54 protein-coding genes, 1 other RNA gene and 1 pseudogene (1 of these 56 cut by a window edge) are annotated in these 57,385 nt (G+C 55.5%); 39 read left to right on the plus strand and 17 right to left on the minus strand.

What is annotated here, in order from left to right; all coding sequences use genetic code 11:
* Positions 1–169, plus strand: a 169-nt coding sequence (locus tag A3GO_RS24225) for a transposase (RefSeq protein WP_037375720.1), incomplete at its 5' end; no start/stop codon positions are given.
* A gap of 61 nt (positions 170–230) precedes the next feature.
* Here A3GO_RS24225 and A3GO_RS0116700 read toward each other — a convergent pair.
* The 3 genes and pseudogenes from A3GO_RS0116700 to A3GO_RS0116710 all read right to left on the minus strand — a co-directional run.
* The gene (locus A3GO_RS0116700; protein WP_029134376.1) at positions 231–1,115 is read right to left on the minus strand and encodes a hypothetical protein; all 885 of its coding nucleotides are present in this window, start codon (positions 1,113–1,115) and stop codon (positions 231–233) included.
* A gap of 123 nt (positions 1,116–1,238) precedes the next feature.
* Positions 1,239–1,418, minus strand: a complete 180-nt coding sequence (locus tag A3GO_RS26215; protein WP_157606851.1) for a hypothetical protein — start codon at positions 1,416–1,418, stop codon at positions 1,239–1,241.
* Positions 1,419–1,481: 63 nt separating this feature from the next.
* A pseudogene (locus tag A3GO_RS0116710) lies at positions 1,482–1,817 on the minus strand (transposase); the annotation flags it as partial.
* Positions 1,818–1,985: 168 nt separating this feature from the next.
* Between A3GO_RS0116710 and A3GO_RS0116715 the strand changes: the two are divergent.
* From A3GO_RS0116715 to A3GO_RS0116725, 3 genes are read left to right on the plus strand one after another with little or no spacing between them, the layout of a single operon-like run.
* Positions 1,986–2,270 (plus strand): MFS transporter, encoded by a 285-nt coding sequence (locus tag A3GO_RS0116715; RefSeq protein ID WP_029134378.1) that lies wholly within the window; start codon positions 1,986–1,988, stop codon positions 2,268–2,270.
* The gene (locus tag A3GO_RS26390) at positions 2,258–2,419 is read left to right on the plus strand and encodes a hypothetical protein (protein WP_169720416.1); all 162 of its coding nucleotides are present in this window, start codon (positions 2,258–2,260) and stop codon (positions 2,417–2,419) included. Before A3GO_RS0116715 ends, A3GO_RS26390 begins: the two co-directional genes overlap by 13 nt.
* A gap of 35 nt (positions 2,420–2,454) precedes the next feature.
* Positions 2,455–2,640 carry a hypothetical protein gene (locus A3GO_RS0116725; RefSeq protein WP_029134379.1) on the plus strand — a complete coding sequence of 62 codons (186 nt, stop codon included), beginning with the start codon at positions 2,455–2,457 and terminating at the stop codon, positions 2,638–2,640.
* A 312-nt stretch (positions 2,641–2,952) separates the two neighbouring features.
* Here the strand turns inward: A3GO_RS0116725 and ssrA are convergent.
* Positions 2,953–3,329, minus strand: a transfer-messenger RNA (tmRNA) gene (ssrA, locus tag A3GO_RS25840).
* Positions 3,330–3,428: 99 nt separating this feature from the next.
* On the minus strand, positions 3,429–3,911 hold the full coding sequence (gene smpB / locus A3GO_RS0116730; protein ID WP_029134380.1) for an SsrA-binding protein SmpB: 483 nt from the start codon (positions 3,909–3,911) through the stop codon (positions 3,429–3,431).
* Between the two features lie 180 nt (positions 3,912–4,091).
* Here smpB and A3GO_RS0116735 point away from each other — a divergent pair, with 180 nt between their 5' ends.
* From A3GO_RS0116735 to A3GO_RS0116745, 3 genes are read left to right on the plus strand one after another with little or no spacing between them, the layout of a single operon-like run.
* Positions 4,092–5,465, plus strand: a complete 1,374-nt coding sequence (locus A3GO_RS0116735) for a sodium-dependent transporter (RefSeq protein ID WP_029134381.1) — start codon at positions 4,092–4,094, stop codon at positions 5,463–5,465.
* A complete protein-coding gene (locus A3GO_RS0116740; protein WP_029134382.1) occupies positions 5,466–5,903 on the plus strand; it encodes a type II toxin-antitoxin system RatA family toxin in 438 nt (145 codons plus the stop codon).
* Positions 5,893–6,204 carry an RnfH family protein gene (locus A3GO_RS0116745; protein ID WP_394707566.1) on the plus strand — a complete coding sequence of 104 codons (312 nt, stop codon included), beginning with the start codon at positions 5,893–5,895 and terminating at the stop codon, positions 6,202–6,204. Before A3GO_RS0116740 ends, A3GO_RS0116745 begins: the two co-directional genes overlap by 11 nt.
* 51 nt (positions 6,205–6,255) lie before the next feature.
* Here A3GO_RS0116745 and A3GO_RS0116750 read toward each other — a convergent pair whose 3' ends face one another.
* Positions 6,256–6,750 carry an outer membrane protein assembly factor BamE gene (locus A3GO_RS0116750; protein WP_029134384.1) on the minus strand — a complete coding sequence of 165 codons (495 nt, stop codon included), beginning with the start codon at positions 6,748–6,750 and terminating at the stop codon, positions 6,256–6,258.
* Between the two features lie 93 nt (positions 6,751–6,843).
* On the opposite strand from A3GO_RS0116750, the gene fur reads away from it, so the two are divergent.
* Positions 6,844–7,272, plus strand: coding sequence for a ferric iron uptake transcriptional regulator (gene fur, locus A3GO_RS0116755; protein ID WP_029134385.1), 429 nt, complete (start codon positions 6,844–6,846; stop codon positions 7,270–7,272).
* Positions 7,273–7,306: 34 nt separating this feature from the next.
* Here the strand turns inward: fur and recN are convergent, their stop codons facing one another.
* A complete protein-coding gene (gene recN / locus A3GO_RS0116760; protein WP_029134386.1) occupies positions 7,307–8,977 on the minus strand; it encodes a DNA repair protein RecN in 1,671 nt (556 codons plus the stop codon).
* 6 nt (positions 8,978–8,983) lie between these two features.
* Positions 8,984–9,865 carry an NAD(+) kinase gene (locus tag A3GO_RS0116765; protein WP_029134387.1) on the minus strand — a complete coding sequence of 294 codons (882 nt, stop codon included), beginning with the start codon at positions 9,863–9,865 and terminating at the stop codon, positions 8,984–8,986.
* 225 nt (positions 9,866–10,090) lie between these two features.
* Between A3GO_RS0116765 and hrcA the strand changes: the two genes are divergently transcribed.
* The 16 genes from hrcA (at position 10,091) to A3GO_RS0116845 (ending at position 33,274) form a co-directional block, all read left to right on the plus strand.
* A complete protein-coding gene (hrcA, locus tag A3GO_RS24230; protein WP_245621766.1) occupies positions 10,091–11,155 on the plus strand; it encodes a heat-inducible transcriptional repressor HrcA in 1,065 nt (354 codons plus the stop codon).
* A 135-nt stretch (positions 11,156–11,290) separates the two neighbouring features.
* Positions 11,291–11,896: a nucleotide exchange factor GrpE gene (grpE, locus tag A3GO_RS0116775; protein WP_029134388.1), complete on the plus strand. Its 606-nt coding sequence runs from the start codon at positions 11,291–11,293 to the stop codon at positions 11,894–11,896.
* 95 nt (positions 11,897–11,991) lie between these two features.
* Positions 11,992–13,929 (plus strand): molecular chaperone DnaK, encoded by a 1,938-nt coding sequence (gene dnaK / locus A3GO_RS0116780; protein WP_029134389.1) that lies wholly within the window; start codon positions 11,992–11,994, stop codon positions 13,927–13,929.
* Between the two features lie 117 nt (positions 13,930–14,046).
* The gene (gene dnaJ, locus A3GO_RS0116785) at positions 14,047–15,180 is read left to right on the plus strand and encodes a molecular chaperone DnaJ (RefSeq protein ID WP_029134390.1); all 1,134 of its coding nucleotides are present in this window, start codon (positions 14,047–14,049) and stop codon (positions 15,178–15,180) included.
* 57 nt (positions 15,181–15,237) lie between these two features.
* Positions 15,238–16,041, plus strand: coding sequence for a 4-hydroxy-tetrahydrodipicolinate reductase (gene dapB / locus A3GO_RS0116790; protein ID WP_029134391.1), 804 nt, complete (start codon positions 15,238–15,240; stop codon positions 16,039–16,041).
* A 40-nt stretch (positions 16,042–16,081) separates the two neighbouring features.
* Complete coding sequence (locus tag A3GO_RS0116795; RefSeq protein WP_169720417.1) at positions 16,082–16,549, plus strand: hypothetical protein; 468 nt, start codon at positions 16,082–16,084, stop codon at positions 16,547–16,549.
* 219 nt (positions 16,550–16,768) lie between these two features.
* The gene (locus tag A3GO_RS25450; RefSeq protein ID WP_169720418.1) at positions 16,769–17,755 is read left to right on the plus strand and encodes a flagellar hook-length control protein FliK; all 987 of its coding nucleotides are present in this window, start codon (positions 16,769–16,771) and stop codon (positions 17,753–17,755) included.
* Positions 17,756–18,067: 312 nt separating this feature from the next.
* Positions 18,068–18,355, plus strand: a complete 288-nt coding sequence (locus A3GO_RS0116805) for a LapA family protein (protein WP_029134394.1) — start codon at positions 18,068–18,070, stop codon at positions 18,353–18,355.
* Between the two features lie 80 nt (positions 18,356–18,435).
* Complete coding sequence (gene lapB / locus A3GO_RS0116810; RefSeq protein ID WP_029134395.1) at positions 18,436–19,599, plus strand: lipopolysaccharide assembly protein LapB; 1,164 nt, start codon at positions 18,436–18,438, stop codon at positions 19,597–19,599.
* A gap of 52 nt (positions 19,600–19,651) precedes the next feature.
* Positions 19,652–20,374, plus strand: coding sequence for an orotidine-5'-phosphate decarboxylase (pyrF, locus tag A3GO_RS0116815; protein WP_029134396.1), 723 nt, complete (start codon positions 19,652–19,654; stop codon positions 20,372–20,374).
* Between the two features lie 94 nt (positions 20,375–20,468).
* Entirely contained in the window at positions 20,469–23,681 is a 3,213-nt protein-coding gene (gene recC / locus A3GO_RS0116820) for an exodeoxyribonuclease V subunit gamma (protein ID WP_029134397.1), read from the plus strand.
* Between the two features lies 1 nt (position 23,682).
* The gene (recB, locus tag A3GO_RS0116825; RefSeq protein ID WP_029134398.1) at positions 23,683–27,276 is read left to right on the plus strand and encodes an exodeoxyribonuclease V subunit beta; all 3,594 of its coding nucleotides are present in this window, start codon (positions 23,683–23,685) and stop codon (positions 27,274–27,276) included.
* Positions 27,273–29,108: an exodeoxyribonuclease V subunit alpha gene (recD, locus tag A3GO_RS0116830; protein ID WP_051302493.1), complete on the plus strand. Its 1,836-nt coding sequence runs from the start codon at positions 27,273–27,275 to the stop codon at positions 29,106–29,108. The genes recB and recD overlap by 4 nt, the downstream gene beginning before the upstream one ends.
* Positions 29,109–29,449: 341 nt before the next feature.
* Positions 29,450–30,181, plus strand: coding sequence for a nucleotide-binding protein (locus tag A3GO_RS24240; RefSeq protein WP_051302495.1), 732 nt, complete (start codon positions 29,450–29,452; stop codon positions 30,179–30,181).
* Positions 30,182–30,509: 328 nt separating this feature from the next.
* A complete protein-coding gene (sat, locus tag A3GO_RS0116840) occupies positions 30,510–31,697 on the plus strand; it encodes a sulfate adenylyltransferase (protein WP_029134400.1) in 1,188 nt (395 codons plus the stop codon).
* Positions 31,698–31,999: 302 nt separating this feature from the next.
* Positions 32,000–33,274: a bifunctional O-acetylhomoserine aminocarboxypropyltransferase/cysteine synthase gene (locus tag A3GO_RS0116845; protein ID WP_029134401.1), complete on the plus strand. Its 1,275-nt coding sequence runs from the start codon at positions 32,000–32,002 to the stop codon at positions 33,272–33,274.
* A gap of 87 nt (positions 33,275–33,361) precedes the next feature.
* Here the strand turns inward: A3GO_RS0116845 and A3GO_RS25455 are convergent, their stop codons facing one another.
* From A3GO_RS25455 to A3GO_RS24250, 5 genes are all read right to left on the minus strand, one after another.
* The gene (locus tag A3GO_RS25455) at positions 33,362–33,733 is read right to left on the minus strand and encodes an SEL1-like repeat protein (RefSeq protein ID WP_051302497.1); all 372 of its coding nucleotides are present in this window, start codon (positions 33,731–33,733) and stop codon (positions 33,362–33,364) included.
* Positions 33,734–34,025: 292 nt separating this feature from the next.
* Positions 34,026–34,844: a mechanosensitive ion channel family protein gene (locus tag A3GO_RS0116860; protein ID WP_029134402.1), complete on the minus strand. Its 819-nt coding sequence runs from the start codon at positions 34,842–34,844 to the stop codon at positions 34,026–34,028.
* 124 nt (positions 34,845–34,968) lie between these two features.
* Positions 34,969–35,790 (minus strand): hypothetical protein, encoded by an 822-nt coding sequence (locus tag A3GO_RS0116865; protein ID WP_029134403.1) that lies wholly within the window; start codon positions 35,788–35,790, stop codon positions 34,969–34,971.
* A 15-nt stretch (positions 35,791–35,805) separates the two neighbouring features.
* Positions 35,806–36,333: a DUF7931 domain-containing protein gene (locus tag A3GO_RS0116870; RefSeq protein ID WP_051302499.1), complete on the minus strand. Its 528-nt coding sequence runs from the start codon at positions 36,331–36,333 to the stop codon at positions 35,806–35,808.
* Positions 36,330–36,791, minus strand: a complete 462-nt coding sequence (locus A3GO_RS24250; protein WP_037375726.1) for a GNAT family N-acetyltransferase — start codon at positions 36,789–36,791, stop codon at positions 36,330–36,332. Before A3GO_RS24250 ends, A3GO_RS0116870 begins: the two co-directional genes overlap by 4 nt.
* Before the next feature lie 511 nt (positions 36,792–37,302).
* Here A3GO_RS24250 and A3GO_RS0116885 point away from each other — a divergent pair.
* Positions 37,303–37,944 (plus strand): lytic transglycosylase domain-containing protein, encoded by a 642-nt coding sequence (locus A3GO_RS0116885; RefSeq protein WP_029134406.1) that lies wholly within the window; start codon positions 37,303–37,305, stop codon positions 37,942–37,944.
* Between the two features lie 14 nt (positions 37,945–37,958).
* Here A3GO_RS0116885 and A3GO_RS0116890 read toward each other — a convergent pair whose 3' ends face one another.
* Entirely contained in the window at positions 37,959–38,297 is a 339-nt protein-coding gene (locus tag A3GO_RS0116890) for a PilZ domain-containing protein (RefSeq protein WP_029134407.1), read from the minus strand.
* Between the two features lie 21 nt (positions 38,298–38,318).
* Positions 38,319–40,655 carry a DUF1631 domain-containing protein gene (locus A3GO_RS0116895; protein WP_029134408.1) on the minus strand — a complete coding sequence of 779 codons (2,337 nt, stop codon included), beginning with the start codon at positions 40,653–40,655 and terminating at the stop codon, positions 38,319–38,321.
* Between the two features lie 410 nt (positions 40,656–41,065).
* Between A3GO_RS0116895 and A3GO_RS24255 the strand changes: the two genes are divergently transcribed.
* From A3GO_RS24255 to A3GO_RS0116960, 13 genes are all read left to right on the plus strand, one after another.
* A complete protein-coding gene (locus A3GO_RS24255) occupies positions 41,066–41,608 on the plus strand; it encodes a glycine zipper 2TM domain-containing protein (RefSeq protein WP_051302501.1) in 543 nt (180 codons plus the stop codon).
* A gap of 63 nt (positions 41,609–41,671) precedes the next feature.
* On the plus strand, positions 41,672–41,977 hold the full coding sequence (locus A3GO_RS25460; protein WP_051302504.1) for a PepSY domain-containing protein: 306 nt from the start codon (positions 41,672–41,674) through the stop codon (positions 41,975–41,977).
* A 9-nt stretch (positions 41,978–41,986) separates the two neighbouring features.
* Entirely contained in the window at positions 41,987–42,670 is a 684-nt protein-coding gene (locus A3GO_RS0116910) for a response regulator transcription factor (RefSeq protein ID WP_029134409.1), read from the plus strand.
* A complete protein-coding gene (locus A3GO_RS0116915) occupies positions 42,670–44,034 on the plus strand; it encodes an ATP-binding protein (protein ID WP_245621767.1) in 1,365 nt (454 codons plus the stop codon). The genes A3GO_RS0116910 and A3GO_RS0116915 overlap by 1 nt, the downstream gene beginning before the upstream one ends.
* A 120-nt stretch (positions 44,035–44,154) precedes the next feature.
* The gene (locus A3GO_RS24265) at positions 44,155–45,075 is read left to right on the plus strand and encodes a type IV pilus biogenesis protein PilM (protein ID WP_051302506.1); all 921 of its coding nucleotides are present in this window, start codon (positions 44,155–44,157) and stop codon (positions 45,073–45,075) included.
* A 3-nt stretch (positions 45,076–45,078) separates the two neighbouring features.
* The gene (locus tag A3GO_RS25465) at positions 45,079–45,690 is read left to right on the plus strand and encodes a hypothetical protein (RefSeq protein ID WP_051302508.1); all 612 of its coding nucleotides are present in this window, start codon (positions 45,079–45,081) and stop codon (positions 45,688–45,690) included.
* Positions 45,687–46,391 (plus strand): hypothetical protein, encoded by a 705-nt coding sequence (locus A3GO_RS0116930; protein WP_029134411.1) that lies wholly within the window; start codon positions 45,687–45,689, stop codon positions 46,389–46,391. The genes A3GO_RS25465 and A3GO_RS0116930 overlap by 4 nt, the downstream gene beginning before the upstream one ends.
* Positions 46,384–46,758 carry a general secretion pathway protein GspB gene (locus A3GO_RS0116935; RefSeq protein WP_029134412.1) on the plus strand — a complete coding sequence of 125 codons (375 nt, stop codon included), beginning with the start codon at positions 46,384–46,386 and terminating at the stop codon, positions 46,756–46,758. Before A3GO_RS0116930 ends, A3GO_RS0116935 begins: the two co-directional genes overlap by 8 nt.
* On the plus strand, positions 46,755–48,503 hold the full coding sequence (gene mshL / locus A3GO_RS24275; protein ID WP_084610188.1) for a pilus (MSHA type) biogenesis protein MshL: 1,749 nt from the start codon (positions 46,755–46,757) through the stop codon (positions 48,501–48,503). Before A3GO_RS0116935 ends, mshL begins: the two co-directional genes overlap by 4 nt.
* A gap of 3 nt (positions 48,504–48,506) precedes the next feature.
* Positions 48,507–49,400, plus strand: a complete 894-nt coding sequence (locus tag A3GO_RS24280; RefSeq protein ID WP_051302510.1) for an ExeA family protein — start codon at positions 48,507–48,509, stop codon at positions 49,398–49,400.
* Positions 49,397–50,698 carry a tetratricopeptide repeat protein gene (locus A3GO_RS0116950; RefSeq protein WP_029134413.1) on the plus strand — a complete coding sequence of 434 codons (1,302 nt, stop codon included), beginning with the start codon at positions 49,397–49,399 and terminating at the stop codon, positions 50,696–50,698. Before A3GO_RS24280 ends, A3GO_RS0116950 begins: the two co-directional genes overlap by 4 nt.
* Before the next feature lie 4 nt (positions 50,699–50,702).
* Positions 50,703–52,484: a GspE/PulE family protein gene (locus A3GO_RS24285; RefSeq protein WP_051302512.1), complete on the plus strand. Its 1,782-nt coding sequence runs from the start codon at positions 50,703–50,705 to the stop codon at positions 52,482–52,484.
* On the plus strand, positions 52,484–53,707 hold the full coding sequence (locus tag A3GO_RS0116960) for a type II secretion system F family protein (RefSeq protein ID WP_029134414.1): 1,224 nt from the start codon (positions 52,484–52,486) through the stop codon (positions 53,705–53,707). The genes A3GO_RS24285 and A3GO_RS0116960 overlap by 1 nt, the downstream gene beginning before the upstream one ends.
* Positions 53,708–53,806: 99 nt before the next feature.
* Here the strand turns inward: A3GO_RS0116960 and A3GO_RS0116965 are convergent, their stop codons facing one another.
* Positions 53,807–54,874, minus strand: coding sequence for a DUF2333 family protein (locus tag A3GO_RS0116965; protein ID WP_245621768.1), 1,068 nt, complete (start codon positions 54,872–54,874; stop codon positions 53,807–53,809).
* 152 nt (positions 54,875–55,026) lie between these two features.
* Here A3GO_RS0116965 and gorA point away from each other — a divergent pair, with 152 nt between their 5' ends.
* Entirely contained in the window at positions 55,027–56,379 is a 1,353-nt protein-coding gene (gene gorA, locus A3GO_RS0116970; RefSeq protein ID WP_029134416.1) for a glutathione-disulfide reductase, read from the plus strand.
* Positions 56,380–56,391: 12 nt separating this feature from the next.
* Here the strand turns inward: gorA and rsgA are convergent, their stop codons facing one another.
* Positions 56,392–57,385, minus strand: partial view of a small ribosomal subunit biogenesis GTPase RsgA gene (gene rsgA / locus A3GO_RS0116975; RefSeq protein WP_029134417.1) — the 3' portion only. Its footprint extends 17 nt past the window's final position; only the last 994 of its 1,011 coding nucleotides appear in the window; the start codon falls outside the window, past its right edge; its stop codon occupies positions 56,392–56,394.

The raw sequence follows: 57,385 nt of genomic DNA on the forward strand, positions 1-57,385 counted from the left end.
CCACATAGCCCGCACCTATCAAGGTCGAAAGAGAAATTATGTGGGACAGCACTTCTGGGCTAGGGGTTACTTTGCCTCGACGGTGGGCAGGGATGAGAAAGTAATCAGGGATTACATCCGACACCAAGAAGCAGAAGATCGCAGGATTGATCAGCTGAACTTGGTGTAGTGGCCCCTTCGAGGGGCTCAAGGAGCCGTCAGGCTCCGTAATACAGGCCGCTTCGAGTGGCTCACAGATAAAGCCCCCGGCTTTGCCGGGGGATACTTACTTTTTTTTGAGATACGTCCCATTCATAAATCAGATCATAAGATGCTTTACCAGCGATTTGTAACCGTTGTTCATTTTCATATAGTGCTTTTTGAGCGTTCTTGCGTTCTTCTACTTCGTTAGTCAACTCTTCATTGCTTTGTTTCAGCTGTAGGGTTCGCTCTTCTACAATCCTTTCCAGGTGCTGCTGACTATATTCAAGCTGCTGTTGAATCTCTTTACGCTTCTCAACCTCGCTACTCAGATCATTAACCAGTTTATCTTTCTCAAACTCCAGTTCGAAGGCCTTTGTGAGATTCTTATTGGTTTTGATGGTAATGTGATAAACGAGAACTATGAATAAAGCCAGTGCAATTGTTAAGAGTTGAGCAGCTTGTTCAAACTGCGTATATACAATGATTGGAAGAATTAATACGGACAATAAGCTCGAAGCAACAAAGGCAGAAATATAGGACGCGAATAACGGAACAGACGAGCTAATCACGCCCAGTAGAATAAGGACGATAGCTGTTTTGTACGTGGTTTCTGTTGTTAGGATGGGAAACAGACTCAATGATCCCCAGCCTACTCCAGCTATCGCGGTGTTGATTGTTAGTCGTTTTCCCCAGAGGTGGGCCTGCGAGGGGATGTAGGTAGAATGGAATCGCCAAATAGAAAATAGCCTTGCGCTAGAAATAAGCAGCATGGTTCCTGTCCAAGCTAATAATAGATAGAAAGGAAACTCGCTGTTCAAACCATAAAATATGGCAATAGATATGATATATATGCCAATGGCAGAAGATGTGGCGTTGCCATAGGCGAGCCTCACCTGCTCAGATAAAACGAATTCTTCCTTCTTTAAATTCATAGCCCATATGGTCCGGAACTACTGATCAACTCCTGTTTCGACTCGCTGTTTTGTTATTGCAGCGCCAACTCATCTTGCTGCGTCATCGCGTTATTCTGCTTCTTGAGTGCAGCCATGGTGATTTCAACTTGGGGCTGCATGGAGGGTGATTTCAACTTGGGGCTGCATGGAGCCGATTGAAAGAACGTCGGAAATGACAGCATCAACAGAAAACTCCAGTGAGAGCGATAATACATGGATATCGACAAGTTCTCCTAAATTCTTGAGTAGCGCACAAGGCAGAATAAAATTCGTTCGATTCATGGATTGAAGTGTCCCTGATCATTTATTGGAGAGGGTGTAAATAATTCTGTGTAACCGCCGGGGTTATACATAGTCGCTGATGCGATCCTCAAACTCGATCATAAACCGGTTCAGTGCAGCCTTCCAATTTCTGATCGGCATTGTCCATTTTTTTGACGCGTCCATGATTGCGAGGTAGACCACCTTCCGGGCCGAGTCGTCGGTCGGGAACAGCTTCCGTTTTTTGATGGCCTTGCGGATCACGCTGTTCAGGGACTCGATGGCGTTGGTGGTGTAGATGGCCTTGCGAATGTCCTCGGGGTACCGAAACAACGTGTTCAGGTTGGGCCAATGGTTACGCCAGGTGCGGCTGATATATGGGTATTTTTTATCCCAGTGTGCCGCGAACTCCTCCAGCGCGCATGGGCCCAGCAACCCACCTGGGTAAGACCTTCCCCCCAATTTTCTATAGGCGCTATAGCCATCGGTCTGCACATAGCCACTGTAGCTATCGAAAAGGCGTTCGGCCCCCACTCTGGGGGGCGCAAACCGCATCGGGTTCATCGATAAGGAAAAACCGGCAGCGCCATGGGTATTCTCGGCACGGTATCTGCCATCGGAACCGCTCTGGGGCCATCGCTCGGTGGTGTCCTGGTCGCACGGAGTGATTGGTCCATGCTGTTTCTGATCAATGCCCCCTTGGGCGTTCTCGCTTGGCTCCTGGCTCAGCGTTTTCCGTCGGTCGACCGACAGTTCACGGCCGAGGTAAAGCCGCGTTTCGACGTGGTGGGAACCTTATCGTTGACGGTGTTCCTGGCGGCTTACGCCCTCGCTATGATCCCGGGACGGGGCAAATCAATGTGTCACTGTTAGTGGCGGCAGGTGTGGGTCTGGCCCTGTTCATCCGAAGTCAGGTGAAAGCCGCGTCGCCGCTGGTTCGCCTGTCACTGTTCTGCAATCTGGTACTGACCGTTGGGTTTGCGATGAGCGCTATGATGTGCGATCCGATCCTTATCCTCTGAAGACTGCAGGCTGGGGAACGGAAACCGGAAGTGGCATGATGTCCACTCGTTGGGCTGAAGCATGGCGCCGCCAGCCCGGCAGTCGTGACGATCGCCCCTTGAAAGCCATGCCGATGGGTTCTGAGGCTTTTTTGACCTTGAGCAGCGAGTTCCGGCTGCGCTACGACGACTTCGAGAATCGGCAATTGATTGCAGGGGAGGATAGCCAGCCGGGCTTGTAGCGGGGCCTCCTGGGCGCGGACCTGAGGTTGAATCTATGGTGAACTGGGCATCGGGCAGGTCGGTCGTCGTCGGGGGGATAGCGGTGCCAACTTTAAATCGATGGCGCGTTGCAGTCCTTGCGGATTTCGGGCCTATTTCAGAGAGTGAGGTCGAGCGAGGAATGGCCAGGAGAGAGTGGAATCTGGCCCGGAACTGCCAAATTGAGTGGCTGGCGAATTCCGCAGGCGTTCGCAGGAACCCGCACCAGTACGCGGAAACGGCACGATCAGGCAAGAAAAAACCCCAACCGAGAACGGTTGGGGTTTTATTATTGGTGGAGGCGGCGGGAATCGAACCCGCGTCCGCAAGCACTCCGCCTTTGGCTCTACATGCTTAGTTCCGCCGATTATTTTTAACTGGCTACTGCCCGGCAAACAGGGCGTGTAGACAGCGATTCCGGTTAAGTTTTAGCGATGCCGTCCCGGACGTACATTATCGCGATCTTGTGAGCTATGACGCCTGAAATGTCCCGAGGGACTCTGGACGCACAAGCACGGCTCCAGTCAGACGGCTTCTACCGGTTATTAAGCGGCGAGAGCGTAGTTGTCGTCGTTGGCAACTATAGTGTTACAGACTTATTTACGAGGCTGTCTGTATCCTCGGCATGCACCTCAGGTTTCATCACCCACGTCGAAGCCATGTCGCCCCCTGGGTAAACCCAACAGACAGTATACAGGCTCTGTTGGTTCCTTGTCCCCTATATTGGGTGACTGAATGCTTTTTTCAATAGATTGTTTTTTTGGCTGGCTCAGTGGGCCTTAAGAATACGCTGTTTGTCCCGGTCCCAGTCCCGGTTCTTTTCGGTTTCCCGCTTGTCATGCAACTGCTTGCCCTTGGCCAAGCCAACCTCGAGCTTGACCTTGCCCTTCTTCCAGTACAGGGCGATCGGGACCAGTGTGTAGCCTTTGCGCTCGACCATGCCGATCAGTTTGTCCAGTTCTTGCCTGTGCAACAGGAGCTTGCGGGAGCGCATCGGCTCCGGCTTGATGTGGGTTGAGGCGCTGAGCAGCGGGGTGATGTTGGTGCCGATCAGCGAGGCTTCTCCATTTCTGATGAATACGTAACTGTCGGTAAGTTGCACCCGGCCCTCACGCAGGCTTTTGACTTCCCAGCCCTGGAGCGAGACGCCCGCCTCATAGCGTTCTTCAATGAAGTACTCATGTCTCGCCTTCTTGTTCAGGGCGATGGTTGAACTGCCTTGTCCGGACTGCTTTTTCGATTTTTTTGCCATGCGGCGAATTGTATGTGACAGGGTGGGGCGGAGGCTAGTGGGATGTTGCAGATTACCCATGTTTGCGGACCGTTTACTTGTGCTGATTGGGGAATTCGCTGAAAATGCCGACTCCTTGTCTCCGGACAGGGTGGTGAACAGGCAGTCGGCCGGTCAACGAACTTGCGGAGGATTCACTCCTTGTCCAAGCGTATTTCCATTCATGGTCAGTGGTCATCACGCCTGATGTTTATTCTGGCGGCAACCGGCTCGGCCGTGGGTCTGGGCAATATCTGGAAATTCCCCTATCTTACCGGCGAAAACGGCGGCGGCGCCTTTGTCCTGGTTTATCTGCTCTGTATTGCGCTGATTGGTATCCCGATCATGATGGCGGAGGTGCTGATCGGACGACGTGGCCGTCAAAGCCCCGTCAACAGTCTGCATACACTGTCGATCGAAGCGGGTGCAAGCACCACCTGGCGACTGCTGGGGTGGGCCGGCATGCTGGCCGGATTGGTTATACTCTCCTACTACAGCGTGATAGCCGGCTGGACTCTGGCCTACCTGATGCGCATGGTGAGCGGGGCGTTTGTGCGGGTGACTGCGGAAGGTGCGGGCAGCATCTTTACTCAACTGGTGGCCGACCCAGAAAGATTGCTGGCGTGGCATACCATATTTATGGTGATGACCATCAAGGTGGTATCCCGCGGAGTCAGGAACGGTCTGGAAAAGGCGGCAAGGATCTTGATGCCGCTCCTGTTTTTCCTACTTCTGGTGCTGGTGGCCTATGCTGCCAGAATTGGTGATTTCCCCCAGGCCTTCAACTACCTGTTTGAGAGTGATTTCAGCAAACTGACGCCCGCCGGGGTTTTGATCGCGATGGGGCATGCCTTCTTTACTCTCACCCTGGGACTGGGGGCCATGTTGGTGTACGGCTCCTATCTTCCCAATGGCGTCTCTATCGCCAGGACATCGATTCTGGTGGGCCTGCTGGATACGGTGGTGGCCTTGCTGGCCGGGCTGGCCATCTTTCCTGTTGTATTCGCCAATGATCTGGCGGCGGGCGAGGGGCCGGGGCTCATTTTTCAAACGCTGCCGATCGCTTTCGGACAGATGCCCGGTGGGTCGTTCTTTGGGTCCCTGTTTTTTCTATTGCTGGTGTTTGCGGCCTGGACTTCGGCTATTGCACTGATTGAACCGCTGATCGCCTGGTTGGTTGAGAATCGTGAAATTGAGAGGGTCCGGGCCTCTATCTGGACCGGAATAGTCGCATGGCTGCTGGGGGTTGTGACGATCCTCTCCTTCAGTAGCTGGTCATTCAGTTTCAACTTCGGTGGGATTGTTAAGCGGCATGGCCTGTTTGATGTGCTGGATATTGCCACTTCGAGTATCATACTGCCCCTGGGGGGGCTTTGCATGGCGCTGTTTGTCGGCTGGGTGATGGCTCGGGATTCCGTGGTGGATGAGCTGGGTGGTCTGGCTGGTATCGGTTTCAAGCTTTGGTATTTTATTATTCGTTTTATTACACCTGCGGCCATGCTGCTGATTTTCTTGCGGGTGATAGGAGTTTTATAGTTGCCAGTAGTCCAGAAGAGTGCCCTGGTGGCCCATTCAGCCGCCGAGATGTTTGAGCTGATCAATGATGTAGAGTCTTATCCACAGTTTCTGCCTTGGTGTAAATCCACTCAACTGCTTTCCCGTAATGAGGAGGAGTTGTGTGGCCGGCTGGAGGTTTCGCGTATCGGAATAAGCCAGACTTTTTCCACATGTAACCGGCTTTTTCCCCATGAGCGGATCGTAATCCGGCTACAGGATGGACCGTTCAAGCGTCTGCAGGGAGAGTGGCGTTTTACCGCCTTGCGTGAGGATGCCTGCAAGGTGGAACTGGAACTCGATTTCGAGTTTTCAGGAAAGTTAATCAATTCGGCGTTTGGCGCGGTATTCAGCCAGATTGCCAACACATTAGTCGATGCATTCTGCAAACGTGCAGATGAGGTAGCCCGTGGTGAGTGAACATTTTGATATAGAAGTCGCCTATGCGAAATCCGATGAGCAGGTGATCCTGACCGTTAATGGTGAACCGGGGATTACCGTCCAACAGGCTGTTGAGCGGTCCCGTATTACCGAGCGTTTTCCGGAGATCGATCTCTCCAGCGCAAAATTCGGTGTGTTTGGCAAGGCGGCCAAGGGCGATGCCGAGCTGCAGCCTGGGGACCGGGTGGAGATCTATCGTCCATTGATTGCCGATCCCAAGGAGGCCCGCAAGAAGCGTGCGGCTGAGGGAAAACAGCTCAAGAAGGGCGGTGGGGAGTAAACCCGACAGCAGGGATTGGGGCTATCCCCAGCCCTGTTGTCATTAATGGTGTTAGTTCTCGGATTCGATGCCGACCGATTCCAATGCCCGGGAGAACAGGCCTTTGCTGTCACCGGTGTAATCGGGTACCGAAATGATGGTCTCGTCTTCCGGTTTAGCCTCGGTTGTTTCCGCTGTCGGTTGTGGACGGTAATCCCCTTCGATCCTGGTGAGGCGATCATCGGCAAAGTAGAGCGTAACCCGCTCCTGGGTAACTTCCTTGCTTCCCTGTTTCATACTATATAGGTAATCCCACCGGTCCTGGTGAAACACATCCACCAGCATGGGGGTCCCCAGCAGGTAGCTGACTTGGCTTTTCGACATGCCCGGCTTGAGTTTATTGATCGAATCCTGGTTGACTACATTGCCCTGCTGGATGTCTGGCCGATGGACCAAAGGCAGCCGATTCAATGCGTTAGGGATAGCGTCACTGACATCCTTGACGGTGGAGCAGCCCGTGAGCAGCAGGCTTGCGCCACATACCCAATAGATGAGAAGCTTTTGCATTCACTCTTTCCGGTTTGTAAGGGAACTATCTAGTTTTAATATGGCCGGAATGATACCTGAATCACAGCATGAAAACACCTGAGGTAACTTGTTTTGGAAGATCAGGATATTAGGAAGGCGGGTCTGAAGGTCACGGCGCCTCGGGTGAAGATTCTGGAGCTGCTGGAGAAGAGCCCGGAACGGCATGTCAGCGCTGAAGATGTCTACAAGATGCTGCTCGCAGCCAATGAAGATATCGGATTGGCCACGGTCTACCGGGTACTCACCCAGTTTGAAGCGGCCGGATTGGTTGAAAAACATCACTTTGAGGATGGCTACTCGGTTTTTGAGCTCAGCAAAGGCAAACACCACGACCATATTGTCTGTGTCACCTGCGGCCGGGTGAAAGAGTTTGTTGATGAGACCATCGAGAAACGCCAGCAGATGATTGCGGATGATCTGGGCTTTCAGATCAGTGAACATGAGCTGGTCATCTATGGCAAGTGCCTGGACAAGAATTGCAACCGCAAAAAAATTAGGTGAGAAGTACCTGAATATACTTTAATAACTGTTGTAGTTATCCGTGAACCCGCTCCACCATTTCCCTGGCGTGATTCAGGGTGTGTGGCGTGATCTCCACACCACCGAGCATGCGTGCAATCTCGCTTACCCGGGAATCTCCTTCCAGTTTGCCCAGGCTGGTGTGGGTCTCCTGGCCATTGGATCCCTTTTCAACCCGCAGGTGCTGATGTCCCTGGGATGCCACCTGGGGCAGATGGGTAACGCACAGCACCTGTTGGGTATTTCCCAGCTGGCGCAGCAGGCGTCCGACAATCTCCGCGATTCCGCCACCAATACCCACATCCACCTCATCAAAGATCAGGGTGGGCACTTGGGTGCAGCTGGCCGTGGCGACCTGAATTGCCAGACTGATGCGTGACAGTTCACCGCCTGATGCCACCTTGGCGAGGGGTTTGGGCGGTTGCCCCGGATTGGCACTGACCAGAAATTCAATCTGATCGAGGCCATTTACCGAGGCCTTCGCTTCATCCAGCACCGTCACCTCCACCGCCAGCAGCCCGTTCGGCATGCCGAGTGAATGCATGCCCTCGGAGACCTGAGTGCCCAGTCGTCGGGCGGCAGCCTGACGTGAGTTGCTCAGGTCGTTCGCCTGGGTCAGATAGGCGTTCCAGAGTGTTTCAACCTTTTGTTTCAGGGTCTCCAGATGGGCATCGGCATGGTCCAGCTGATCCAGCTCCTGCTGCAGCTTATTCAACAGTGACGGTATCTCCTCCGGTTTGCAGCGATATTTTCTCGCCAGGTCGTGGATCTCCTGCAGACGCTGGTCCAGATGGGCCAGACGAGCCGGGTCGAGTTCCAGGTTGTCGGCAAAATGACGGAGCGAGGAGAGAGCTTCACTGATCTGGATTCCGGCGCTGTCCAGCAGCTCGCAAGTGCTCTTCAGTCCGGGGTCTATCCCGGCTAGATCGATCAGTTCGCCATAAGCCCGATTGATGCGGGAGAGGGCAGCGGACTCCTCGTCGTCCAGCCAGCTCAAGGCGAAGTTGCATCGTTCGATGATATTTCCAGCATTGCTGAGCAGCCCATGCTCCTGAAGCAGTTCATCGAGCTCGGTTTCCCCTAGGTTCAATGTGCCCAGCTCATTGATTTGATAACGTAGCAGGTCGATTCTGGCGGTTCGTTCTTCCACGCTGGCCTGCAGGGTGGTGAGTTGCTGCTCGGCTTCCCGCCAAGCCAGATAGCACTCGGCAGTCTCCCGGCAACGTTCAGCATGTCCCGCGAACTCATCCAGCAATTGCCGTTGGTGGTGACGTCTCAATAGTGACTGGTGGGCATGCTGGCCATGGATATCCACCAGCTGGTTGCCCAGCTCCTGCAGGGATTTGAGCGGGGCGGGAGAACCATTGATGAAGGCGCGGGAACTGCCGTTGCACAGCAGTACACGGCGAATGATGCACTGGCCGTCATTATCCAGGGCGTTCTCCTCCAGCCATTGATTGACCGAGGGAAGCCCCTCGGTGTCGAAAATGGCGGTGATCTCCGCACGGTCGCAATCGTTGCGGATCATGCCTGTATCGGCGCGATCTCCCAGCACCAGCCCCAGTGCGTCCACCAGGATCGATTTTCCAGCACCGGTCTCACCCGTCAATACTGTCATGCCCGGAAGCAACTCGACCTCCAGGGTACTGACGATGGCCAGGTCTTTGATGTTTATCTGTTGCAGCATAGGAGACTACTTGTCCTTGGAAAGGGTATTGTGTTCACTCCAGCCGAGTTTTGTTCTCAGGATATAAAAATGATCGTGATTGACCGGGTGTATCAGTCGTACCGGGTGGGCATGTTTGCGTATGGTTACCCGGTCGCCCCGCAACGGCAGGCTGGTCTGGCCGTCACAGGTGATCCTGAGATGCACATTCTCGGAGGGGTCGCAGACGACAATCTCGATCTCGCTGTCGCCATCCACCACAAGTGGCCGGTTGCTGAGGGTGTGGGGACAGATTGGCACCAGTAACGTGGCATTCAGACCGGTATGCAGCAGCGGCCCTCCACCAGAGAGGGCATAGGCGGTGGAGCCGGTAGGAGTGGAGATAATAATGCCGTCGGAGCGCTGCACATTGACAAAACTGCCATCGATATAGGTCTCGAATTCAATCATGCGAGCGATGTTCCACTTGTGTACTACCACGTCATTGAAGGCGGTGTAATGGACGCCATCGATTTCCGCGCTAAGCAGGAACCGCGACTCTTCCCGGAACTCGCCCGAGAATATCTGCTCCAGGGTAGTCAGCATCTCCCTGGGTGAGATATCCGCCAGAAAGCCGAGACGACCCAGGTTGATACCCAGCAAGGGCACTTCATAGTCGGCCAGGCTGCGGGCGGTGTGCAAGAGGGTGCCATCACCGCCAACCACAATGGCCAGATCCGACTCGGCGCCCAGATCATCCAGTGAAACCGCAATCATCTTGTGATTCGGAGTTCGGTTGGCGGTGCTCTCTTCCAGTAGCACCCGATGGCCCCGTTCCAGCAGAAAATGCCCCAGTTCGAGTACCGTCTCGCGAGGGGAGACGTCCCCGTGTTTACCGATCAGACCGATGGTATGGAATTTCTGTGGCATGGGCATTTTCGTCTTATATTTAAACGCAGTTTCAGACGCCAACTTATCATGGCGTCACTGACCAGCCAACCGATAGCGTGCGCTTTCCTGCCGTTGGATCGTTTCTTGACAGTGTCAGGTGTGAAAATGATAATCCATCCGTTAGCACTCGATTATTAAGAGTGCTAACGGGCGGTTATCGGCGGCGGACCGGAAACGGTTACTCGGATACTACAGAGGTTGGTTGTGACAGTTAAAAAAGTGTCGAGTGAATTGTCGGTAAACGAACGTGCCCAGCATTTGCTGAAAGTACTAATTGAGCGCTATATCCAGGACGGCGAGCCAGTGGGCTCCCGCACCCTGTCCCGTGACTCCGGACTGGATCTGAGTCCCGCTACCATTCGCAATGTCATGGCGGATCTGGAGGATCTCGGGCTGGTTTCGTCACCCCACACGTCGGCGGGCAGGGTACCGACCGCCTCCGGCTACCGTATGTTTGTGGATACCCTGGTCACGCTGAAGCCGCTGGAAGCAGGCAAAATCAAGCAGCTTGAGACGGGATTATACACTTCGGCTGATCCCAAAATACTGGTCGAGTCCGCCTCGAAGCTGCTCTCACGCCTGACCCACATGGCCGGATTGGTGATGATTCCGCGCCGCAAACAGCTTACTTTCAGGCAGATTGAATTTCTTCCGCTTTCCAGCAAGCGACTGCTGACCATCCTGGTGACTACCGAGGGTGAGGTACATAACCGGGTGATCGATGTTCGCAAGAGTTATACGGCGTCCCAACTGGTACAGTTTGCCAACATGCTGAATCAGCACTATTCGGGGCTCTCCATGGAAGATATGCATCAACGACTGGTGCGGGAGATGGAACAGGCGCGCAAGGACATGAATCAGATCATGGCGCAGGCGCTGGAGATGGCGGAGCAGGTAATCGATCCGGAGATCAGTGGTGATGATTATGTGATGGCCGGCCAGACCAATCTGATGGACTTTAATGATTTCTCACAGATGAACAAACTTCGTGAACTGTTCGATTCCTTCACGGAAAAGAATGAAATTCTCCACTTGCTCGACGGCTCCATGCTGGCCGAGGGCGTACAACTGTTTATTGGTGAGGAGTCCGGGTACAGGGCGCTGGACCAGTGTAGTCTGGTCACCGCACCCTACCAGGTGGACAGCAAGGTGGCCGGTGTTCTGGGGGTGGTGGGGCCGACCCGCATGGCGTATGACCGGGTGATACCGATTGTTGATATCACTGCCAAGCTGTTGAGCACCGCCATGCAGACGCGAAAAGAGAAATAATTGGCTGATATGGCTTGAAACCAGCCTATCCACCCCCCAGATTGTGGGGATTATCAGGATCCCCTTTCAATCAGGTCGCCCATTTTGGCGGTCTGTTTGTTTTATTTTCAGACTTCAACAAGTTAGAGGAAACAGATGAGCAAAGATCAGGAACAGGTCAGTGATCAGGCGGTGATTGATGAGACGGCTGAAAACGGCGCCGAGGTTGATTCAGGCCAGGTGGAGTCCACAGCCGATGCGCAGACCCCTGAAGAGTTGACCCTGCTGCTGGAAGACGCCCGGGCCAAGGCGGATGAGCACTGGGATCAATTGGTACGCACCCAGGCTCAGATGGATAATTTGCGTAAGCGGCAGGAACGGGAGCTGGAAAATGCGCATAAATACGCCCTGGAGCGCTTTGTCAACGAGCTGCTGCCGGTACGTGACAGCATGGAGATGGGGTTGGCGGCCGCGAATGATGAAAACGCCACCATTGATCACCTGCGTGAAGGTACCGCGCTTACCTTGAAACTGTTCTCCGATGTTATGGAGAAGTTCAATGTGGTGCAGATCAATCCCGAGGGTCAACCCTTTGATCCGGAGCTGCACCAGGCAATGAGCATGCAGCCGCGCAGTGATGTGCCCCCGAATACCGTGGTGATTGTGGTGCAGAAGGGATACACCCTGAACGGTCGTCTGGTACGGCCAGCCATGGTGATGGTCTCCCAGGCCGAACCCGGTCAGGTGGATGAACAGGCCTGACCTTGAAAATCGAAGGGTTATCCCCATCTGGAATAACAACCTTAAACAAGTACTTTTATATCTAACAACAGACAGTTAACCGGAGAGATCAAACAATGGGAAAGATCATCGGAATCGATCTGGGCACAACCAACTCCTGCGTGGCAGTGATGGATGGCGACAGCGCCCGTGTTATCGAGAACAGCGAAGGCGATCGCACAACCCCCTCCATCGTAGCCTACAACAGTGAAGGAGAGGTGTTGGTCGGCCAGTCTGCAAAACGTCAGGCGGTGACCAATCCCCAGAACACCCTGTTTGCGATCAAGCGTCTGATCGGCCGTCGCTTTGAAGACGACGTGGTTCAGCGTGATATCGAGATGGTCCCTTACAAGATTGTAAAGGCCGATAACGGTGATGCCTGGGTTGAGGCGAACGGCAAGAAGATGGCAGCGCCGGAAATCTCGGCAAAGATTCTTCAGAAAATGAAGAAAACCGCCGAGGATTATCTCGGTGAGGAGGTGACCGAGGCGGTTGTTACCGTACCTGCTTACTTCAACGATTCACAACGTCAGGCGACCAAGGATGCCGGCCGCATCGCCGGATTGGATGTCAAGCGTATCATCAATGAGCCGACCGCAGCCGCACTGGCCTACGGCATGGACAAGAAGCGTGGCGACCAGAAGCTGGCGGTGTTCGATCTGGGCGGCGGTACCTTCGATATCTCCATTATTGAAATTGCCGAAATCGACGGCGAACATCAGTTCGAGGTGCTCTCCACCAATGGTGATACCTTCCTGGGTGGTGAGGACTTCGACCTGCGCATTATCGATTATCTGGTAGAGACCTTTAAGAAGGAGCAGGGATTCGACCTGCGCAATGACCCGCTGGCCCTGCAGCGTCTGAAAGAGGGCGCGGAAAAGGCCAAGATCGAGCTCTCCAATGGCCAGCAGACCGATATCAACCTGCCCTACATCACCGCAGACGCCTCGGGTCCGAAGCACCTGAACATCAAACTGACCCGCTCCAAGCTGGAAGCGCTGGTGGATGATCTGGTGAACCGTACCATCGCCCCCTGCCGCACGGCGCTGAATGATGCCGGCCTGAGCGCCTCCGAGATCGATGAGGTGATCCTGGTTGGTGGACAGACCCGTATGCCCAAGGTCCAGGCCATGGTTGAAGAGTTCTTCGGCAAGACCCCCCGGCGTGATGTCAACCCGGACGAGGCCGTTGCGATCGGTGCGGCCATTCAGGGCGGTGTCCTGGGTGGAGAGGTGAAGGATGTGCTGTTGCTGGACGTGACTCCCCTGTCGCTCGGTATCGAGACCATGGGCGGTGTGATGACCAAACTGATCGAGAAGAACACCACTATCCCGACCAATGCCAGCCAGGTATTTTCGACTGCCGATGACAATCAGACTGCGGTAACAGTACACGTGCTGCAGGGTGAGCGTGAGCAAGCGGGCGCCAACAAGTCGCTGGGTCGTTTCGATCTGACCGATATCCCACCGGCACCTCGGGGCATGCCGCAGATCGAGGTCAGCTTTGATATCGACGCCAACGGCATTCTCAATGTCTCCGCCAAGGACAAGGCGACCGGCAAGGAGCAATCGATTATTATCAAGGCATCTTCCGGTCTGAGTGATGACGAAGTGGATCGGATGATCAAGGATGCCGAAGCGCACGCCGAAGAGGATCGCAAGTTCAATGAACTGGTCCAGGCGCGCAACCAGGCGGATAACATGATTCACGCTATCCGCAAGTCGATGGAAGAGCTGGGTGAAGAGAAACTCGAAGCTGGCGAAAAGGAGTCCATCGAGTCTGCTATCAAGGACCTGGAAGAGGCTATCAAGGGCGATAACAAGGATGCAATCGAGGCCAAGACCAAGACTCTGACCGAGGCTTCAGCCAAAATGGCAGAGCGGCTCTATGCCCAGAAGGGCGGTGACGAGGCCGCAGCCGGCGCAGCGGGAGCTGCTGATGCGAATGCCAAGTCCGCAGGCAAGGATGACGATGTGGTCGATGCCGAGTTCGAAGAGGTCAAAGAGGACAAGTAGCGGTGTTGAGTGACGGGTTACCCGTCTGATATTTCATAGCTGAGGCGCGTTGGTATGGGGGGGCTGGAAGGTCCCTGCATACCCTCGCGCTTTGGCGGTTTACAAAGTAGATCGAATATGTCGAAGCGTGACTTTTACGAAGTATTAGGTGTCAGTAAGAACGCCAGTGAAGCCGAGATCAAAAAGGCCTATCGGCGACTCGCCATGAAACACCACCCGGATCGCAACTCCGGTGATCAGAGTGCGGATTCGGAGAAGCGGTTCAAAGAGGCCAAGGAGGCCTACGAAGTCCTTTCAGACGCCCAGAAACGTGCCGCCTACGATCAGTTTGGACACGCCGGTGTGGATAACTCCATGGGCGGGGGCTACGGGCATGGCGCCGGAGGAAACTTCAGCGATATCTTTGGCGATGTGTTCGGCGATATCTTTGGCGGTCGGGGTGGCGGTTCACGGGTGCATCGTGGCGCCGACCTCCGCTACAACCTGCAGCTCTCCCTGGAAGATGCCGTGGCCGGTACCTCGGTCAAGATTCGCGTGCCCACCATGGTCAAGTGTAATCCCTGCAATGGCAGCGGCGCCAAGAAGGGCACCAAGCCCAAGACCTGCAGCACCTGTGCCGGCCATGGCCAGGTCAGGATGCAGCAGGGCTTCTTCTCGGTACAGCAGACCTGCCCGACCTGTCGCGGCAAGGGGTCGGTTATCGAGTCCCCTTGTCCGGCCTGTCACGGGGCCGGTCGGATTCAGGAGCACAAGACGCTTTCAGTGAAGGTGCCGCCCGGGGTTGATACCGGGGACCGGATCCGGCTTTCCGGCGAAGGCGAGGCGGGCGAGAGCGGCGGTCCTGCAGGTGATCTCTACGTGCAGATCTCGGTCAAGCCGCATGAGATCTTTACCCGTGAAGAGAACCATCTGTTCTGTGAGGTTCCCATCAGTTTTGTCAGTGCCGCCCTGGGGGGCGAGCTTGAAGTGCCCACGTTGAATGGAAAGGTCGTGCTGAAGATTCCTGCGGGCACCCAGTCGGGCAAGATGTTCCGGATGCGCGGAAAGGGAGTCAAGCCGGTACGTGGAGGTCCCGTTGGCGATCTGCTGTGCAAGGTAATGGTGGAGACACCGGTCAACTTGACCGAACACCAGAAGGAACTGTTGCGTCAACTGGATGAAACCATGAAAGATGCCGGCGGCAAGCACAGCCCGCACTCCACAGGATGGATGGACGGCGTAAAGAAGTTTTTTGAGAGCATGGGTTTTTAAACGCCCCAGCTAGACAGTCCGCGGAACCAAATAAAACCAGTAACAGGAACAGCAGCGATGATCAAAATAGCAGTCGTGGGGGCCGCCGGGCGTATGGGTAAGGCGCTGATACAGGCGGTGTCTGACGCCGAAGGCATTACCCTGGGTGCCGCCACTGAGCGGCCCGGTAGTACGCTGCTGGGGGCCGATGCGGGTGAGTTGGCCGGTATCGGCCGGATCGATGTGACCATCCGGGATTCCCTGGAGGCGGTTGTCGACGACTTCGATGTCGTCATCGACTTCACTGCGCCTCAAGTGACCCTGTCTCATCTGGCGGTCTGTCGTGCTCACGGTAAGCGGATGGTGATCGGGACCACCGGTTTCTCCGAAGCACAGAAGGCTGAACTGCAGGCGGCTTCCGGGGAGATCCCCATTATTCTGGCACCCAACATGAGTGTTGGTGTCAATCTCTGTTTTAAACTGCTGGATATCGCTGCCCGAGTAATGGGTGATGAGGTGGATATCGAGGTGATCGAGGCGCATCATCGCCACAAGGTGGATGCCCCTTCCGGCACCGCCTTGCGCATGGGCGAAGTAGTAGCCGACGCACTGGGTCGTGATCTTAAAGAGTGCGCCGTTTATGGCCGTGAAGGCATAACCGGTGAGCGGGACCGGAAAACCATCGGTTTTGAAACCATCCGTGCCGGTGATGTGGTGGGTGATCATACCGTACTGTTTGCCGCGATGGGTGAGCGGGTGGAGATTACCCACAAGGCATCCAGTCGTATGACCTTCGCTAATGGTGCCGTGCGCGGGGCCGGCTGGCTGATGCAGCGGGACAGCGGCCTGTTCGACATGCAGGATGTATTGGGGCTGCGCTGAACGGGTTGCCCGGCGGAATCTGGCTGGAGGATTGGCGATGATGCTGGGCCGGTTAGGTACGCTGCTCCTGTTGCTCCTACTCATCACCGCATGCAGCAATGGTGAAAAGACCCCCGAAGAACAGATACGCGAACTGCTCGATACGGGTGAGCAGGCAGTTGAGTCCCGCTCGCTTTCTGCGGTGTCGCCACTCCTGTCAGCCACTTATAGTGGCGGTGCCGGCCGCAACAAGCAGGCGATCATGCGCCTGTTGGCCGGTTATTTTGTGGCCCACCAATCGATCCATCTGCTGACCCAGGTGAGCCGTCTCGAACTGATCGGGGAACAGCGGGCGGAGGTGACACTCTTCGTCGCCGTGGCGGGGCAACCCTTCAGCGGTGTATCTCAACTGCTTTCCATGCGCGCTGACCTGATTCGGCTGGATCTGACGCTGGCTGCTGAACAAGGTGAGTGGCAAGTGCAGTCCGGTGAATGGAGACGGGCAGAAAAACGCGACTTTCTTGAATAAGGCGTTGATCCTTACTCTGTTGGCACAGTTACTGCTGATTACATGGTCATTCCATACAGCGCAAGCCAGGAGTGATATGTGAATAGCGCGATGCCAGGTTCAAATATGCTTCCCTCTTTACTGCCTTCTTCGGCAGGAAATGGTCGTTCAAGCCTATCGGGTACAACGGCAAGTGATGGAAATGTCATTGATTTCAAAAGGATTATCAATGGGGAGCTAATGACGCCCGAAGGTATGGCCAAGCTTCAGGATATGTTGCCCCCCGATCAGTTGAGCCAGCTTGAGGCACTGCTTGAAAACGGCAATGGTTTGCCGTTTTCGGCAGATATTGCCGATCCCGCCAATGCACTGAGCAATCCTTCTCTGCTGCAGTGGATGCTTCAACTGACAGGAGCGGAGGGTGTTGGGGAGGAGATCGCCGCCACGCTCGGTGTGCAATCGACACCGGGCGTCGCTTTAACCGCGGCAGACCTGCGCGCCGCGCTGCTGCGTCAGGGTGCTGGTGGGAATTCGGTGAATGTCGAGACTGGACAAGGGAGTCGACCAGTAAATCCAGCGGATGCCCAGACGGCGTTACTGCTGACAAAAGGCGAGATCACTAACGATACTGTTGGTGTTAAACCGAGCTTGTTTACGGGGGATCTGCCGGCCGGGGTATTAAATGGTAATGGCGTGGCCACAGCGACACCGTTGAGCGCAGTGGTTTCGGGGCTCGAGCAGATATCGACCCAACGATCCGAGGTATATACACCCCCGGCCATTTCGGTTCCCGTCGGAGAGAAGGGTTGGGATAATGTGCTCAGTAACCGGGTTATGTGGATGGTAGGGAGTCAGATGCAGCAGGCGTCGCTGCATGTCACACCGCGCCACCTTGGTCCTGTCGATATCCAGGTCTCAATCCAGAATGATCAGACCAACATCAGTTTCCTGACGAACAACGCGGCGGTCAAAGAGGCTCTCGAATCGGCGATTCCGCGTCTGCGTGAAATGTTTGCCGATAACAACATGCAGCTGGTCAATGTGGATGTGGCGCAGCGTGATGCCGGGGAGCAGAAGAACGGTATGGATCTGTTCCAGCAGGCGGGTGCCGGCGGTGGGGGTAATTTTACCGCCAACGGGCAACGGGGAGGTGATGCCGACAGTTCGGAGGAGCTCGGCCCGGTCCGCGTCGTGACATCCAGTGGCCTTGTCGATGACTACGCATGAATGATCATGCCTGGCCAAGGTTGCGGGCGACAGCCCGCAACCTTGGTCGCGCTCTTTCAGCATCACGCAATTGCCACCTGCCAGGGCGGTGCCCCCTGTTGCTGAAACATTATTTGAATCTGCCGTCTCAAGTGGGAATATAGATACCATATTCCGCTGGCATCTCCTTATCGTTTTCAGACCAAAGCCGAATTACAGCCGGGATAGATGCCTTGTTGTCCTTGGCGTGGCAATTTCCAGGTACGGTTCCAGCAGAATCTTGGTTATGATACCCGCTACAGGAATCCGATCGACCATGGGAGAGATTAGACCGTGCGATTTCTAAAGCTGATTTTCATTCTACTGATCATGATGATCGGCGCTGCGTTTGCAGTCATGAATGCCGAGACTGTGCGACTCAACTACTATTTCGGGGTGAAAGAACTGCCCCTGTCGGTGATACTGGTTGCGGCTGTCGGTCTGGGTGCGATACTGGGGGTGCTTGCCACGTTGAGCAGCTCGCTGAGGTTGCGCAGGGAAAATATGAGCCTCCGGCACAAGGCAAGAATTGCCCGCCAGGAAGTGAACAATCTGCGTTCGATTCCGATTAAGGACAACTGAAAGCATGTTACGGAAAGGGATGATACCGTTCAGTTTCTTCTGTTTTACCTTCCCCCAGCCGGTGACCCGCTGAAGCCATTATGATGGAATTTTTCTGGTTACTGTTACCTGTCGCCGCCGCCTCTGGCTGGTGGGCGGCAAAGCGAAGCATCTCCCGCCAGGAGGTGACCGTTGCCGATCGCTCGCCAGGTTATTTCAGTGGTCTGAATTACCTGTTGAACGAACAACCGGATAAGGCCATTGATGTCTTTATAAAGATGCTCGAGGTCGATAGTGATACGGTTGAAACGCATTTGGCACTGGGTAACCTGTTCAGGCGACGTGGCGAAGTTGATCGTGCCATCCGGATACATCAGAACCTGATTGCCAGGCCCATGTTGAATCGCGAGCAACGTGCCCAGGCATTGCTGGAACTGGGACAGGACTATATGAAGGCAGGCCTGTTCGATCGGGCCGAGAGCCTGTTCAATGAGCTGGGTGAGATGAACATGTTCCAGGCCCAGGCGCTGGAAAATCTGCTGACCATCTATCAACAGGAAAGGGATTGGGATAAATGCCTGCAGGTCGCCAAGCAGTTAGGACAGCGTACCGGAAAATCCCGCCGCAAAGAGTGTGCTCACTACTACTGTGAACTGGCTGAAGAGGCGCAGTTCCGCAAGGATCTGATCAAGACGTCCCAGCTGCTGAAGAAAGCGCAGCAGTCAGATGAAGATTGTGTCAGGGCCACCATTCTGCAGGGCAAAATCGAGGCTATGAACGGCTCACCGAAAAACGCCATTCGTACTTTGCGACAAGTGGAAAAACAGGATCCGGCCTATCTTTCGGAAGTGCTTCCCGCGATTATCGAATGCTACCGGGAACTGGGTAACCGGAAAGAACTGGTCAGGTACCTGCGAAAACTCTATGAACTCCACCAGTCGGTCAGTAGTGTCCTGGCGTTGACCGACTTCATTCAGGAAGATGAGGGTGAAGAGGGTGCTATCCGGTTTTTAAGCAGTTATCTGCATGCCCATCCCAATCTCGAAGGTCTGGATCGTATGGTTGGCCTCTCGCTGAAGGCGGGTAAAAGCGATGGGTTGGAAAGCTTGCAGATACTGCAACAGATTCTGAATAAAATACTGGAAAGCCGTGCGGCCTATCAATGTGTCAGCTGCGGATTTAGCGCCAAGACCATGCACTGGCAGTGCCCCAGTTGCAAATCCTGGGGCAGCATTAAGCCGCGTGATGAACTCCATGAAATCTGACCCCGGTTTTTCTTCACACTGAACAGATACCAGAACTCATAAGGCAGAATCCATGACCGTCGTATCCAAGAATCCCCGTATTATTGTCGCACTCGATTACCCATCCGCCGCCCCGGCGTTGGACCTGGTATCCGGATTGGACCCTGCCTCCTGTCGCCTCAAGGTGGGTAAGGAGATGTTCACCCGTTTGGGTCCGGCTTTCGTCGAAAAACTGGTGGGAAAGGGCTTCGATGTATTTCTTGATCTGAAATTCCATGATATCCCCAATACCGTGGCGGCAGCTTGTGAGGCGGCGGCTGATCTGGGTGTCTGGATGGTGAATGTGCATGCATCCGGAGGACGCAGGATGATGATGGCGGCGCGGGAGCGGCTGGAGCCGCTGACCCACCGACCACTGCTGATTGCTGTTACCGTGTTAACCAGCCTGGGTGAGAAGGATATTGCGGAAGTCGGTTATTCAGGGGCGCCGGTGGACAACGTGATTCGCCTGGCCAGACTGACGGCGGATTCTGGTCTTGACGGTATCGTCTGTTCGCCCCTGGAGGCGGCTGAAGTGAGGCCGCTGGTGGGGCAGGAATTTCTCCTGGTTACTCCGGGAGTGCGTCCTGCCAGCGCGGCCCAGGATGACCAGAAGCGGGTGATGACGCCACTCGATGCGCTGAACAACGGCGCGGACCTGCTGGTGATCGGTCGGCCGATCACCGCCGCTGATGATCCCCAGGCGAGCCTCGATAGCATCCAGCGCGAAATTGCCGGCTTTACCAGCGTGCAATAGGCTTTTTTTCAATTCAGGCTCATGGGATGAGCCTGTCGGGGGATAATATTCTGGCGACCACCGCTTCAGGCAATCGACAATCATAAACGCCCCTATGCTGCATCTTCACCATAGCAATCAACTGGAACGGCTGGCCGATCAACTGGCCGATACCCTGCGCCGCCCACTGGTTGATACGCTGGCATCCGAGACCATTGTGGTCCAGCATCCCGGCATGGGGCGCTGGCTCTCCCTGCAGCTTGCCCGGCGTCTCTCCATCTGTGCCAATATGGCGTTTCCGCTGCCCGCCGGTTTCATCTGGCAACTGCTTCGGCAACTGCTGGAGGATGTGCCGGAAGCCGACAGTTTTAAACCCGAACTGATGCAGTGGTGGCTGTTCGAACGGTTGGTGCAACCGATGCCCGAGCAAGGTTTTGAGCCGTTGCACCGCTACCTGGCGCGTGATGATGAAGTGACGCGGTTTCAGCTGGCCGGAGAGATTGCCAACTGTTTCGACCAGTATCTGGTCTATCGTCCTGACTGGATCGAGCATTGGCAACAGGGGCGTGATGCGATAGCCGGTGACTATTGGCAGGCGGTGCTGTGGCGTGAGCTGGTGGCTGACCGGGATGCGGAACATTGGGGCGATCTGCAACAGCGGTTGCTGCGGGCGGTTGACGCGGGACAGATCAATCCGGATCAGCTCCCTGAGCGAATTTGCCTGTTTGCCCTGAACAGCCTGTCGCCCGGTTATCTGGAGATTCTTAATCTTGCTGCACGCTGGATCCAGATCCATCTCTTCATCCTGAATCCGGCAGAAGGCTACTGGATGGATCTGGTTTCCGAGGAGGAGCTGGGACGGCGTACCCTCGATGCCGCAGATCAGGCGCTGTATCTGGAGGTGGGCAACCCCCTGTTGGCGTCCATGGGCGGACAGGGGAGTGATTTCCTGGTATCCCTGCTGAACCATGACTCGGGCGCCACGGAAGCGTTTGTCGAACCGCCGGGGGATGGGCTGCTGCATCAACTGCAGCGAGACATCCTGCATGCCTGTGAAATGGAGGAGCGGCAGGATGTTGCTCGGCTGGACCCGGGGGACCGGTCGCTGCAGTTCCATCTCTGCCACAGCCCGATGCGGGAGGTGCAGGTGCTGCACGACCAGTTGCTCGCCCGTTTTGCCGCGGATGAGAGTCTGCAGCCGAGTGATATCCTGGTGATGACGCCGGACATGGACAGCTATGCCCCCTATATCGAGGCTGTCTTCGGCGAGTCGGCCGGCCACACCCATATCCCCTATACACTGTCCGATCGCAGCCGGATCACGGAGACTCCGATCGTTTCGCTGTTCCTGCAGCTGCTGGCCCTGCCCGGTGGACGCTATCCGGTGGATGAGATTTTCTCCCTGCTGGGACAGCCGCTCCTGCACCGCCGTTTTGGTCTGTCGGCGGGGGATCTTCCCCGCATCCGCCATTGGCTGGAAGCCGTGGCCATTCGCTGGGGCCGGGATGGCTCGGAACGGCTGGCGCTGGGTCTGCCTCTGACCGGGCAGAACAGTTGGCAACAGGGTCTGGACCGTCTGCTGTTGGGGTATGCACTACCCGGAAATGATGAACAACTGTTTCAGGGACTGCTCCCCTGTGCCGAGGTGGAAGGAGCAGACGCGCAGATCCTGGCGGGGTTGTACAGCTTTGTCACGGCGCTGTTTGAACTGGAGAGAGTGCTCACGGAGCCCGCTCCGCTGGCTGATTGGGCGTCGCGATTAAATGACCTGATAGATCGTTTTTTTGATCCGGATGAGGCGGAGTCGCGACTGGTTCAGTCGCTGCGCAGCAGTATCGGCCGAATTGCCGAAACGGCCGCACTCGCAGGTTTTGCCGGGAAGATCTCGCGGGAGCTGATGATAGGACAACTGCAGGATCAGTTTGCGTCACCCTCCGGTGGACGGTTTCTCGGCGGTGGCGTCAGCTTCTGCGCCCTAACCCCGATGCGCGCCCTGCCGTTTCGGGTGATCTGCATGATTGGAATGAACGATGGCAGCTTCCCAAGGGAACGACGCCCGGTGGGATTCAATCTGCTGGCCGGCCAGCGACGCCTGGGTGATAGATCGCGGCGGGCGGATGATCGTTACCTGTTTCTGGAGACGCTGATATCGGCCCGGGATCAGCTCTATTTCAGTTATGTCGGCCAGGATATACGGGATAACAGTTCACTGCCGCCCTCGGTCCTGTTGAGTGAGGTGATCGATTATCTCGATGACCATTACCGTACGGAGCAGGGGGGGCTGCCCTCGCTGCAGTTGACCGTACGCCATCCACTGCAAGCCTTCAGTCCGCGCTATTTCTACCCGGATACGGGGCTGTTCAGCTATGCAGATGTCAATTGCCAGGGGGCCAAGGCCCTGTTGGCTCAGGTCACTCCACCTGTAAGGTTTATCCAACAGCCGCTGACAGAACCGGAGGATCACTGGCGACAGGTCGAACTGATTCAATTGATCCGTTTCTATACCAATCCGGTCCGCTATCTGCTGTCGGCAAGATTGGGTATCACCATCGCCTACGAACAGGCGGGGATGGAGAGCCGTGATCCCTTCGAACTGGACTATTTTCAGCGCAGCGAACTTTTTCAGCGTCTGGTGCAGGCGTCGATGGAGGGGGGCGCCCCGGGGCAACGGCTGCTGGTGGAACGTGCCCGGGGCACGCTGCCCCACGGCACCAGTGGCCTGGTGTTGTTCGAACGTCTGGCCGACAGCGCCCGACAATTTGCCGACCGGTTGCAGCCGCTCTATCCGGCGACGGAGACCCAAACCCTGACGGTGGATTTTTCCCACGGAAGCCTGCGCCTGATGGGGCGGCTGGAGGGGGTCTCCCATGCCGGTCTGCTCGACTATTCGCTGGAAAAAATTCCCGATCCTCAACTGCTTGCCCTGTGGATCAGGCATCTGCTGCTGAATGTCGCCGATGCAGATGCGGTGAGGCCGGTCACCCGCTGGCTCAGCCGTGAGGGGCTGGTGACCCTGCACCCCGTCGCCGATGCGGCAGAGCGTTTAGGGGATCTGCTGGATCTCTACTGGGAGGGTCTGCGTTGGCCGCTGCCGCTGTTTGCCCGCAGTGCACGCAGTTACGCCACGGCGTTACAGGAGGGCAAACCGCGCGAGCTCTGCCTGCAGCGGGCGCGGCAGAAGTGGTTCGGCGGCTATCAGGGGTTTGCCGAGTATGACAATCCGTACTACCGGCTCGCCTTCCCCGATGGCGAGGTGCTGGATGAGACCTTTGAGAACTTGAGTGAGCGGGTCTTCGCGCCGCTGCTCTCGGCCATGGAGGTGAGCTGATATGCAACGGCTCGCCCTGTTTGAGACCCCCCTCGATGGCATGAACCTGATTGAAGCCAGTGCCGGGACGGGCAAGACCTACACCATTACCGGACTCTATATCCGACTGATACTGGAACAGGGCCTGTCGGTGGAACAGATCCTGGTCGTCACCTATACCAAGGCGGCCACGGCCGAGTTGCGGGAGCGTATCCGCGCCCGCATGGTCGAACTCAAGCGCGCTGTCGAGTGTGGTGAGGAGGATGAGTTCCGCGCCGCCCTGATGGTCGATGCACAAACCACCGAGCTGCGGCTGCAGCGCCTGACGCTGGCCATCCTCAGCTTCGACCGGGCAGCCATCTTTACCATCCATGGCTTCTGCCAGCGGCTGTTGTCGGAAAATGCCTTTGAGAGCGGCATGCCGTTTCAGACCGAGATGCTGCTGGATGAGCGGCCCCTGGTGCAGGAAGTGGTGGATGATTTCTGGCGCAGTCGGATACAGGACATCCCGTCCGGCCTGCTCGGGTACCTGCTCGATCAGGGTATGAGTCCCGATCAACTCGCTCTCGGTTTGCGTGGTCATATCAACAAACCCTACCTGGAGATCCGCGGGCAGACCATGCCGGCCGATCTGGCCGAGCGGGAAGCGGACTTTTTCGCACGGTTTGGCGAGGCGCGCCAGCTCTGGCTGGCCCAACGTGACGGGATCGTGGCCCAGCTCAAGCAGTGCGATGGGCTGAACAGAAATAAATATCGTCCAGCGTCCATCGATAAATGGGTGCTGGCGATGGATCTCTATCTGCAGCCCCATCCCGGGCCGCGCTTCAAGGAGCTGGAGAAGTTTGCCAGTTCCGCGCTGGCGGCTTCGCTGAAAAAGGATGGTACCGCGCCGGATCATCCCTTCTTTGATAGCTGTGAATCGCTGCTGCGCGCAATTGATCCGCTGGACCAGCGCTATGAGCAGGCTCGTGTGGCCCTACTTGGTGAACTGATCCGCTACGTCAATGAGCAGTTGCAGATGCGTAAACAGCAATTGCGCGTTCAGTCCTACGACGATCTGCTGCTGAATCTGCAAACGGCCCTGCGCGGGGAGCGTGGCGCAGCGCTGGCGGAGAGGGTGCGCCACACTTATAGCGCGGCCCTGATCGATGAGTTTCAGGACACCGATCCGGTCCAGTACGAGTTTTTTCAGCGGCTGTTTGTACAGCAGCCTGGGGTGCTGTTTCTGGTCGGGGATCCGAAACAGGCCATCTACAGTTTTCGTGGCGCCGATATCTTTGCCTATCTGCGAGCCAGCGCCGAGGCCGGGAAACGTTACACCCTGGATGTAAACTGGCGCTCCGTGCCGCCGCTGATCGAGGCCGTCAACCGGCTGTTTGACCAGCCCCAGGGGGGGTTCCTGTTTCAGCAGATACCGTTTCAACCCTCCCGGCCGGCCGACCGCAAGTCGGCGCGACTGATCGACCCGGCTGGTGATGCGGCCTGTTTCAGGGTCGGTTTTATCCCTGGTAAACAGAGCAAGGAGCAGGCTTCGCAGATCGCTGTCGAGTGGACCGCTCGGGAGATTGCCCGTTTGACCGGTTCGGGGCGGGACGGCACTGTCCGCCTTGGTGAGCGTCCCTTGGTCGGGGGTGATATCGCCGTGCTGGTGAGAACCCACCGGCAGGGTGAGTTGATACGCAACGCCCTGGCCGAGCGGGGGATTCACAGTGTCCAGCGTGCCCAACAGGATGTGTTCCAGACTCATGAGGCGACCGAGCTGGAACGGTTGATGCGAGCGGTGATGGAGCCACAGCGGGAGGGCCTGGTCTACGCCGCGCTGGGTAGTGATCTGCTGGGTATGTCCGGGGATGAAATCGCCGGACTGGTCACAGATGAAGTGAAACTGACCGGCTATCTGGAGCAGTTTCAGAGCTATCATCAGCTCTGGTCGGCGCAGGGGTTTATGCGTATGTTCCGCCATCTCATGCGGGAACAGCGGGTGGCCGAGCGGTTGCTGGCACTCCCGGGCGGCGAACGGCGTATGACCAATACCCTGCACCTGAGTGAGTTGATCCATCAGCAGGAGCGAGATACCGCCGCCGGCATGGAGGCACAGATTAACTGGCTGAGCCAGTTGCGGCAGGGGGAGCTGCCCGAGGATGAACAGCGTCAGCTGCGGCTTGAGAGTGATGACAACCTGGTGCAGATCGTCACCATCCACAAGAGCAAGGGCTTGCAGTATCCGGTGGTATTCTGTCCCTTTGTCTGGGATGGTGGCCTGCGCACGATTCGGCCGGGTGAGGCATGCCGTTTTCATGAATCCGGGCAACACGACCGGGCAGTACTGGATCTCGGTTCCCCCCAGTGGCCGGAGGCCCGACAAGCAACCCAGGCCGAAATGCTGGCGGAGAGTCTGCGACTCTTGTATGTGGCTCTGACACGGGCCGAACAGCGTTGTTACATCACCTGGGGCGAGGTGAACGGGGCCGATGCGTCACCGCTCGCCTGGCTGCTGTATCCCCCGCCGCCGCCCCTGGGCGGTGATCCGGTTGGGGAACTGGCGGCGCATTTCCGTTCCCTGGATCAATCACAACTGTTGGTGCGCCTGCAACAGTGGGCCGACCGGCAGCCCGGCCAGGTGCGAATCACTCCCTGTGAGGTTGACCTGGCGAACCCGGAGGAGGACGCCGCCTTGTCCGCTTCGGTCCGCCAGGAGCGTTACAATACCGAGGATTTATGCGCGCAACCATTCAACCGGCAATTGAGTCGTGGCACCGCGGTGACCAGCTTCTCCGCCTTGACGGCCGGCAGTGACCACTTCGACCAGCCGGATCATGACGAACCCCTTGTACCGATTGATGTTGCGGTTGAGCTGTCACCCATCCGCTCCCGCTTCAGCTTTCCCAAGGGCGCCAACCCCGGCAGCTGTCTGCATGCCATTTTCGAGCAGCTTGATTTCAATCGACACAGCCCCGATGAATTGCGCAGGCTGGTGCAGCAGCAGCTCGCCGAATACGGCATTGATCTGCAATGGCGGGCTGTGGTCTGTGAAATGGTCAATGATGTGCTTGATACCCCGCTTGAGTCGGGTCGTGAGCGATGCCTCAGGCAGCTTGGCAAGGCGCAGTGCCTGGTGGAGATGGAGTTTAACTACCCGGTGTCACGGCTGCATGCACAACGGCTGGCCGCACTGCTGATCGAACAGGGATTCGCGGTGTCGGACTCCCTGCTACAGGCGATTCACCGGCTCTCCTTTGGCGAGATCAAGGGGTACCTGAAGGGCTTTATCGATCTGATTTTTGTCGACGATGGGCGCTATCATCTGCTCGATTACAAGTCCAACTGGCTGGGTGACCAACCGGTAGATTACGCCCAGGCCAATCTCGCCTCCGCGATGGCGCGGGACGGCTACTTTCTGCAGTACCTGCTCTATAGTGTGGCGCTACACCGTTATCTCGCGCAGCGGATTCCCGAGTATGACTATGAACGTCACTTTGGCTCTGTCTACTATCTGTTTATGCGCGGCATGTCCCCGGCAACCGGGGCGGAGTACGGTGTCTTTCGGGATCGCCCGGCAAAACGGCTGATTGAGGCACTGGATCGCTACTTTGCCGGGATAGAGGTCCGGGCATGAGTCAGGCGCTGGATATCATCAGGGGATTGAAGACACAGGTTCAGTTCACCGATCTGGATCTCCATTTTGCCGCTCTGATCGGCCGACTGGCCGATGATCAACGTCTCGAGGTGCTGCTCGCAGCCGCATTGACCAGCCACTGTACTGAAGCGGGTGATGTCTGTCTGCGACTTGCCGATTGGAGCGGTCGTAATGTCGAGGGGTTGCAAGGAGAGGTTAGACTGCCCGCCTGTGCGGACTGGATTCGCCTGCTGCGGAAGTCTCCGGTTGTGGGTGTCCCCGGTGACTTTCGGCCGCTGATCCTGGACGGGGCAGGACGTCTCTATCTGCAGCGTTATTGGGCGTATGAACAGCAACTGGCCGACCTGCTGCTGGATCGTAGTCGGAGAGATGTCGCCGCGGTGGATCCACAGCGCTTGCGGCAGGCGTTGGCGCTGTTGTTTCCCCCGCAGCCGGAACTGGTGACTGACTGGCAGAAAATCGCCGCTGCTGTAGCGGTGCAGAAACGTCTTACGGTGATTTCCGGGGGACCGGGGACCGGCAAAACCAGCACGGTTGTGCGGATTCTGACGCTGTTGCAGCAACAGGCCGGTGACCGGCCGCTGGTGATCGCCCTGGCGGCGCCGACCGGAAAGGCCGCGGCCCGCCTGCAGGACTCCATTCAGAGGGCGCTGGAGCACCTGCCGGTTGCCCCCGACCTGATGGAAAATATACCGACGCAGGCAATGACCCTGCATCGGCTGATGGGCAGTCGGCAGGATTCCGTTCAATTCAGACATGATGCCGCCAATCCCCTACCGGTGGATCTGCTGGTCATTGATGAGGCGTCGATGGTGGATGTGGCGCTAATGGCCAAGGTGGTGGCCGCTTTGCCGGCCGAGGCTCGTCTGATCCTGCTGGGTGATCGAAACCAGCTCGCCTCGGTTGAAGCTGGCGCGGTGTTGGGCGATATCTGTGGGGATAACCCCGGTTACACTGCTGATTTCCAACAGTGGCTTGAACTGTTCACGAATCAGATTCTTCATGAAGAAACGCCGGCACATCATCCATTAGGCAACTCTGTGGTGCAACTGCGTCACAGCTACCGTTTTGGCCGACACAGCGGCATCGGACAGCTTGCCGAGGCGGTGAACCGGGGCGAGGGGGAAGCGGCGCGGCAACTGCTGGAACGGGAGGACCTGGGCGATATCCGGTTGTTGGTGAAACCGGACGATCCGGTGGCGTTTGCCGTATCCGCTTATCGCTTCTATTTGGAACGAATAGCTCGTGGTGCCAGGGTGGAAGAGGTGTTTGCCGCTTTTGACGGCTTTCGGGTTCTCTGCGCCTTGCGGTCGGGGCCAGCCGGCGTGTCAAGGTTGAATCAGGAGATCCGGCATCGCCTCGAGATAGTCGGCCTGGTAGACCGTGGAGTGGCGTGGTACCCGGGGCGGCCGATACTGATTACCCGAAATGACCACAATCTCAAACTTTACAACGGGGATGTCGGTATCCTGCTGGCGGATGATTCAGGGGAGATGCAGGTCTGTTTCCAGACCCCGGGCGGCGTACGTCGGGTGAGCCCGGCGCGACTGCCTCCCCACGAAACCGCCTTTGCCATGACGGTACACAAAAGTCAGGGTTCAGAGTTTGAGCGGGTTCTGCTGATCCTGCCGGAGCGGGAGAGTCCGCTGCTCACGCGTGAGCTGATCTACACCGGACTCACCCGAAGTCGCCGCGAGTTTATCCTCTCGGACAGGCATGGAATGCTTGCCCCGGCGATTGCGCGGTGCACCAGAAGGGCCTCAGGATTGCGAGAGAAATTGTGGGGCGGGGAAGGGAAATCGTTGGCGTGAGTGTGACAACAATCACCGTTATCGACAAATATATCTGGCCATCCGGTTATTTGTGAGTCTTATCACCGCAAAAAGAGTAAAAACTGTCTAAAAATCAACTAACAGATCCTGATTACTTGCCTTTCACTTTAATTCGGATAATACTCATGCAGCTATTTAAGAAAGTAATAACTTTCCGGCAGAAGAAGAGGGGGGATAACCCTCTGAGTGCGGATTGGCGCGAAGGTCTTCAACGGCCACATTCAGATCGATGGATCGGAGAATCCAGGTGGTTGAACATCAAGGGGCACGGGTCAAGGGAATGGCTGTCTCTGAACTTGAATAAACGGGGATAGGGTTCAATGCACAATATCATGGTGCTCAACGCAAAAGGCGGCTGTGGGAAAACAACAATATCCACCACGCTGGCCTGCTATTTTGCCGGCCAGGGCTACAAGACAGCACTCATGGATTACGACCCACAGAACTCCAGCCACCACTGGCTGGATATGCGAAAACCCTCCCAGCCGCAAATCCATTCAATCGATGCCGCACGGTCTCGGACCGGAATGACCCGCACCTGGCAACTCCATACCGGAGTGGGAACCGAGGTCGTGGTTATAGACACCCCGGCCGGTGTCACCGGTGGACAACTGGTGGAGCTGTTCAACAAGGCCGATACTATCCTGATTCCGGTAATGCCCAACATTATCGATTTACAGGCGATTGAGGGTTTTCTTACCGAACTGATGCGGTTTGCCAAAAACCGACTCCATGGTAAGCGGATCGCCATGGTCATCAATCGGGTGCGTTTCAAAACGGCGACGTATGAGAAAATTGAAGACCTGTCGTCCAGGATGGGGATACCTCTGATTGGTTCGCTGCGTGATACCCACAACTATGCCATTGCCATGGAGTCCGGCATGGGTATTTGCGAAATGAAGAGCAGCGTCTCATCAAAAGACCGCAAACAGTGGCAGCCCATTATCAACTGGTTGCACGAAGCGATTCCGGGCAAGGAACCCATGCAGGAGGCGAAGTTTGCCGAGCTGCAGGGCTGGCAGCCGGAAGTGAAAAGCGTCGCGCTCTCCTAATGCCACACCGCCCGATGTTCCCTGTGTCCGGATAAGCGATTTCGGGCAAGGTTTTTCCTGTTAAATCAATACAGTATTTTTTTTACTGCCCTTATAAATATAAATTTGGGATAACCCATTCATCCATGTGGTAGGGTATGCCCTGAATTTATATTGGGTGCGATGCCGTTGCTCAATCGGCCAAGGTCCTGTCAGTGGAACCAGATTGGGATCATGACCGGATCGGATGAGTATCCCGCTGATTTCTACAGCTACCCGATTGCATGGTTTTATTGTAATCGGATACAAAAATATTAAACGATAAACTGTTCTAAGGAGATCTAGAGAGATGATCAAGCCTGTCGGATCCGATACCCTTCAGCCGCTTTTTGTCTATGACACTGATAAACATCATGCACTGATGCATGAGGCCGAGTCTTTGCCGTCGGTGATTATCAGCTCCCAGGCCGCAGGCAACGCGGTGATGCTGGGCGCTGGTTATTTCAATCCCCTGAAAGGTTACATGACTGTTGGTGACGCCATGGGCTGTGCCGAGCATATGAAAATGTCCGACGGCAGTTTCTTCCCGGTGCCCGTGCTCTGCTTGCTGGAGAGTGTGGATGAGCTCCAGGGCGTGGGACGTATCGCGCTGCGGGATCCGAATGTGGAAGGCAATCCGGTCCTGGCCGTCATGGACATCAATACCATCGAGCAGGTCTCGGATGAGCAGATGGAGATCATGACCCGTCGGGTTTACGGCACCACCGATCCGGAGCACCCCGGTGTGGCGGCGTTTAATAGCCAGGGACGCTACGCAATCTCCGGTCCGATCCAGGTGTTGAGCTTCAGCTATTTTCAGACGGATTTTCCGGATACCTTCCGTACCGCCGTTGAGATCCGTAATGAGATCCAGGAACGCGGCTGGCAGAAAATTGTCGCCTTCCAGACCCGCAATCCGATGCATCGGGCGCATGAAGAGTTGTGTAAGATGGCCATGGATGCAGTCAAGGCCGATGGTGTGGTGATTCACATGCTGTTGGGCAAGCTGAAGCCAGGCGATATCCCTGCTCCGGTTCGGGACGCGGCGATTCGCAAGATGGCTGAGCTCTATTTCCCGCCCAACACCGTCTGTATCACCGGTTATGGCTTCGATATGCTCTATGCCGGTCCTCGTGAAGCGGTTCTGCACGCCTATTTCCGGCAGAACATGGGCGCAACCCACTTCATTATCGGTCGGGACCATGCCGGTGTGGGTGATTATTACGGCGCCTTCGATGCCCAGACGATCTTCGATACCGAGGTGCCGGCAGATGCTCTGGATATCGAGATCTTCAGGGCCGATCACACCGCCTATTCCAAGAAACTGAATCGGGTAGTGATGATGCGTGATGCCCCGGATCACAGCAAGGAAGACTTCGTGCTGCTCTCCGGTACCAAGGTACGTGAGATGCTGGGGCAGGGCATGGCGCCGCCGCCTGAATTCTCCCGTCCGGAAGTGGCCGAGATTCTAATGAATTACTATCAGTCGCTGAATTGATGTTATGCCCCCTCTGGCGTATTCGCGCCGGAGGGGTATTCGCGCTCCCGTTTTTTGAACAGTCCCCCTCCGGACAACCTTCCCGGTCTATCCCAACCCACCATTGACACTGATTAAACTCGCCTGATTTCAGGCAATGCCTGTCATTTTGAATCCATTGTTTATCGTCGATGAAGCCAGTTTTTGATATCTGCAGATGAGTCTGTCAGAACTCATAGTTATTCGACAGCATGTTATTTCAGCAGTTAAGATGCAGGTCATTTTGACTGGCAATAGCAAAAAAACAGTGGAGGAGTGCTTAGATGAAGATTGAAACAGTCGCGATACACGGGGGATTTGAACCGGATCCCACGACCAAGGCGGTAGCAGTGCCGATATATCAGACCACTTCGTACGCCTTTGATGATACCCAACACGGCGCCGATCTGTTTGATCTGAAAGTCCAGGGCAATATTTATACCCGCATTATGAACCCGACCACGGACGTGCTGGAAAAGCGCGTGGCGGCGATGGAAGGCGGTATTGGCGCATTGGGACTGGCATCCGGCATGGCGGCCATTACCAACACGATTTTTACCCTGTGTGAGGCCGGTGACAATATCGTTACCACTACTACCCTCTACGGTGGTACCTACAACCTGTTTGCCCACACCTTGCCGCAACTGGGGATTCAGGCCCGTTTTGCCGATCCCAGGGATGTTGACGCTATGGCGGCATTGATTGATGAGCGTACCAAGGTGGTATTCTGCGAGTCCATCGGCAATCCTGCAGGCAATGTGGTGGATATCGGGGCAATAGCAGATATGGCCCATGCCCACGGTGTGCCGCTGGTGGTGGATAATACCGTCCCATCTCCCTATCTCTGTCGTCCGTTCGAGCATGGCGCGGATATCGTGGTGCACGCTTTGACCAAGTACATGGGCGGACACGGCACGACTATCGGTGGGGTGATTGTGGATTCAGGAAACTTCCCCTGGGCAGAGCATGCGGATCGCTTTCCGCGCTTGAATCAGCCGGACGTCTCCTACCATGGTGTGGTCTATACCGAGGCTCTGGGGCCGGCCGCCTTTATCGGTCGGGCACGGGTGGTGCCATTGCGCAATATGGGCGCGGCTATTTCACTATTCAACAGCTTCCTGGTTCTGCAGGGTATCGAGACACTGCCGGTGAGGATGGATCGTCATTGTGAAAATGCCCTGGCGGTCGCCAACTATCTGCAGTCCCATCCCCAGGTTGAGTGGGTCCGGTACGCGGGACTGGAGGGAAGTCCCGACAAGCATCTGGTGGATAAATACATGGGTGGGCGGGCTTCCAGCATTCTCTCCTTCGGCATTACCGGAGGCAAGGAGGCGGGTGGACGCTTTATCGATGCCCTGAAACTGGCGGTTCGTCTGGTGAATATCGGCGATGCCAAGACCCTGGCCTGTCATCCGGCTTCCACGACCCATCGTCAGCTTAATCCAGACGAGTTGGCCAGGGCGGGGGTGAGTGAGGATTTGGTGAGGCTCTCAATTGGAATTGAGCATATCGACGACATCATCGCCGACCTTGATCAGGCGCTCACCGCCTCGCGCTGAGTCTGTACGAGCGTGGGCGGTCTTTTGGACCGCCCACTTTTGTTTTATCACGCCTACAGGTCGGGCTCCGAATTCTGCTCAGGCAGTTTAATCCTCAAGCCGCTTTATGTAGTCCGCCAGGATTTCCTCAGCTTTCTTTACCTGATCCAGGGTCATGGCAGAGGAGGCGGCCAGCTTGAATTTTTCCGCGTATTTATCCCCGCCGTGTTGTGCCATGCCAAACCAGATATAGGCCTTTGAATAGTCTTTTTCAGTGCCTACGCCGTAGAGATACATCCCGGCCAGCTTGCCGAATGCATCCACGTCACCCGCTTCCGCCGCTTGTTTATATTGCCTGTACGCTTCGGCATGGTCACCTTTGGCATAGGCTTCGAGACCCGCTTCAAGGTCGGCGTGGAGCGGTGTGGAAATGAGGGCCGTCAAGGCAGCAGCGAGGAACAATTTTCGATTCGGTTTCATGATGTCATCTTCAATGGTCAGAAGAGCTTATTCTAATGTAATCGGCCAGCGGTTAGAAGGCGGTGGGATGATCGGCTCGCCGGATGCTACAGTGACTGTTACCCACCTTATCAAGACGCAGTGGAAGAATGGCCAGGATGAGAAGGGGCGTGAATAACTTGGTTGGCTCTAAGGTTGTTAGTAGTCTGTCTATTTATTAAATAATCAAGTAACAATATGGTTGTCTATTAAATATTTGGTGAAGCGCACGGCACGGCAAAAAAAGAGCCCGCGGTGAGGCGGGCACAGTTTTTTAATCTGCCTTGTCGAGGTGCACATCCATCTGCGGATATGGAATAGATATGCCATTGTCATCAAAGGCAAGCTTGATCTGTTCAGTCAGATCAAATTTCACCGCCCAGTAGTCAGTACTCTTTACCCAGGGCCTGACATTGAAATTGACACTGCTGTCGGCCAGTTCCCCCACCGCAACCAGTGGCTCAGGTTCTTTTAGGACCCGCTCATCCGCACTCAGGATATCCGTCAGGAGTTGCTTGGCCTTGCGAATATCGTCCTGGTAGCCAATGCCGAAAACCATATCGATGCGTCGGGTCTCACGGGCGGAATAATTGGTGATGGTGCCGTTATAAATCGACCCGTTCGGTACTATGACTTCCCGATTGTCACCGGTACGCATAATGGTGCTGAAAATACTGATTGTTTCCACCACACCGGCGGTACCGCCGGCCTCGACAAAATCCCCGGTTTTGAAGGGGCGGAAGATAATCAACATGACCCCGGCGGCGAAGTTCTGCAATGAGTTCTGCATGGCCAAGCCAATCGCCAGGCCGGCGGCACCCAGCAGGGCGATCAATGAGGTGGTGTCCACGCCCAGTTGATCCATGGCGGCAATGACAATAAACAGCAACAGGACCGCGTGAAGAATGGAGGTGATAAAGTCGATTAGAATGACATCCAGTTTGCTCTTGGTCAGCAGTTTCTTGGCTACCTTGAGCAGGATATTTGCCACCCAGAGACCAACGAAAAAGGTAGCCAGTGCCAGCAGGATGTTGATGCCCCAGGGGATGACAAAGGTTGTTACCAGCTTCTCAAGATCCATGAATTCAGGCATGTCTAACTCCTAATTGAATTTGTTTTTGATTAAATGGAAAGCCTACTTAATATAACAGACATATGTCAGGTTCAATCATCTGGAGATTGTAAATAAAGGTAAAGAATTACAGCTCACTATTTCTTCAGAGATCGATCTCTTCGACCAACAACTCGATCGCTCTGTCATCACTGTTTGTCGTGCGGGTGTTTTTCAATATGCCATGCCCATTCTCGACGGATTCTTGAGATACGCCGCCAATGCTGATCCATTCACCCAGCCTGCCGGATACGGTGGTGTGCGCCTGCTGGATCTCATAGTGGCCCTGGGTGTTGCCCGTGCGGTTCATTTGCGGACTAATCTCAAGTGTTACCAAGGACCCATTGATCCTCGGAATTACATAAAATCCGCTGGAAACATTTTTATAGCGGGTTGTGGTCTGTTGATAGAATGCATTGTTGTTGATGATGGTGGTTTGCTCGGGCACCGGTACTGACTGCCCGGTGGAGATAAAGGCAGGATAGCCTTCCAGCACCTGAAGGGTGTGCGTGGCATCCAGATGGCTTCTGGTTCTCGCCTCTTTCATTCGCAGTCGTATGCCACCGTTTTGTGGCTGGCCGACAATTACCTTGGCATGTTTGCCAATCATGGTATTAATATCCGCTTCTACCGCCCGCTGTGATTGGTGTTCGCCTGTCGACTGTCTGACAGAGATCTGTAACTTTTTGGGTGGTTGGTCAAGACGCTGAAGAATTTTCTTTATCTCCACCAGATTGTCTGGGGAAGTGCGGATGATCAATTGATCATTCATCCCGGCAATTGAACCGTCATTGTCTATGAAGGGTTGGAGTATCGGGATAATCTCCGCCACGGGCCGGCTCTTCAGTTGAATAATCTCCAGTGGATAGTCGGCTGCGGATTGAGCGCAAAAGATTAGAAGAATCAGCAGGAGTAATGACTGCTTCATGATTGTATCCTCGGATTAAAGATAGAGTCTGCGCAGGCTGCTTTCCTGTTCACTCCGTTCCCACACTTCGGTAAAAAAATCCGTTAATAGTCTGGATTCAATCGGATGACAGAAGTTTGCTTCACCTTCATAGCGCCCCGCTGCCCGGCGTCTGATATAGCCGATTCCGTCAGCAATGATAAAATTTTCCGGGTGATCAATATAGTCAGCATGCGGTCGCCTGATCTCTATTTTACTGGTGAGTCTGCGCGACAGATCGATTAACCGGTGCCCTTCCCGGCGCGCCCGTTCAGTATCCTGGAGCAGGATGCGAATGCCGATGCCCCTGCATTCGATGGCGAGCCGCTTCACCGCATCGAGGAACCGGGTCTGGTCGTAGATGGGTTTATCCAGATCAAAGGTGAAGATGTCGAGATGGTATTTCGTTTGCTGGGCGATGCTCTCGCTCGCCTGTCTGAACGGCTCGCGGCCCTGCAGGATCATTCGCTCTCTGCTTTCCCCCAGCACCAGGGAGTCAATGGTTATTTCCGTTGGGCTGTTCATGGTGAATCCTGTCGGACGTTGAGTTGTCTTTTGTCCCGTTCCATTCGTTGATGGGGTATACCTGCCTCCATAAATACTTCACCGACAGGGTGAAATCCCTGCCGGAGATAGAACGGAATTGCCTGCTTCTGGGCATTCAGAAAAAGTGCTTTCAGTTCATTGTTCCGGGCAAGCGCAATTAGTTGACCCAGCAGCGCACTGCCAACGCCCCGGTTGCGCCAGTCTGACAACACAGCCATTCGGCCGATTTGGCCTGATCCAGTGACACGGCCGGTACCGATGCCGTTGCCCTCACTATCTGTGGCGATGGCATGCAGGGCGGATTCGTCCTGGTCATCCCACTCCAGTGCTTTTGGTACCTGCTGTTCAATAATGAATACCGATTCCCGGATGGCGCGCAGAATGGTTTTACTCTCTGGCCAGTGAGCCTGGCTAACCGTAAAGTCCTGGATGAGCATCTGAACTTCCCGCTGAATTGATAAACTATATTTACAGTATAGAGGAGGTCTTGGTTAAGCTGAATTCATGAATGCTGTATAAGCTCAAGTTTCGCTGGAAATGGTCGATGGATGCCTTAAGGGCGGCTAGTGGATGGGTGTTACTTTTTATCTCGGCCCAAGTGAAGATTAACGACAACGGCCCGGGTAAGGATTTGCGGGAGGGTGGCCGTTGTCATCAATCGTCGGGTTTAATAATGGCTGAGTGTGGTGTTGGCAGTTGTGTTGAGTTTCACAAAAAATGCGGTCCGTTTTTCCGCTGTCAACAGAGAGATATGATTTGTGTGCTTGGCACGGTAAAAGTGGAATCTGTGTAGCAGCTTGCCTTTGCTGAGTTGATATTGCCATCCTGGCTATGCCTGGACGCTATCCTGGATCGCACGGACAGTCTATGATTGAATCAATACCGCCGCTAATAGATAGGGAAGCATCAACATAACGCTTGTCGGTTATCTGCTGAAGGGGAGAAGGGTTGGAAACAATATTGCGACATGGAATCAGGGCGATGGTCTTGGCGGGACTGCTGTTTTGCTCTGTCTCGGCGGTTGCGGATATCTACAAGTATGAGGATCGCAACGGCAAACTCCATTTCACCGACCGTCCCATGAAGGGGAGTGGTTATCGACTGTTATGGCACTCGCCAACACGGCAGAAAAAATCTACCGGCTCAAGAATTGATATTGCATCAAGCGAAAGGAATCGCCACCTCTATTCTCCCATGATCGAGGAGATTGCCAAAAAAGTCCGGCTTAAAGCGGCCCTGCTACATGCCGTCATCAAGGCGGAATCCGCCTATGATCCACGGGCGCTTTCGCGTACGGGTGCCAAGGGATTGATGCAATTGATGCCGGATACTGCAAAGCGTTACGGCGTGTATGACAGTTGGGATCCCAGGTCCAACTTGACTGGGGGAGCTACCTATCTACGTGATCTGTTGATTATGTTTAATAATGATTTGCGGTTGGCTCTGGCAGCTTACAATGCGGGAGAGAACGCGGTGAAGCGGTTTGGCAACAGCATACCACCTTATCCGGAAACCGAGGCCTATGTTGTTCGGGTACTTGATCTCTACAGGGAAAATCAGTCGTCTGGCCAATTTGCCGCCCTCGAATAATCCGCTGCTTGGGTTTACTCCCGCCAGTCACCAATTAATGCACTGATGACTGCTTTGTCACTGTCTGATATATCGATAATATGAAAGCCTATCCAGCGTTGGTTTGATCCTTCCACCTCCTGAACCCACAGGCTCTCCGCACCGAGTTGTATGGTATGTGAATCTGCCGCACCCGGAGAAAAGACCACCTTAAACTGGAATACATAATTTTCCGGCAATGATTTTTCGGAAATCATCATAAACCCGCTGACGGAGATATTTACCAGAGTTCCGATCACTTCATTCGACTCAGCATCAAGGATATCAATCCTGGCGTCACAGATTTTTCTTGGGTTGGAGCGTTTATCGGACATTACCGTTTTCCTTGTTTGAGCCTAACCGGCGGGATTCAGACCAATTGATTTTTGCAGAATGGCATGTATGGTCTTCAGTGCCTGACTGACAAAAGGTATGCCAGTGGACTTTATAATACTTGCCTTACCGGCGCAGAGCTGTTTTGCCAGCTCATCGGAGGGCGTGATGTAAGCCTGGATGCCAAATCGGTCGACAAACATGTACTTGCGGGTGATAGGGCTGAACCAGGAGAGTTTCAGACGACGCAGTTTATGATTGTCATCGATCAGTTCGAACCAGGTGCCAAATTTAATATCCCGCAATTTAAGCAGCATCTGCCTCTCCGCCTCCGTTGGCTCATCCTTGGCCGGATGTGCCGGCGTGCTTTTTGCCTTGCTCGCTATGGGCTTGATGATCGGTTGGGATATTTCGACCGCCTCATCAGTCTTTTCCCTGGCTCGGGGAACGGCTGGTTGTTCTTTGACTACCGAGTCGAGCAGTTTGAACAGGGCGTTGCTATCAGGATGATGATAGTTGCCCAAAGAGTCCAGTCCAGACTTGATGTGCTGTATCAGGCTGGCCTGGTTTTTTATCAGCCACTCTCTTGCTTTTGGATTGTGTCTCGCATCAATTACTTTGACCAGGCTATCGATGACCACCAGGGCGGAAGACCACTCCTTGCTTGATTCCACTTCAGGGTCCCGTAATAGCATCAGAATCATCCGGTCCAGCCAGGCGTGATTTAGAAAACGCTCCAGTACCGGGTGCAGGCTGCGTCCCCTGATCCTTTCGTTGATCACCTCCCTGGCCTGCTGCCTGGCGGACTCCAATCGCTCGCGTCCCTTGGCAGCCTCCTGATTCCGTTCCTCGAGTATCTTGGCCCGGGACTCCAGTTCATTGGCCTGTTTTTCGAGTTTGTAGAACATTTCGTCGAAGATCGATAGCTCGCTCTTGAATTCAGTCAGGATGGTTTTGACAATCTCCTGCATCGGGTAGTAGATGCCGCGCCGCAAGTCATCTTCATCAATCCAGAGTTTGCCGGCGTCGACCATCAGGTTCAGCAGCTTTCTGGCGATGTGTTCTTCATCCGTAATAAACGTACGATCCAGAATGGCGATTTTCAGGTAGGGGGTGTGCAGATGGCTGATCAATGCCTTGGCAATATTGGCTAGCCCCTCTTCGTTTAACACCTGCTCAAATAGCATGCCAACCAGTTCAATGGTATCCAGATCGGCGGTGGGAATAGTGTCTTTGTTTAGATCGTGTAATACTTTATTTCTTTCTGATTCCAGGGTCTTCCGTACGTTCTGGATCAGGTTGGTATCCAGTTCGATGGATTGGGGTATGCCTTCGTCACTTTCCGGGTTTGGAAGATAGTCCGCTTGGGATCGTGGCTGAATCTGTTCAATTGCCTGAACAATGGCGGGGGCACTCCTCAGTTGAGCCGTATTCCCGCCAGGTGCAAACTCAGGATGGTTACAGTAGTCCGGATCCGCAGCTCTTCTTGCGGTTAGCAGATCATGGATTGATCGAAACAGCTCTTCACCCAGCGCAATGCCGCTCCCCGGAGTTGCCCCGTGCTGGATATGGGATGGAGTCGGCTGCCTGGCTTCGAATTGCCCGGGGTGGGTTGATTCGGGCTGTTCCAGCATGTTGCTGGTTTGATTATTTGCCTCCTTGGAAGGCCTCGGAATAATTGAACTGAGTTTGAGGTTGGGGAAAATTCCTGCCTCGATCAGCGTGTCATTCAGGCTTTTATAGATGCTGCCGGCGTCCCCCAGGACAAATTTCCCAAACAGAAAATAGATAATCAGCAGGATTTGCTTATCGACATCCAGCGCCTCTGCAGCCTGTTGAAAAGAGATTGCGGTGTGGGCAGGGCAGGCGGGTATGTCGTCTTCAGCCAGCTTTCTACCACCACGTAGCACTGCCATTCGTTTGCCCAAGGCATACAGTTCCTGGTAGCAGTTGGACTGGGTTTTGGAAATCATGCTTTGAATCGCGATGTGCTTCTCCAGCGCATCGTTATCGATCACTTCCAGTTCAATTTCAGTTGATTCTTCAACCGGTGAGTTGGGATAGGTGATCGGATTTCCCAGAGTGAATGCCTTGAATCCCTGTTCGATGGACTCTCTGAAATCATGTTCGATGACATCCCTGAGTGACAGGACGTGATTAATGGCCTCAAAAAATCGTGCTTGTGATGCGTTGGTTTCCGCCTTTTTGGCAAAATCCAGAAAAACCGGCTCAATCTGTTCAAAAAGCTCATTAAGCTGGGTGGTGAGATAGACCATCACCATGTCTCGACACTCATTCAGGATCTGTTGATGTTTTTTTCCTGATGGAGTGGCTTGAGGTTTTTGGGACAACTCTTCCATATATGACTTCCTTGACTCCTTATTGCATGGCGGCATGCGCTTATAGGGATAGCGGCCAGGTCATGGAGTGCTTTAGTTATAACGTCCGCTGACCATCTTTACCCAGTTTCCTTTTTTTTGGCAAGGAAACGGATGAAAAGAGTACGAGAGATTATTTCTATTAAAGTGCTTGGGAAGGCTCTGTGTCCTTATTTTGGAAGGGCGTGTGTCAGGGTTAAAGTAAAACTTATTTCTTTAAATACAATTGCTTATTAAGTATTTTTGTGAGTGTATGAGTCATCTTTGGTGAGCGAGGCATAGAACTAAATCAATAAGATTTTATGTTCAGGTACGGTTCAGGAAACACCTCTTATCCTGTGATCAACGGTGAGGGACTGGACTCTCACCCCTGATGACAAAAGGACGCAATCATGAAAAAAAGAACCGTTATTCTGGCGCTGAGCATTATTACGGCTCCCGGTATGCTGTTGGCGGACAATGGTTTTCTCGACAAGGCGCGGGTAATCAGCAGTCAGCCGCTCTATGAGATCGTGCGGGTCAATCAGCCGGAGGAACACTGCTGGAGTGAGCGTGTCCGCCATCGTGGAGGCTCACGCAGTGATTCCTATACGCCGACTATCGCGGGTGCCATTGTTGGTGGCGTGGTCGGTAATCAGTTCGGCAAGGGACGAGGTAAGGATGCCATGACTGTAGCAGGTGTGCTGTTAGGGGGTTCGATCGGCAATGACCTCGGCAAAAAACCGACACAGGGTTATGTCACCAGTGAGCGGCGTTGTGAACTGGTGGATAACTATCGGGAACATGAGGAGTTGGTCGGTTATGATGTAAAATACAAGTACAAAGGTAAGGTGTTCCATACACGTACGGATCGGGATCCGGGTAAATTTATCGATGTACAGGTGTCAGTAACCCCTGCCGGTGGTTACAACCATGGTTTTCGGGAGTATGACTGAAAGTCTGATTATTAACCGTCCCTTAGGGAGGATTGTATGGTTTTGAAGTGTCGGTGCCGAATCATGGTGGGACTATTGCTGGCCGGTTTGGTGTTAAGCCTGCCGTTGGCGGCCCAGCAGTACAACTCTTCGGGAAACAGAGCCTACAACCGGGATGAATATAAGGGCGGGAATGGCGTCGACCTGGATTCGGCAGTGGAAAGGATTCGAAAAAAGACCGGTGGGCGAGTATTGCATGCAGAAACCATGAATAACCAGGGAAACCGTGAACACCGGGTGAGAATTATCACCGACCGGGGTGAAGTGAAACGTTATCGGGTTGACGCCGGTTCCGGAGCGGAGGTGTCACCCGGTAAGCGGCGGCGCTGAAGGGTCGCCATGCGAATACTGGTCGTCGAAGATGAAGCCAACCTGAGACATCAGCTGCAACAACGGCTGGTTACTGAGGGATATTCGGTGGATGTGGCGAAGGATGGCGAAGAGGGGCTTTTTTTTGGCGAGGAATACCCCTTCGATCTGGCCGTTATTGATCTGGGGCTTCCCAAGCTCTCGGGCATCGAACTGATACGGGGTCTGCGCCGGAAACAGATAAGCTTTCCAATCCTGATCCTCACCGCGCGGGATAACTGGCAGGACAAGGTTGAAGGGCTGGAGGTCGGCGCCGATGATTATCTGGTGAAACCCTTCAATATGCAGGAGCTGCTGGCACGCCTCAATGCGCTGTTGCGACGCTCGGCCGGATTTTCTTCGCCACAGATTGCGTGGGGGCCGATCGAAATCAATACCCTGCACCAGATTGCCACCCTGGATGGTCAGGAGGTGGCGTTGACCGCCTATGAATACAAGGTGCTGGAATATCTGATGCTGCATGCGGGCAAGGTGGTCTCCAAGAGTGAGCTGACTGAACATATTTATGATCAGGATTTTGACCGCGACTCCAATGTACTTGAGGTGTTTATTCGCCGGCTGAGAAAAAAGTTCGATCCGGACGGCAATTTGCAACCTATTGAAACTTTGCGTGGCCGGGGCTATCGCTTTGCCCGGAAACAGCCTGCCACCTGATGCGATCGATCCATAGCAGACTGTTGCTGGCGGCCTCCGTGGTGCTTGCTGCATTTCTGGGTCTGGGGGCTCTCGCCCTGGATCGCGCCTTCAGGGACAGTGCGGAGAATGCGCTGCAAACCCAACTGATGAGTCAGATCTATGCCCTGCTTGGGGCCGCGGATACGGATGCGCAGGGGCGGATGCGACTACCGGAAACACTGCCCGATCCGCGCTTTTCCAATCCCGCATCCGGACTCTATGCCCAGGTCAGTGGTGAAAAGGGTGAATATCAGTGGCACTCCCCATCGGCGGTAGGTCGAAGGCTGCCCATGCCTGGCGGTGTAGCATCCGGACAGCCGCATTTTGTCTATCTGCCGGCCGATGAGCCGCTCTATTTGCTCGCCTATTCCCTGCTCTGGGAGGACGATGCAGGCGCCGAGATTGCCTATCTTTTTGTTGTCGCAGAAAGCGCATTCGGTCTGCAGGAGCGGGTCGCCGCCTTCAGAAAGACCATACTGATCTGGTTGGGTGGTGCCGCGCTCATTCTTTTGCTGGTGCAGGGCGTGGTGTTGCGCTGGGGACTTAAGCCGTTGCGTGAGGTGGCACTGGATCTGCGCATGATTGAATCGGGTACGCGGGAACGGCTGGAAGGTGCGTATCCCCGAGAGTTGCGCCGATTGACGGATGGGATCAATTCCATGATCCAGCATGGCGAGACCAGTCGGGATCGCTACAGGAACAGTCTGGGTGACCTCGCACATAGCCTCAAGACGCCGTTGGCGGTACTGCAGGGAGCCGCCGAAGGAGGGGATGCGCGATTACTCCGGGAAGCGGTCTCCGAACAGGTTCCGCGAATGAATGACATCGTGCAGTATCAGCTGAAATCGGCTGCTGCGGCCGGGCGAGGTGCCGGTCTTACACACAAGACACTGTTGCGCCCCAAAATAGACCGGTTGGTCAGTACCTTGCAGAAAGTGTACCGGGACAAGGGGATCAACTGTCTCTGTGAGGTGGCTGAAGATGTTCTATTTCCGGGTGAGCAGGGTGATCTGCTGGAATGCCTGGGAAATATCCTGGAAAACGCCTTCAAATATGCCAACACTACCGTAGCTATCTTCCTGGAGTCGGACACTGAGCGGTTGCCGACAAAGGGTGTGCGCCTCTGTGTTGCTGATGATGGTCCGGGTATCCCTTTTGAGGTGAGAGAGAGGGTGCTGCGCAGGGGAGAGCGTGGGGATCAGCAAATGCCCGGGCAGGGGATAGGGCTTTCCGTCGCCAGTGGAATTGTGCGCCTTTACGGGGGCGATCTTGAGATCGGTGAGAGTGATCTGGGTGGTGCCAGGATCGCTATCTGGATGCCTGGCCGGCTCCAGACGAACTAAGTTGATCTGAAATAATAAAAAAAACACTAAAGCCATTGATTTTCCAGCCGTTATATTGGAATGTACGCAGAGTCGGACAGTCCCTGTTCTGTCCGAGACGTGGATGGGATTGAAAACTCGATGTTTTTTACGAAAAAGAGAGCGCAGGCGACGCTCCAGGTGGGGGTGGGATTTCATTCCGACGGCCTCTCTTTGGTGTCGGTCAATCAGGTCGCGGGACAGCGCCGCCTGGAAAATTGTAATTTCTATACAACCGGCACGAATGCCGAAGTTGAGCTCTCACACGCGGTCAAGGCACAGGGATTGCGCGGTGCCCCTGTGGTGGCCGTGCTACCGCCGAATTCCTATTCCCTTTTCCAGGTGGAAACTCCCGAGGTTGAACATGAAGAGCTGAAAAGCGCTATTCGCTGGCGGATCAAGGATCTGTTGGATTACCACATTGATGACGCGGTGCTGGATATTTTTGACCTCCCGGTCTCACAGCGCCGCAGCGGCCCGCGAATGATGTATGTGGTAGTTGTGAAACGCAGCCTGATTCAGCAGTACGTCGATAAACTGGAGTCACTTGGACTGGAAATCGTGGCTATCGATATCACCGAACTGGCGCTGCGTAATGTGCTTGCGGCCACCGGGGGTGAGGAGGGTTTCCAGGCGCTGCTCTATCTGCCGCCGCGTTATGGACTGATTGAGATTGTACAGGGCGATACGCTCTATCTTAATCGGCGGATCGAGATTAGCGGTAGTGACCTTGAGGAACAGGGCGGTTTTGGGTTGCAGGAACAGCTTGATTCGCTGGTACTTGAACTGCAGCGTTCGCTGGATTATCACGAAAGTCAGTTCGGACTCGGGGCAGTGCCGACGATCTCGGTGATCGCGCCCGAATCCAGGAAGTACCAGTTGCAGGCTCTCGCGGATGAAAGTCTGGCTGCAAAAGTCAGGCTGTTCGATCTGACGGGGTTTCTTGATGGTCTGGATACAGTTGACCCGGCTGTTCTCTATCGTTGTCTGCCTGCCATCGGCGCGGCCCTGAGGAGTGACTGAGGTATGCGTAGGCAGCAGATCAATCTATACCAGCCCGTTTTTCGCAATCAGCCGGTATCCTTTTCATTCAACATGCTGCTGATACTGATGCTGTTATCAATTCTGACCATGGCAGGGCTCTATGGTCTGGGTGAGTGGCAAAGCGCCCGGTTGGCTAAGCAGCTTGGTGCATCCCAGACCCAGCGCGACAAGCTGGAGGAGAGCGTGGAGCGGATAGCTGGGCAGCTTCCCAAGCCGGCCGTGAACAAAATGCTGGAGAGTGAGGTACAACAGCTGATAAACAAGCGAAAGAGTGGGTTCGCACTACTGAATACACTGAAATCCAGGGTTGCCGCCAACCGGGATGGTTTTTCGGGTATCTTCGAGGGGCTCGCACGTCACTCGTTTCCTGAACTCTGGTTTACCCATGTCGCCATCACTGAGGCCGGAAAATCTCTTACTTTGAAAGGGAAGTCGCTGAAGCCTGAGTGGGTGCCGCTGTTGTTAAAGAATCTGTACCAGGAGCCGGCATTTTCCGGTAGAAGTTTTCAGATTGTTGAGCTTGTGCGGCAGGATGAGTTTTCCCCGGCACTGGATTTTAATCTGATGACCGTCGGCAGGAGTGATGGGCCATGAGTGCGCTGTCGGAAAAAATACGCGCCCTGCCGAACCGCTTTGACGCACTCAGTGGGCGGGAGCGGGTGATGATACTGGTACTGGTGCTGGCGATACTGGTTGGCGCCTGGTTTAACCTGCTCTGGTATCCGCAGAGCGTGCTTCAGGGGCAAATAAAAAATAACATCGAGGAGATAGATGGCCAGATTGAATTGCTGGACACCCAATTGGGTGGTCTGGTCAAGCAGGCGGAACGCGATCCCAATGAGAAAATAAATCAGGAGTTGGAGCAACTGAAACGGTTGATCGCCGAGATGGAAGGACAGATCAAGGGAACCACTGCGGCGCTGATCGAGCCCCGGGAGATGGCGCAATTGTTGGAGCAGATTCTCTTGAGTAACGACGCGCTGCAACTGGTGCGGTTAAGTACACTGAAAACTGAGCCGCTGATGGGGAGCCAGAAGGCGGATACCGAGAAGCCTGATGCTCCTGTTATTGATGATCCCGCCAGGGTAGCCGAGAAAAATATCTACCGGCACGCCTTTGTTATCGAATTCGAGGGAAGCTATCTGGCGGTGCTCAATTATCTGAAAGCCCTGGAGGCCTTACCGGGACGGTTTTTCTGGGACGGCATCGAACTGGAGGTTGCAGACTATCCCACCGCCCGGGTAAGGCTGCAGCTGCACACCTTGAGTCTGTCGGAGGGGTGGATAGGTGTCTGAACTCATACGATATGCGCTACTGGGCGCACTGCTGCTTATCTTGACCCCGGTTTGGGGAGAATTGCGTGATCCGCTGGAACCCTACGGCTTTCGGCAGACGCATACTGGTGGGTCGCCAGAGACAATGGCGTCGATGTTCGATGCGAATTCCATACGACTTTCAGGTATATTCATCGGGCCGGATGGCAATAGCGCCGTGATCAATGGACGCCGCCTGCGAATCGGTGATCAGATCGCGGGCGCGCAGCTTGTCGCTATAGAACCCCAGCTGGTCGAACTCGATCTTGAGGGGGATAGAATCAAAATTGAACTGCTGCCGATAATCGTAAAAACACCGGCAAAGGATTTATCCGGAGGGGGAGAATGAGTCTGTTTCGTTGTGTGATCCGATCACCTTTGTTGGTCTTGTCCCTGTTGCTGCTAAGCGGCTGTCAGAGCATGGCTCCCAAAGATGGCGGCACCATGGAGAAAATTCAGGACGACCTGAAGACGCCTCCGCCATCCGAGGCCAAACCCGTATCTCTGCCACCTCCAGCGGTTGCGGCGGCATTGTTGCCGCCGGTCGATATGCAACTGCCCAGAGCAGGCAAACGCGCCCAGGAGGCGCGTTTCGATGTCAATGTCAGTGAAGTGCCGGTGCGCGCCTTTCTGATGGGACTGGTGGAAGGCACTCCGTATAATATGGTCGTGCATCCGCAGGTGGAAGGCAGTCTCTCGCTCAGCCTGAAGCAGGTGACCATACCTGATGTCATGGAGATGCTCAGGGATGTGTATGGTTATGAATACCAGCGGGTGCGCAGCGGGTTCCATGTACTGCCGGCACGGCTGCAGTCGCGCATCTTTCAAGTCAACTATCTCAATATGAAACGTACCGGCAGTTCCCAGACGCGGGTAAGTTCCGGTCAGGTAACCGGGGGTGGCAGCGACGGTGAGGAGTCGGGTTCCGGCAGTTCATCCAGCGGCGTTACCTCCGGCAGCGAGATCAATACCACCTCCGAGGCGGACTTCTGGACCGAGCTCTCGGGTGCGATTCAATCCATCGTCGGCAGTGGAACTGATCGCTCGGTGGTGGTTTCGCCCCAGTCCGGCCTGGTGGTGGTGCGTGCCATGCCCCATGAGTTACGTGAGGTCGAGGCCTTTCTGGAAACCACCAACGAGGCGATGCACCGGCAGGTGATCCTGGAGGCCAAGGTAATCGAAGTGGAGCTGAACGACGGCTACCAGGCGGGTATCAACTGGGCCAAGATGATGACGGTGGACGGTAAAAAGTTCAGTTTTGGGCAGACCGGTGGCTCGTCACTGTTTACCAATCCGGATAAGGCCGGGGTGGAGCTGCCGCAGGGCGGGATCAGTTCGCCAACCGAGGCCTCTCCCGTCAGCTTTACCAGTTTCTCCGCCTTTGGCGGTCTGTTTGGTGCCGCGCTCAATACCGGCAGTTTCATGGCATTCATTGAGCTGTTGGAGTCGCAGGGAAATGTCCAGGTGCTATCCAGCCCGCGCATCTCGACTCTGAACAACCAGAAGGCGGTGATTAAGGTCGGTAGTGATGAATTCTTTGTCACCGATGTCTCCAGCACCACCACCACCGGTACCGCGACCACCACTACGCCGGATATCACCCTGACCCCCTTCTTCTCCGGTATTGCGCTCGATGTGACACCGCAGATTGATCGCCAGGGTCGGGTGACCCTGCATATCCACCCTTCGGTCAGCCAGGTCACCGATCAGCAGAAGGTGATCCAGGTGGGTAACGAGACCCAGAACCTGCCGCTGGCCAAGAGCACGGTGCGTGAATCGGACAGCCTGGTCTATGCCGAGAGTGGTCAGCTGGTGGTGATTGGGGGATTGATGCAGGATACCCGTGGCGAAGAGGTGGCATCGACGCCGGTCCTGGGCGACCTGCCGCTGCTGGGACAGCTGTTCCGGCACACACGACAGGCGGCGAAAAAGAGCGAACTGGTGATCGTATTGCGGCCCACCGTGGTGGAGAGTACGGAGACCTGGCGGGCGCGGGTATCGGATGCGGCGGATCGCTTCCGGCAACTGGATCGCGGTTTTCACTACGGCAGTCAGCCCGAGGTGTTCGGTAATCTTGGTGAAAAGACCGAGTGAGTCATGTACGAGACGCACTTTGGACTCAAAGAATCCCCCTTTAGTCTGACGCCGGACACGGATTACTACTTCTCCTACGCGGACCACCAGGAGGCGCTGAATGTCCTGCTGGTGGCACTGCGCATGGGGGAAGGATTTTTAAAAATAACCGGTGAAGTGGGTACCGGTAAAACCCTGATCTGCCGCAAACTGCTCAATACCCTTTCCGATGAAGGGATGGTGACCGCTTATATTCCCAATCCCTACCTGACGCCGTCAGCGCTTCGCTACTCCCTGGCGGAAGAGCTGGGGGTTGAATATCCAATGAATATAGGCGGACACCGTGCCCTGCAACTCATCTACAACCGGTTGATCACTCTCAAGGCGGAGGGGCGGCAGGTGATCCTGCTGCTGGATGAGGCCCAGGCGCTGCTGGAAGAGACGCTGGAGGCGATCCGCTTGCTGACCAACCTGGAGACGGAGAAGAGCAAGCTGCTTCAGGTGGTGCTGTTCGGTCAGCCGGAGCTGGATGAGCATCTTGAGCGCCCCTCGGTCCGGCAACTGAAGCAGCGGATCACCTTCTCCCACGTCATCCATGCACTGAATCCCGAGGGATGTCGCGGCTATATCCAGCATCGCACCCGGGTTGCCGGCCATCAGGGCAATACCCTGTTTAACGACAAGGCACTGGAGTGGCTCTATCGAGGTAGCCGGGGCATCCCCCGACTGATCAATATCCTGGCCCATAAGTCGATGCTGGCCGCCTATGGCGAGGGCAAGGGTCGTGTGGATAAGGTCCATGTCCGACGGGCCATCGATGATACCGAAGGGGCAGCGTTACGGCATAACAGCCTGGTGCGCTTCTGGCAGTCACTCTTCGGTCGCCAGGCGCTGGCGACCATGCGGGGTAGAGGGTGAGCCTGATCAATCAGATGCTGCGCGACCTGGACCGTCGGGAGGCCGCGGAGGGTCCACGACAAGTGGTTACCCCTGCGCCGGTGTCGTCTCGTCCTGTGAGTGGTCGACGCGGGCATCTCATCTTCTGGCTTCTGCCGATCATCGCCGCACTGCTGGTTGCGATCTATTTTCAGCCCCGTATGGCTTGGCTATTCGGTTCCGTCTCCGAAAGTCCTGCCGGTGCCAGTCAAAAACAATCCGACGAGCGGACCGTGTTAGCCATTCACCAGGAAACCGTACCCTCTGGCAGTGTGGAAACTACGGAGCAACCCGTCGCCACCGGCCCCGTAATGACACAGGGAGAGGCGGGTACCACCAGGCCGTCGCCGGAGGAATTGAACGCAAGGCAGATTTTGCCTGAATCAGTCGAGGATATGACCATCACCACCCATGAGCCCGCCGATACCGAAGTGGAGGTGATTGAGTCCAATCCACTGGATACGCCGTTATCCAGGGATATTGTCCGTGAGCGGATAAAAGATCACTCCGCCCGGCAGGCGGTAGAGGACAGGCCGGCTACCAAGCCTGAGTTGTCGGCGGATACAGCGCTAGCCGCCTGGCCGAATGAGCGGCAGGACCCCGTTGTGAAGGAGGCGATTGTCAAACCCAACGGGATTAAACCGGTAAGTGTCCCGGTGGAACAGCCACTGGTCAGGGTGCAAAAGGTCGCGCCAAAAACAGTGCGGGAATCAGCGGCTAATGTCTATGCCACTGCCCTGATGCACCTGGAAGAGGGGCATTTGCGGGAGGCGGAAGCAGCACTACGTCACTGCCTCACGCTGGATCGCGCGCACACCGAGGCGCGTCGGCTACTGGTGATGCTGTTGCTGAAAGACGGGGAGCGTAAAGAGGCTGCCGCCCTGTTGGACGCAGGGCTCAACATCGTCCCGGATGCTATATCCCTAGGCGCTTTACGTGCCAGGCTGCTGATAGAGGATGGCGATCTTTCCAGGGCCGTCAGATTACTTGAACAGCAACGTTCCGTTGCAGGCGACGAAATTGAGCTGCTGTCGCTGCTCGGTTCCGCCTATCAGCAAACCCGCCAATTTCCCGATGCGATCGGGATTTACCGACGAATAATCGAACAGCAACCGGACAATGCCCGTGCCGTTGCCGGCCTGGCCATTGCGCTGGATGCCACGGGTGTCCATGGCGAGGCGTTGTCGGTCTATCGGGAGGCGCTGGCCTTTGACGCGTTGCCTGCGGAAGTCAGTGAATATGCCCGCAAGCGGGTCTCGGCATTATCGGTGGAGCGATAACAGCATGGTGGATGAAGTGGAAACAAACCCGACAGACGTTACGCGCAGCCGCAAGCGGATTCGTATTGGTGATCTGCTGGTTGAGAACAGGGTGATCTCGGAAGGCCAGCTACAGGCCGCACTGGCGGAGCAGAAACGATCCGGACATAAACTGGGACATACACTGATTGAGCTGGGCTTTATCGATGAACAACGCTTGCTCGACTTTCTCTCCCAGCAGTTGCAGATACCCTATATCGATCTGACCAGCTATCCGCTCCAGCCTGAAGTGGTGAAGAGTATTCAGGAGACCCTGGCGCGGCGTTATCGGGTGATTGTGCTGGAAAACCGCGAAAAGGATGTACTGGTGGGTATGGCGGATCCAACGGATCTGTTTGCCTATGATGAACTGGGGCATGTTCTGAAGAAGCGGGTACGCCAGGCGGTGGTACGGGAGAGTGATCTGCTGGAGGCGCTGGATCGCATGTACCGGCGTTCGGAAGAACTGACCTCGCTCGCCGGTGAGCTGCATGAGGATCTGACCCAGGGGGATTTTGATCTTGGCCAGCTGATGCAGACGGTAGAGGCCGGAGATGCCCCGGTGATTCGCCTGTTGCAGACGCTGTTCGAGGATGCACTGCAGGCCAAGGCCTCGGATATCCATATCGAACCGGATGAGGAGGTGTTGAGGATACGCCAGCGAATCGACGGGGTATTGCATGAGCAGGTGATGAACGAGCGGCGCATTGCCCCGGCACTGGTACAGCGGCTCAAGTTGCTGGCCAGCCTGGATATCTCGGAAAAGCGCCTGCCCCAGGATGGGCGTTTTCAGATCAAGGTGAAGCGACATTCCATCGATGTCCGGCTCTCCACCATGCCGGTTCAGCATGGTGAGGCGGTGGTGATGCGTCTGCTGGATCAAAGTTCTGGCATCCTGAGTCTGGATGATCTGGGATTTGAGCAGGGGATGCTGCAGCGACTGCGACTGCTGATTAAAAAACCACACGGCATGGTGCTGGTTACGGGCCCGACCGGTAGCGGTAAGACAACCACTCTCTATTCCGCCCTGAATGAACTGAACACGGCGGAGAAGAAGATCATTACCGTTGAAGATCCTGTTGAGTACCGGTTACCCCGGGTCAATCAGGTACAGGTGCATGAACAGATCGGTCTGAATTTCGCACGGGTGCTGCGAACCGCCCTGCGTCAAGACCCCGATATCCTGCTGGTAGGTGAGATGCGTGATCTGGAAACCGCGCAGATTGGCTTGCGTGCAGCTATCACCGGACACTTCGTGCTGTCCACGGTGCATACCAACAGTGCCATCGGCACCGTCAGCCGGTTACTCGACATGGGGGCCCCGGGCTATTTGATGGCCTCCTCGCTGCTGGCAATTGTGGCTCAACGGTTGGTCAGAAGAGTGTGCAGCCATTGCGCCGTACCCTACGAACCGGACCAGATCGAGCAGGCCTGGCTGGAAGGGGTGCAGCATGACTACGATCTGAGCGGTCTGCGCATCGGTCGTGGCTGCAACCGCTGCTCCAACACGGGCTACCGGGGTCGGGTCGGTGTCTACGAGTTGCTGGAACTGAACGGCGAGATGGCATCGGCATTGCGGCGAGATGATCATGAGTCATTCACCCGTATTGCCCTGGCCAGCAAGCAGTTTGAGCCACTTTGGCAATCGGTATTGCAGTTTGCGTCCCAGGGCGTTACGACTCTCAGTGAGGCGATGAGGATCTCGGGTGATGTGGATGGCGGTCGTCGAGTGAAACGCTCAATGGATGACAGGGTCGTCAGCGTCTGATGCGGGCCTATCAATACAAGGCGCGGAACCGCCGTGGCGAGGCATTGACCGGCACCCTGGAGGGGGAGACCGCGGAGGCGGTTGCCGAGCAGCTGTTCCGGTCCAGTCTGACTCCCATTGACATCACGCCGGTTGAGCGGCGTGGCGTCAGCAAGGAGATCAAGCTCGGCTGGTTCCGCCCCACGGTCACGCTGGATGAACTGGTGCTGCTGTGTCGCCAGCTCTATACCCTGCAGAAGGCCGGGGTTCCGATATTGCGCGGTTTCAGCAGCCTGATCGAGACCACGCGAAATCCCACCCTGGCCGTTGCCTTGAAAGGCATTGTGGATGATATCCAGTCAGGGCGTGAACTGCACATGGCGCTGGCCCGCTATCCGGCCATTTTCTCACCGCTGTTTATCAGTATGGTGAAGGTGGGAGAAAGCACCGGCCGGCTGGATGACACCTTCCTGCAACTGGAGGGTTATCTGGAACTGGAGAAAGAGACCCGTAATCGCATCAAGACAGCGACACGCTACCCCCTGACCGTGTTGCTGGCCATCGTCATAGCCATGGTGATTATCAATATCTGGGTAATCCCGGCCTTCGCCGATGCATTTGCCCGTTTCGATGCCGAGCTACCCCTGGCCACGCGGATTCTGCTTGCCGTCTCCCAATTCACGCTCGATTGGTGGCCACATCTGCTGGCCGGGATCACCGGCCTGTTGCTGGCGCTCAGTTTCTGGATTCGCACCGAGGAGGGGGGCTATATCTGGGCACGGATGATTTTGCGCACACCCCTGATCGGCCATATCCTCAAGAAGGCGATATTGGGCCGCTTTTGCCGTTCACTGGCACTGGCCATGCGTTCCGGTGTGCCCCTGGTGCAGGCCCTCAGCGTGATCTCCGGGGTAGTCAATAACGCCTTTATCAGCGAGCGCATCCTGAGTATGCGGGACGGTATATCAAGTGGTGAAAGTATTGCCCGGACCGCTGCGGCAACCGGTATGTTTACTCCGATGGTGTTACAGATGATTGCTATTGGGGAAGAGTCGGGTTCAGTGGATGACCTGCTTCTGGAGACTGCCGAGCACTATGAGCGGGAAGTGAAATACGATTTGGCCAGACTGTCGGATGCAATCGAGCCGGTGATCATTGTTGTCATCGGCGTCATGGTGCTGGTACTGGCGCTGGGCGTATTCCTGCCGATGTGGGATCTCTCCTCGGCGGTGAATAAGCGTTAATTGTCCATGGGCAAGGCATTCCGGTGCCCGCGTGGGAAGCTGCTGCCTGCGACTACTCTGAGGCGAGAGCGGCTTCTTCAGACGCGAATCGTTTGTAAATCAGCCTTCACTCATCAGGTTACGCAGATCAATCACCGCGGCATTGGCCCGCGAAATATAGGAGGCCATCACCAGGGAGTAGTTGGTTACGATGCCGAATCCGCCGCCGTTGAGCACCATTGGACTCATCACCGGTTGTTGGGTTGCTTCCAGCTCGCGAATGATCTGACGCAGGCTGACCAGGGCGTTTTTCTTCATCAGGATCTCGCGGAAGTCCAGCTCCACTGCGCGTAGAAAATGGACCAATGCCCAGGTTGAACCCCTGGCCTCGTAAAATACATCATCGATCTCCAGCCAGGGCGTGTGTACTTCAAGCTGGCTCGCTGTCTCGGTGGACTGTGCTGCATCCGGGTCGCCGGCCAGATCCGTATTGATCCGCTCCTGGCCGACACTGGCGCTGAGCCGCTGGGAGAGGCTGCCAAGGCGTTTTTCCACTACCGACAGCCATACTCTCAGGTTATCGGCCCGGGCATAAAACTGGGTATTCTGGACATTGCTTTTCGCCAGACCGGCAAGATAACGGCGCAGTGCCTTAACCCCTTCCTTGTACTCACCCTCGGTGGAGGGGAGAATCCAGGAATCATTGCTGAAATTGAATTGGGGCTCGGCAATGGAAAGATCCTTGTTTTCTGTCGACTGCGACTGGGAGCGGCTGATGTCGTTACGCAGTGCGCGGGCCAGGTCTCTTGACTGCACCAGGGCGCCGAATTCCCAGTTAGGTATATTATCCAGCAGTACACTGGGGGGCATGATGTCATTACTCAGATAGCCACCCGGTTTATTCAGCAAGGTCTCCATCACGCGGATCAGTGCTGCCGTGGTATGCGCACCGGTCACGAACTCCGCGCCGGCCAACTCCTGACGGGTGTTCTCCTGGATATCAAATGGGTCGGGTTCCAGGCTCCAGTAGACGCTGAACGCATACATGATAATGATTACTGTGACAGCGCCCAGTCCGCTGGACCAGAGCAGGCCTTTTTCACGGATGGTCTGTGGATGGTAGAGCCGCGAGATGCGGCGAACCAGCTGGCCCAGTTTTGCTACCAGGTCGGTCAGGAAATTCTTCACAGGTTTTAGTTCCGTATAAATGGTTGTCCAATGGCTACTCATATTGGGACAATAGCCCGCATGATCAACCTGGTGGCTTGTCGGGATTGGCGTGGCAATCAGCGCCAAACCCGGCAGGCTGCTAAAGTATCCCATATTTGAAGGAGTGATGTATGGCCAAAACCTATGATCTGATCGCGATTGGCGGCGGAAGCGGTGGACTTTCCGCCGCTGAGCGGGCGGCAAAATATGGCGCGCGCACGGCGGTGGTGGAAGCGGGAAAGCTGGGTGGGACCTGTGTCAACTTGGGCTGTGTGCCGAAGAAGATCATGTGGTATGGCGCCACCATCGCCCATACGTTGCACGATGCCTCGGCCTACGGTTTTTCCCTCAAACGGCAGGGTTTTGACTGGGGAAAGTTGATTGCCGAGCGTAACCGTTACGTGGCTAATATCAATACCTGGTACCACACCTATCTGGCTGACTCCAATATCGATGAGATCAACGGTTACGCCCGGTTTGTAGATAATCATACCCTGGAAGTAAACGGTGAACGCTATCAGGCGAATCACATCGTGATTGCACCGGGTTCCTATCCGGTGGTACCGGATATCGAAGGCGCAGAGTTGGGCATCACCTCGGACGGATTCTTTGGTCTGGATGAACAGCCCAAGCGTGTGGCGGTGGTGGGAAGTGGTTATATCGCGGTCGAGCTTGCAGGTATGCTCAATGCGGTCGGCAGTGATGTGACCATGTTCCTGCGCGGCGAACATCTGCTGCGGCGGTTCGATGATATGTTGCGTGAAAGCCTGATGGAAGAGATGCTGAACGATGGTGTCAATATTATCTCCTCTTCAAGTATTGACCGGGTGGAGCGTGCCGATGATGGCACCCTGAATCTCTATTGTGCGAAGAGTGGCCAGGTGCAGAGTGGTTTTGATCAGCTTATCTGGGCTATTGGGCGTAACCCGGCATCCGCTGGCTTGGCGTTGGAGAATACCGAAGTGATTTGTGATACCGAAGGCTACATCGGTGTGGATGCCTTTCAGAATACCGCTGTGCCCGGTGTCTATGCCCTGGGGGATGTGACCGATGCCCCGCAACTGACTCCGGTTGCCATCGCGGCGGCGCGACGCCTCTCGGATCGTCTGTTTGGCGGCATGCCGGATCGTTGCCTGGATTACTCTCTGGTCCCCAGCGTGGTGTTTTCCCATCCGCCAATCGCCACCGTCGGTTTGACGGAAGCGGAGGCAAGAGCCTCCCACGGTGAGGCGGTCAAGGTGTATCAGACCCGGTTTACCCCCATGTACCATGCCTTTACCGAACGTCAGAGCAAAGTGGCGATGAAGCTGGTCTGCGTTGGTGCCCAGGAGAAGGTCGTCGGTTGTCATATCATCGGTTTTGGTGCGGATGAGATGTTGCAGGGATTTGCCGTGGCGATCCGCATGGGGGCCACCAAGCGGGACTTCGATGACACCATCGCCATCCATCCCACCGGCGCGGAAGAGCTGGTGACCATGCGCTGAGGTTGTGGCGGCTTAGTCGTGGGGAGCTGTCATGCCCTCGGCCATGTGCAGGTAGTTGGTCAGGCGTTGCGGGGCGATTTTCCCGCCCTGCACTGCTTTGCGCAGGGCACAGTCGGGCTCATGTTGATGGCTGCAGTTGCTGAATCGGCAGTGACCCAGATAATCCCTGAACTCGATAAAGCCGCCGGCCAGGGCATCCAGGCTCAGTTGCCCAAGCCGGAAACTGCGCACTCCGGGTGAGTCGATCAAATGACCCCCGCTGGGTAGTTGATAGAGTGTGGTGGCGGAAGTTGTGTGGCAGCCCTGGCCGGATGCCACGGAGAGGCGGCCGACCTGGATCTCGATATCCGGCAGCAGTGCATTGACCAGCGAAGACTTGCCGACACCGGATTGGCCTACCAGGATACTGGTCTGGTCTTTCAATCGCTCGATCAGCGGGTCCAGCCCGTGTTCATATTTTGCACTGATCTCGATGAGTGGATAACCGATGTCGGGATAGTGCCCGAACTGCTGCTCAAATCCGGCCAGCGCCTCCTGGTCCATCAGGTCCCGCTTGTTCAGCGCAATCAGGGTGTTTACCCCGATCTGTTCCGCGGCGACCAGGTACTGGTCCACCAGGTAGGGGGTGGGGGCGGGCTCGGGTGCCAGCACGATGACCAGCTGACTGATATTCGCCGCCAGGGCGCGCTGCTCACCACTGTAGTTGGGGCGGATCAGGGCCGTTTTGCGAGGGAGAATGGCAGTAACCACGCCCTGGTTGTCTCCGGTGGTCTGCCAGACTACCCGGTCGCCGCAGACAACCTGGCCAATATTCTGTCGGGAGAGGCAGTGGGTAAAGTTGCCTGAATCGTCTGTAACCACCAGGTTCTGGCCATGCCGTGTGACCACCAGTCCTTCACGGGATTGGCCCGCGTCGGCCTCGCCGAGCACCTGGTCTGCTTGCTGTTCCAGTTTGTCTCTTCGCCGCTCCTGTATCGCTCTGATGCGCTCCCGCTGGCGCTGGGTC

It is taken from the genome of Sedimenticola selenatireducens DSM 17993 (genome assembly GCF_000428045.1).
Classification (GTDB): domain Bacteria; phylum Pseudomonadota; class Gammaproteobacteria; order Chromatiales; family Chromatiaceae; genus Sedimenticola; species Sedimenticola selenatireducens.

Excerpts from the sequence above, each read along its gene's own strand:
- A3GO_RS0116700 (WP_029134376.1), bottom strand. The coding sequence starts at position 1,115 with ATGAATTTAAAGAAGGAAGAATTCGTTTTATCTGAGCAGGTGAGGCTC.
- A3GO_RS26215 (WP_157606851.1), bottom strand. The coding sequence starts at position 1,418 with ATGAATCGAACGAATTTTATTCTGCCTTGTGCGCTACTCAAGAATTTA.
- A3GO_RS0116715 (WP_029134378.1), top strand. The coding sequence starts at position 1,986 with ATGGGTATTCTCGGCACGGTATCTGCCATCGGAACCGCTCTGGGGCCA.
- A3GO_RS0116725 (WP_029134379.1), top strand. The coding sequence starts at position 2,455 with ATGATGTCCACTCGTTGGGCTGAAGCATGGCGCCGCCAGCCCGGCAGT.
- smpB (WP_029134380.1), bottom strand. The coding sequence starts at position 3,911 with ATGGCAAAAAAATCGAAAAAGCAGTCCGGACAAGGCAGTTCAACCATC.
- A3GO_RS0116750 (WP_029134384.1), bottom strand. The coding sequence starts at position 6,750 with ATGCAAAAGCTTCTCATCTATTGGGTATGTGGCGCAAGCCTGCTGCTC.
- recN (WP_029134386.1), bottom strand. The coding sequence starts at position 8,977 with ATGCTGCAACAGATAAACATCAAAGACCTGGCCATCGTCAGTACCCTG.
- A3GO_RS0116765 (WP_029134387.1), bottom strand. The coding sequence starts at position 9,865 with ATGCCACAGAAATTCCATACCATCGGTCTGATCGGTAAACACGGGGAC.
- grpE (WP_029134388.1), top strand. The coding sequence starts at position 11,291 with ATGAGCAAAGATCAGGAACAGGTCAGTGATCAGGCGGTGATTGATGAG.
- dnaK (WP_029134389.1), top strand. The coding sequence starts at position 11,992 with ATGGGAAAGATCATCGGAATCGATCTGGGCACAACCAACTCCTGCGTG.
- dnaJ (WP_029134390.1), top strand. The coding sequence starts at position 14,047 with ATGTCGAAGCGTGACTTTTACGAAGTATTAGGTGTCAGTAAGAACGCC.
- dapB (WP_029134391.1), top strand. The coding sequence starts at position 15,238 with ATGATCAAAATAGCAGTCGTGGGGGCCGCCGGGCGTATGGGTAAGGCG.
- A3GO_RS0116795 (WP_169720417.1), top strand. The coding sequence starts at position 16,082 with ATGCTGGGCCGGTTAGGTACGCTGCTCCTGTTGCTCCTACTCATCACC.
- A3GO_RS25450 (WP_169720418.1), top strand. The coding sequence starts at position 16,769 with ATGACGCCCGAAGGTATGGCCAAGCTTCAGGATATGTTGCCCCCCGAT.
- lapB (WP_029134395.1), top strand. The coding sequence starts at position 18,436 with ATGATGGAATTTTTCTGGTTACTGTTACCTGTCGCCGCCGCCTCTGGC.
- pyrF (WP_029134396.1), top strand. The coding sequence starts at position 19,652 with ATGACCGTCGTATCCAAGAATCCCCGTATTATTGTCGCACTCGATTAC.
- recC (WP_029134397.1), top strand. The coding sequence starts at position 20,469 with ATGCTGCATCTTCACCATAGCAATCAACTGGAACGGCTGGCCGATCAA.
- recB (WP_029134398.1), top strand. The coding sequence starts at position 23,683 with ATGCAACGGCTCGCCCTGTTTGAGACCCCCCTCGATGGCATGAACCTG.
- recD (WP_051302493.1), top strand. The coding sequence starts at position 27,273 with ATGAGTCAGGCGCTGGATATCATCAGGGGATTGAAGACACAGGTTCAG.
- A3GO_RS24240 (WP_051302495.1), top strand. The coding sequence starts at position 29,450 with ATGCACAATATCATGGTGCTCAACGCAAAAGGCGGCTGTGGGAAAACA.
- sat (WP_029134400.1), top strand. The coding sequence starts at position 30,510 with ATGATCAAGCCTGTCGGATCCGATACCCTTCAGCCGCTTTTTGTCTAT.
- A3GO_RS0116845 (WP_029134401.1), top strand. The coding sequence starts at position 32,000 with ATGAAGATTGAAACAGTCGCGATACACGGGGGATTTGAACCGGATCCC.
- A3GO_RS25455 (WP_051302497.1), bottom strand. The coding sequence starts at position 33,733 with ATGAAACCGAATCGAAAATTGTTCCTCGCTGCTGCCTTGACGGCCCTC.
- A3GO_RS0116860 (WP_029134402.1), bottom strand. The coding sequence starts at position 34,844 with ATGCCTGAATTCATGGATCTTGAGAAGCTGGTAACAACCTTTGTCATC.
- A3GO_RS0116865 (WP_029134403.1), bottom strand. The coding sequence starts at position 35,790 with ATGAAGCAGTCATTACTCCTGCTGATTCTTCTAATCTTTTGCGCTCAA.
- A3GO_RS0116870 (WP_051302499.1), bottom strand. The coding sequence starts at position 36,333 with ATGAACAGCCCAACGGAAATAACCATTGACTCCCTGGTGCTGGGGGAA.
- A3GO_RS24250 (WP_037375726.1), bottom strand. The coding sequence starts at position 36,791 with ATGCTCATCCAGGACTTTACGGTTAGCCAGGCTCACTGGCCAGAGAGT.
- A3GO_RS0116890 (WP_029134407.1), bottom strand. The coding sequence starts at position 38,297 with ATGTCCGATAAACGCTCCAACCCAAGAAAAATCTGTGACGCCAGGATT.
- A3GO_RS0116895 (WP_029134408.1), bottom strand. The coding sequence starts at position 40,655 with ATGGAAGAGTTGTCCCAAAAACCTCAAGCCACTCCATCAGGAAAAAAA.
- A3GO_RS24255 (WP_051302501.1), top strand. The coding sequence starts at position 41,066 with ATGAAAAAAAGAACCGTTATTCTGGCGCTGAGCATTATTACGGCTCCC.
- A3GO_RS25460 (WP_051302504.1), top strand. The coding sequence starts at position 41,672 with ATGGTGGGACTATTGCTGGCCGGTTTGGTGTTAAGCCTGCCGTTGGCG.
- A3GO_RS0116910 (WP_029134409.1), top strand. The coding sequence starts at position 41,987 with ATGCGAATACTGGTCGTCGAAGATGAAGCCAACCTGAGACATCAGCTG.
- A3GO_RS0116915 (WP_245621767.1), top strand. The coding sequence starts at position 42,670 with ATGCGATCGATCCATAGCAGACTGTTGCTGGCGGCCTCCGTGGTGCTT.
- A3GO_RS24265 (WP_051302506.1), top strand. The coding sequence starts at position 44,155 with ATGTTTTTTACGAAAAAGAGAGCGCAGGCGACGCTCCAGGTGGGGGTG.
- A3GO_RS25465 (WP_051302508.1), top strand. The coding sequence starts at position 45,079 with ATGCGTAGGCAGCAGATCAATCTATACCAGCCCGTTTTTCGCAATCAG.
- A3GO_RS0116930 (WP_029134411.1), top strand. The coding sequence starts at position 45,687 with ATGAGTGCGCTGTCGGAAAAAATACGCGCCCTGCCGAACCGCTTTGAC.
- mshL (WP_084610188.1), top strand. The coding sequence starts at position 46,755 with ATGAGTCTGTTTCGTTGTGTGATCCGATCACCTTTGTTGGTCTTGTCC.
- A3GO_RS24280 (WP_051302510.1), top strand. The coding sequence starts at position 48,507 with ATGTACGAGACGCACTTTGGACTCAAAGAATCCCCCTTTAGTCTGACG.
- A3GO_RS24285 (WP_051302512.1), top strand. The coding sequence starts at position 50,703 with ATGGTGGATGAAGTGGAAACAAACCCGACAGACGTTACGCGCAGCCGC.
- A3GO_RS0116960 (WP_029134414.1), top strand. The coding sequence starts at position 52,484 with ATGCGGGCCTATCAATACAAGGCGCGGAACCGCCGTGGCGAGGCATTG.
- gorA (WP_029134416.1), top strand. The coding sequence starts at position 55,027 with ATGGCCAAAACCTATGATCTGATCGCGATTGGCGGCGGAAGCGGTGGA.